The 56,755-nt window shown below is 65.3% G+C and carries 50 protein-coding genes (1 of these 50 cut by a window edge); 24 read left to right on the top strand and 26 right to left on the bottom strand.

All coding sequences use genetic code 11. The features are described from left to right. A protein-coding gene (locus tag AC58D2_RS10220) for an LOG family protein (protein ID WP_497389919.1) crosses the window boundary here: on the bottom strand, nt 1-138 show its start. The gene continues 732 nt to the left of window position 1, outside the view; 138 of the gene's 870 nt are visible here — the first part of the coding sequence; it begins with the start codon at nt 136-138; its stop codon lies beyond the left edge, outside the window. Between the two features lie 48 nt (nt 139-186). Then, nucleotides 187-891, bottom strand: coding sequence for an extensin family protein (locus AC58D2_RS10215; protein ID WP_497389917.1), 705 nt, complete (start codon nt 889-891; stop codon nt 187-189). A 171-nt stretch (nt 892-1,062) separates the two neighbouring features. Between AC58D2_RS10215 and AC58D2_RS10210 the strand changes: the two genes are divergently transcribed. The 3 genes from AC58D2_RS10210 to AC58D2_RS10200 all read left to right on the top strand — a co-directional run bounded on the left by AC58D2_RS10210 (nt 1,063) and on the right by AC58D2_RS10200 (nt 5,170). Further along, nucleotides 1,063-2,187, top strand: coding sequence for a phosphoserine transaminase (locus AC58D2_RS10210; protein WP_497389915.1), 1,125 nt, complete (start codon nt 1,063-1,065; stop codon nt 2,185-2,187). A 109-nt stretch (nt 2,188-2,296) separates the two neighbouring features. Continuing rightward, entirely contained in the window at nt 2,297-3,883 is a 1,587-nt protein-coding gene (gene serA, locus AC58D2_RS10205) for a phosphoglycerate dehydrogenase (protein ID WP_497389913.1), read from the top strand. 171 nt (nt 3,884-4,054) lie between these two features. Then, nucleotides 4,055-5,170 (top strand): ATP phosphoribosyltransferase regulatory subunit, encoded by a 1,116-nt coding sequence (locus AC58D2_RS10200; RefSeq protein WP_497389911.1) that lies wholly within the window; start codon nt 4,055-4,057, stop codon nt 5,168-5,170. On the opposite strand, the gene AC58D2_RS10195 is transcribed toward AC58D2_RS10200, so the two are convergent. Next, nucleotides 5,167-5,544, bottom strand: a complete 378-nt coding sequence (locus AC58D2_RS10195) for a DOPA 4,5-dioxygenase family protein (RefSeq protein ID WP_497389909.1) — start codon at nt 5,542-5,544, stop codon at nt 5,167-5,169. The two genes, AC58D2_RS10200 and AC58D2_RS10195, sit on opposite strands and share 4 nt — an antisense overlap. A gap of 9 nt (nt 5,545-5,553) precedes the next feature. Next, nucleotides 5,554-6,378, bottom strand: a complete 825-nt coding sequence (locus AC58D2_RS10190) for an alpha/beta fold hydrolase (protein ID WP_497389907.1) — start codon at nt 6,376-6,378, stop codon at nt 5,554-5,556. A 299-nt stretch (nt 6,379-6,677) separates the two neighbouring features. Here AC58D2_RS10190 and AC58D2_RS10185 point away from each other — a divergent pair, with 299 nt between their 5' ends. Next, nucleotides 6,678-7,967, top strand: a complete 1,290-nt coding sequence (locus AC58D2_RS10185) for an adenylosuccinate synthase (protein WP_497389905.1) — start codon at nt 6,678-6,680, stop codon at nt 7,965-7,967. On the opposite strand, the gene AC58D2_RS10180 is transcribed toward AC58D2_RS10185, so the two are convergent. Continuing rightward, on the bottom strand, nt 7,964-8,854 hold the full coding sequence (locus tag AC58D2_RS10180; RefSeq protein ID WP_497389903.1) for a haloalkane dehalogenase: 891 nt from the start codon (nt 8,852-8,854) through the stop codon (nt 7,964-7,966). The two genes, AC58D2_RS10185 and AC58D2_RS10180, sit on opposite strands and share 4 nt — an antisense overlap. 207 nt (nt 8,855-9,061) lie before the next feature. On the opposite strand from AC58D2_RS10180, the gene AC58D2_RS10175 reads away from it, so the two are divergent. Then, nucleotides 9,062-9,652 carry an NADPH-dependent FMN reductase gene (locus AC58D2_RS10175; RefSeq protein WP_497389901.1) on the top strand — a complete coding sequence of 197 codons (591 nt, stop codon included), beginning with the start codon at nt 9,062-9,064 and terminating at the stop codon, nt 9,650-9,652. A 117-nt stretch (nt 9,653-9,769) separates the two neighbouring features. Here the strand turns inward: AC58D2_RS10175 and AC58D2_RS10170 are convergent, their stop codons facing one another. Continuing rightward, nucleotides 9,770-11,083, bottom strand: coding sequence for a spinster family MFS transporter (locus tag AC58D2_RS10170; RefSeq protein ID WP_497389899.1), 1,314 nt, complete (start codon nt 11,081-11,083; stop codon nt 9,770-9,772). A gap of 111 nt (nt 11,084-11,194) precedes the next feature. Here AC58D2_RS10170 and AC58D2_RS10165 point away from each other — a divergent pair, with 111 nt between their 5' ends. Then, nucleotides 11,195-12,781 (top strand): amidase, encoded by a 1,587-nt coding sequence (locus tag AC58D2_RS10165; protein WP_497389897.1) that lies wholly within the window; start codon nt 11,195-11,197, stop codon nt 12,779-12,781. Between the two features lie 6 nt (nt 12,782-12,787). On the opposite strand, the gene AC58D2_RS10160 is transcribed toward AC58D2_RS10165, so the two are convergent. Then, nucleotides 12,788-13,198: a DUF2721 domain-containing protein gene (locus AC58D2_RS10160; RefSeq protein ID WP_497389895.1), complete on the bottom strand. Its 411-nt coding sequence runs from the start codon at nt 13,196-13,198 to the stop codon at nt 12,788-12,790. 51 nt (nt 13,199-13,249) lie between these two features. Then, nucleotides 13,250-14,470: an LL-diaminopimelate aminotransferase gene (locus AC58D2_RS10155; protein ID WP_497389893.1), complete on the bottom strand. Its 1,221-nt coding sequence runs from the start codon at nt 14,468-14,470 to the stop codon at nt 13,250-13,252. 117 nt (nt 14,471-14,587) lie between these two features. Here AC58D2_RS10155 and AC58D2_RS10150 point away from each other — a divergent pair, with 117 nt between their 5' ends. The 3 genes from AC58D2_RS10150 to clpS all read left to right on the top strand — a co-directional run bounded on the left by AC58D2_RS10150 (nt 14,588) and on the right by clpS (nt 17,787). Further along, complete coding sequence (locus AC58D2_RS10150; protein WP_497389891.1) at nt 14,588-16,372, top strand: PHA/PHB synthase family protein; 1,785 nt, start codon at nt 14,588-14,590, stop codon at nt 16,370-16,372. A gap of 121 nt (nt 16,373-16,493) precedes the next feature. Next, on the top strand, nt 16,494-17,240 hold the full coding sequence (locus tag AC58D2_RS10145) for a phasin family protein (protein ID WP_497389889.1): 747 nt from the start codon (nt 16,494-16,496) through the stop codon (nt 17,238-17,240). A 181-nt stretch (nt 17,241-17,421) separates the two neighbouring features. Further along, on the top strand, nt 17,422-17,787 hold the full coding sequence (gene clpS / locus AC58D2_RS10140; protein ID WP_497389887.1) for an ATP-dependent Clp protease adapter ClpS: 366 nt from the start codon (nt 17,422-17,424) through the stop codon (nt 17,785-17,787). 1 nt (nt 17,788) lies between these two features. On the opposite strand, the gene AC58D2_RS10135 is transcribed toward clpS, so the two are convergent. Continuing rightward, nucleotides 17,789-18,280: a winged helix-turn-helix transcriptional regulator gene (locus AC58D2_RS10135; RefSeq protein ID WP_497389885.1), complete on the bottom strand. Its 492-nt coding sequence runs from the start codon at nt 18,278-18,280 to the stop codon at nt 17,789-17,791. A 107-nt stretch (nt 18,281-18,387) separates the two neighbouring features. Here AC58D2_RS10135 and AC58D2_RS10130 point away from each other — a divergent pair, with 107 nt between their 5' ends. Continuing rightward, nucleotides 18,388-19,119, top strand: coding sequence for an SDR family oxidoreductase (locus AC58D2_RS10130; RefSeq protein WP_497389883.1), 732 nt, complete (start codon nt 18,388-18,390; stop codon nt 19,117-19,119). A gap of 186 nt (nt 19,120-19,305) precedes the next feature. Further along, a complete protein-coding gene (locus AC58D2_RS10125) occupies nt 19,306-19,905 on the top strand; it encodes a 2-hydroxychromene-2-carboxylate isomerase (RefSeq protein ID WP_497389881.1) in 600 nt (199 codons plus the stop codon). Nucleotides 19,906-19,981: 76 nt separating this feature from the next. Here AC58D2_RS10125 and AC58D2_RS10120 read toward each other — a convergent pair whose 3' ends face one another. Continuing rightward, nucleotides 19,982-20,953 (bottom strand): DUF3011 domain-containing protein, encoded by a 972-nt coding sequence (locus AC58D2_RS10120; RefSeq protein WP_497389879.1) that lies wholly within the window; start codon nt 20,951-20,953, stop codon nt 19,982-19,984. 151 nt (nt 20,954-21,104) lie between these two features. Between AC58D2_RS10120 and murA the strand changes: the two genes are divergently transcribed. Then, a complete protein-coding gene (gene murA / locus AC58D2_RS10115; protein ID WP_497389877.1) occupies nt 21,105-22,388 on the top strand; it encodes a UDP-N-acetylglucosamine 1-carboxyvinyltransferase in 1,284 nt (427 codons plus the stop codon). Between the two features lie 148 nt (nt 22,389-22,536). Here murA and AC58D2_RS10110 read toward each other — a convergent pair whose 3' ends face one another. The 4 genes from AC58D2_RS10110 to AC58D2_RS10095 all read right to left on the bottom strand — a co-directional run bounded on the left by AC58D2_RS10110 (nt 22,537) and on the right by AC58D2_RS10095 (nt 26,296). Beyond that, entirely contained in the window at nt 22,537-23,508 is a 972-nt protein-coding gene (locus tag AC58D2_RS10110; protein ID WP_497389875.1) for a DMT family transporter, read from the bottom strand. Continuing rightward, entirely contained in the window at nt 23,505-24,515 is a 1,011-nt protein-coding gene (locus AC58D2_RS10105; RefSeq protein WP_497389873.1) for a threonine aldolase family protein, read from the bottom strand. Before AC58D2_RS10105 ends, AC58D2_RS10110 begins: the two co-directional genes overlap by 4 nt. An 87-nt stretch (nt 24,516-24,602) precedes the next feature. Continuing rightward, complete coding sequence (locus AC58D2_RS10100; RefSeq protein WP_497389871.1) at nt 24,603-24,788, bottom strand: hypothetical protein; 186 nt, start codon at nt 24,786-24,788, stop codon at nt 24,603-24,605. 290 nt (nt 24,789-25,078) lie between these two features. Beyond that, nucleotides 25,079-26,296, bottom strand: coding sequence for an argininosuccinate synthase (locus AC58D2_RS10095; protein ID WP_497389869.1), 1,218 nt, complete (start codon nt 26,294-26,296; stop codon nt 25,079-25,081). Between the two features lie 173 nt (nt 26,297-26,469). Between AC58D2_RS10095 and AC58D2_RS10090 the strand changes: the two genes are divergently transcribed. Next, on the top strand, nt 26,470-27,822 hold the full coding sequence (locus AC58D2_RS10090; protein WP_497389867.1) for an acyltransferase family protein: 1,353 nt from the start codon (nt 26,470-26,472) through the stop codon (nt 27,820-27,822). Here AC58D2_RS10090 and AC58D2_RS10085 read toward each other — a convergent pair. From AC58D2_RS10085 to AC58D2_RS10065, 5 genes are all read right to left on the bottom strand, one after another. Continuing rightward, a complete protein-coding gene (locus AC58D2_RS10085; RefSeq protein WP_497389865.1) occupies nt 27,754-29,076 on the bottom strand; it encodes an APC family permease in 1,323 nt (440 codons plus the stop codon). The two genes, AC58D2_RS10090 and AC58D2_RS10085, sit on opposite strands and share 69 nt — an antisense overlap. 59 nt (nt 29,077-29,135) lie before the next feature. After that, nucleotides 29,136-30,374 carry a class I SAM-dependent methyltransferase gene (locus tag AC58D2_RS10080; protein WP_497389863.1) on the bottom strand — a complete coding sequence of 413 codons (1,239 nt, stop codon included), beginning with the start codon at nt 30,372-30,374 and terminating at the stop codon, nt 29,136-29,138. Between the two features lie 30 nt (nt 30,375-30,404). Then, nucleotides 30,405-31,184, bottom strand: a complete 780-nt coding sequence (locus AC58D2_RS10075; protein ID WP_497389861.1) for a molybdopterin-binding protein — start codon at nt 31,182-31,184, stop codon at nt 30,405-30,407. Beyond that, nucleotides 31,181-32,020, bottom strand: coding sequence for a cytochrome b/b6 domain-containing protein (locus AC58D2_RS10070; protein ID WP_497389859.1), 840 nt, complete (start codon nt 32,018-32,020; stop codon nt 31,181-31,183). Before AC58D2_RS10070 ends, AC58D2_RS10075 begins: the two co-directional genes overlap by 4 nt. A 183-nt stretch (nt 32,021-32,203) precedes the next feature. Next, on the bottom strand, nt 32,204-33,910 hold the full coding sequence (locus tag AC58D2_RS10065) for a class I adenylate-forming enzyme family protein (protein ID WP_497389857.1): 1,707 nt from the start codon (nt 33,908-33,910) through the stop codon (nt 32,204-32,206). A gap of 76 nt (nt 33,911-33,986) precedes the next feature. Between AC58D2_RS10065 and lgt the strand changes: the two genes are divergently transcribed. From lgt to AC58D2_RS10035, 6 genes are all read left to right on the top strand, one after another. After that, nucleotides 33,987-34,862, top strand: coding sequence for a prolipoprotein diacylglyceryl transferase (lgt, locus tag AC58D2_RS10060; RefSeq protein WP_497389855.1), 876 nt, complete (start codon nt 33,987-33,989; stop codon nt 34,860-34,862). Between the two features lie 25 nt (nt 34,863-34,887). Next, nucleotides 34,888-35,925: a class I SAM-dependent methyltransferase gene (locus AC58D2_RS10055; protein ID WP_497389967.1), complete on the top strand. Its 1,038-nt coding sequence runs from the start codon at nt 34,888-34,890 to the stop codon at nt 35,923-35,925. Next, complete coding sequence (locus AC58D2_RS10050; RefSeq protein WP_497389853.1) at nt 35,922-36,443, top strand: GNAT family N-acetyltransferase; 522 nt, start codon at nt 35,922-35,924, stop codon at nt 36,441-36,443. The genes AC58D2_RS10055 and AC58D2_RS10050 overlap by 4 nt, the downstream gene beginning before the upstream one ends. Then, nucleotides 36,440-37,207 (top strand): peptidoglycan editing factor PgeF, encoded by a 768-nt coding sequence (gene pgeF / locus AC58D2_RS10045; protein WP_497389851.1) that lies wholly within the window; start codon nt 36,440-36,442, stop codon nt 37,205-37,207. Before AC58D2_RS10050 ends, pgeF begins: the two co-directional genes overlap by 4 nt. A gap of 200 nt (nt 37,208-37,407) precedes the next feature. Further along, nucleotides 37,408-38,814 carry an SLC13 family permease gene (locus AC58D2_RS10040; protein ID WP_497389849.1) on the top strand — a complete coding sequence of 469 codons (1,407 nt, stop codon included), beginning with the start codon at nt 37,408-37,410 and terminating at the stop codon, nt 38,812-38,814. Nucleotides 38,815-38,887: 73 nt separating this feature from the next. Next, complete coding sequence (locus AC58D2_RS10035; RefSeq protein WP_497389847.1) at nt 38,888-40,213, top strand: cystathionine gamma-synthase family protein; 1,326 nt, start codon at nt 38,888-38,890, stop codon at nt 40,211-40,213. A 33-nt stretch (nt 40,214-40,246) separates the two neighbouring features. On the opposite strand, the gene AC58D2_RS10030 is transcribed toward AC58D2_RS10035, so the two are convergent. After that, a complete protein-coding gene (locus tag AC58D2_RS10030) occupies nt 40,247-40,957 on the bottom strand; it encodes an HAD family hydrolase (RefSeq protein WP_497389845.1) in 711 nt (236 codons plus the stop codon). A 99-nt stretch (nt 40,958-41,056) separates the two neighbouring features. Here AC58D2_RS10030 and AC58D2_RS10025 point away from each other — a divergent pair, with 99 nt between their 5' ends. From AC58D2_RS10025 to AC58D2_RS10010, 4 genes are read left to right on the top strand one after another with little or no spacing between them, the layout of a single operon-like run. Beyond that, the gene (locus AC58D2_RS10025; RefSeq protein WP_497389843.1) at nt 41,057-42,163 is read left to right on the top strand and encodes an ABC transporter permease; all 1,107 of its coding nucleotides are present in this window, start codon (nt 41,057-41,059) and stop codon (nt 42,161-42,163) included. Next, a complete protein-coding gene (locus AC58D2_RS10020) occupies nt 42,163-43,020 on the top strand; it encodes an ABC transporter ATP-binding protein (RefSeq protein ID WP_497389841.1) in 858 nt (285 codons plus the stop codon). Before AC58D2_RS10025 ends, AC58D2_RS10020 begins: the two co-directional genes overlap by 1 nt. A gap of 9 nt (nt 43,021-43,029) precedes the next feature. After that, nucleotides 43,030-43,971, top strand: coding sequence for an MlaD family protein (locus AC58D2_RS10015; RefSeq protein WP_497389839.1), 942 nt, complete (start codon nt 43,030-43,032; stop codon nt 43,969-43,971). 11 nt (nt 43,972-43,982) lie between these two features. Next, a complete protein-coding gene (locus AC58D2_RS10010) occupies nt 43,983-44,582 on the top strand; it encodes an ABC-type transport auxiliary lipoprotein family protein (RefSeq protein WP_497389837.1) in 600 nt (199 codons plus the stop codon). A gap of 917 nt (nt 44,583-45,499) precedes the next feature. On the opposite strand, the gene pepN is transcribed toward AC58D2_RS10010, so the two are convergent. Further along, nucleotides 45,500-48,094 (bottom strand): aminopeptidase N, encoded by a 2,595-nt coding sequence (gene pepN, locus AC58D2_RS10005; RefSeq protein ID WP_497389835.1) that lies wholly within the window; start codon nt 48,092-48,094, stop codon nt 45,500-45,502. A 46-nt stretch (nt 48,095-48,140) separates the two neighbouring features. Between pepN and AC58D2_RS10000 the strand changes: the two genes are divergently transcribed. Further along, the gene (locus AC58D2_RS10000; protein WP_497389833.1) at nt 48,141-48,941 is read left to right on the top strand and encodes a Rossmann-fold NAD(P)-binding domain-containing protein; all 801 of its coding nucleotides are present in this window, start codon (nt 48,141-48,143) and stop codon (nt 48,939-48,941) included. On the opposite strand, the gene AC58D2_RS09995 is transcribed toward AC58D2_RS10000, so the two are convergent. The 5 genes from AC58D2_RS09995 to AC58D2_RS09975 form a co-directional block, all read right to left on the bottom strand. Next, the gene (locus tag AC58D2_RS09995; RefSeq protein WP_497389965.1) at nt 48,942-50,201 is read right to left on the bottom strand and encodes a DUF445 domain-containing protein; all 1,260 of its coding nucleotides are present in this window, start codon (nt 50,199-50,201) and stop codon (nt 48,942-48,944) included. It abuts the gene before it with no gap. A 104-nt stretch (nt 50,202-50,305) separates the two neighbouring features. Beyond that, nucleotides 50,306-53,722, bottom strand: coding sequence for an efflux RND transporter permease subunit (locus AC58D2_RS09990; protein ID WP_497389831.1), 3,417 nt, complete (start codon nt 53,720-53,722; stop codon nt 50,306-50,308). A 32-nt stretch (nt 53,723-53,754) separates the two neighbouring features. After that, a complete protein-coding gene (locus AC58D2_RS09985) occupies nt 53,755-54,966 on the bottom strand; it encodes an efflux RND transporter periplasmic adaptor subunit (protein ID WP_497389829.1) in 1,212 nt (403 codons plus the stop codon). Nucleotides 54,967-55,249: 283 nt separating this feature from the next. Further along, the gene (locus tag AC58D2_RS09980) at nt 55,250-55,519 is read right to left on the bottom strand and encodes a GlsB/YeaQ/YmgE family stress response membrane protein (protein ID WP_497389827.1); all 270 of its coding nucleotides are present in this window, start codon (nt 55,517-55,519) and stop codon (nt 55,250-55,252) included. 124 nt (nt 55,520-55,643) lie between these two features. Next, nucleotides 55,644-55,907: a GlsB/YeaQ/YmgE family stress response membrane protein gene (locus AC58D2_RS09975; protein WP_497389825.1), complete on the bottom strand. Its 264-nt coding sequence runs from the start codon at nt 55,905-55,907 to the stop codon at nt 55,644-55,646. Between the last annotated feature and the right edge of the window lie 848 nt (nt 55,908-56,755).

Genomic DNA, 56,755 nt, shown 5'->3' with positions numbered 1-56,755 from the left:
CAGGAAGTCGGTATCCTGGAACGCGAGCTTATAGGCGGCGCTCGCGGTCTGCGGGGTCGACAGGGCCTGCTTGGCGAACTGGGCGTCGTCCTTGGCCTTGTGAAAGCGCGAACGATGGGGCTGTTTTTCTGTTGTCATCAGCGAGCGGCTAGCCGCTTCGCATGACTTTGCCAAGACGGACGCGCCTCAGCGGCAATAGCCGTTGCCGCTCATGTCGAGATGGAAATGGTTGTAATGCGCCGCATTGTAATCGGGGCTGAGCACCGTTCCAAAGCGGCGGCATGCCGATTTATGAAGCGCCCGCAGGAACTGTTGCGAACTTCTGTCTCCGTCCCAGCCACCGTCGAGCATGATCCGCCGGCCGTCCGCGAGCACAAAGCCCGAGACGTCGACCGCGTTGGAAAAGGCGTGCTGCGACAGTCGCCCCGATCGGCCGCCATAAATATTGCGGCAACTGTATGTGCCGAAGGTCTCGACCTTCACGACCTCGGTCTTGAAATAGAGGCGTGCGGCGGGGCGCACCGCATATTCGACCCACGCCGCGAAATTGCGAGCGAGCGGACAGGTCATCGGGCCGAGGTTGGTCACCGGGGTACCGATATCGAGCAGCTTTACCGAATCGATCGAACTGCACCCACCGCCATGATCCTGGTTCGGAAGCGGGGTGAACTTCACGCCCGCCTGCTGAAGATCGACGGCGCACTGCCTGGCGTCGGGGGTGGTAAAAGATGGCGCGCCCGTCGGCTGCGGGCGCTGAACCGTCGCAGCACCGCCCGACCGTTTCGCCCCGCCGCCCTTCATGGCATCCGGGGTTCCGAAACACGCCGAAAGCGTCAGCGCGGCCGTGACCGCAACAAGCACCCGGGGCCGAAGGAATGTCGGGATCGCCATGGCGTCAAATTACCGACGAAATGGTTAACAAGCTGTATACTATTCGCTCGGCTCACCGAAAATTTCGCACGGACAGCGCAAATTGTTTGACACTTGCGCGCCCATCCTTAAACGCGGCGCCGGGCCACGCGGTCCCAACGCCGCGCGTGCTCTCTGTGAGGAGAGTTGTACATGACTGACGTAACGAAGCCGCAGGTGCGCCCTGCGCGCGCCACTTTCTCTTCCGGTCCCTGCGCAAAGCCGCCGGGCTGGTCCCCCGAAAAAATTTCCACCGAAGTGCTCGGCCGTTCGCATCGCGCGAAGATCGGCAAGGCGCGCCTGCAATATTGCATCGACCTGATGCGCGAAGTGCTGCGCCTGCCCGACACGCACCGCATCGGGATCGTACCCGGGTCCGATACCGGCGCTTTCGAAATGGCGATGTGGACGATGCTGGGCGCGCGGCCCGTCACCACGCTCGCATGGGAAAGCTTCGGCGAAGGCTGGGTCACCGACGCCGCAAAGCAGCTCAAGCTCGATCCGACGGTGATCCGCGCCGATTACGGCCAGCTTCCCGATCTCGGCCAGGTCGATTGGTCGAACGACGTCCTCTTCACCTGGAACGGCACGACGAGCGGCGTGCGCGTCCCCGACGGCGACTGGATCCCGGCGGATCGCGAAGGGCTGAGCTTCGCCGATGCGACCTCGGCGGTGTTCGCCTATGACCTGCCGTGGGACAAGATCGACGTCGCGACTTTCAGCTGGCAGAAAGTGCTCGGCGGCGAAGGCGGCCACGGCGTGCTGATCCTGGGCCCGCGTGCGGTCGAACGCCTCGAAAGCCACACCCCCGCGTGGCCGTTGCCCAAGGTTTTCCGCCTGACCAAGGGCGGCAAGCTCGTCGAGGGCGTGTTCAAGGGCGAGACCATCAACACCCCGTCGATGCTCGCCGTCGAGGATGCGATCTTCGCGCTCGAATGGGCGCAGTCGCTCGGCGGTCTCGACGGTCTCAAGGCGCGCAGCGATGCCAATGCGGCCGCACTCGATGCGATCGTCGAGGCGCGCGACTGGCTGAGCCACCTCGCGGTCGATCCCGCGAGCCGGTCGAAAACCTCGGTCTGCCTGTCGGTCGCCGGCGCGGATGCGGATTTCATCAAGAAATTCGCCGGCCTGCTCGAATCCGAAGGCGCGGCCTATGACATCGCGGGCTATCGCGATGCTCCCCCGGGCCTGCGCATCTGGTGCGGTGCGACCGTCGACACCGCCGATATCGAAGCACTCGGCCCGTGGCTCGACTGGGCTTACGCTTCGCTCAAGTGATTTCGGTGTGTCCCCGCGAAGGCGGGGACCCATCTCCTGCCATTTCATTCCGCAAGCATCGGGAGCTGGGCTCCCGCCTTCGCGGAAGCACACGGAAGGTTCTATTCCCATGACCACTCCCAAAGTCCTCATCAGCGACAAGATGGATCCCAAGGCTGCGCAGATCTTCAAGGAGCGCGGCATTCAGGTCGATGAGATCACCGGCAAGACCAAGGACGAACTGATCGCGATGATCGGCGATTACGACGGCCTCGCGATCCGCTCCGCCACCAAGGTCACCGCAGACGTCCTCGCCGCTGCAACGAACCTGAAGGTCGTCGGGCGCGCGGGCATCGGGGTCGACAATGTCGACATCCCCGAAGCATCGAAAAAGGGCGTCATCGTGATGAACACGCCTTTCGGCAACAGCATCACGACCGCCGAACATGCTGTCGCGATGATGTTCGCGCTCGCGCGCCAGATCCCCGAAGCCAATGCCGGGACGCAGGCGGGCAAGTGGCCGAAGAATGATTTCATGGGCGTCGAGCTGACGCAAAAGACCCTGGGCCTGATCGGCTGCGGCAATATCGGCAGCATCGTTGCCGAACGGGCGCTGGGGTTGAAGATGAAGGTTGTCGCCTTCGATCCCTTCCTGACCCCCGAGCGCGCGATCGAACTGGGCGTCGAAAAGGCCGACCTCGACACGTTGCTCGCGAAGGCCGATTTCATCACGCTGCACACGCCGTTGACCGACCAGACACGGGGCGTGCTGTCGAAGGAAAATCTTGCAAAGACCAAGAAAGGCGTGCGGATCGTCAACTGCGCGCGCGGGGGCCTGATCGACGAGGCGGCGCTCAAGGATGCGCTGGATTCGGGTCACGTCGCCGGCGCGGCGCTCGACGTGTTCGCAACCGAGCCGCCGCCGGCCGATCATCCGCTGTTCGGCACGCCCAACTTCATCTGCACCCCGCACCTCGGCGCGTCGACCGACGAAGCGCAGGTCAATGTGGCGATCCAGGTCGCCGAGCAGATTTCGGACTATCTGCTTACCGGCGGGATCACCAATGCCCTCAACGTCCCCAGCCTGTCGGCAGAGGAAGCGCCGAAGCTGCGTCCCTATATGAGCCTGGCCGAAAAGCTCGGCAGCCTCGTCGGCCAGCTCGCCCACGACAATCTGACCACGATCTCGATCGAGGTCGAAGGCGCGGCGGCCGAACTCAATATGAAGCCGATTACCGCCGCGGTCCTGACCGGCCTGATGCGGCGCTATTCGGACAGCGTCAACATGGTCAATGCGCCGCATCTCGCGCGCGAACGGGGCATGGACGTGCGCGAAGTCCGCCATGACCGCGAAGGCGACTATCACACGCTGATCCGCGTTACCGTCGCGACGAGCCAGGGCGACCGCTCGGTCGCGGGTACGTTGTTCAGCAACAACGATCCGCGTCTGGTCGAAATGTTCGGGATCAAGGTCGAGGCGGATCTCGCCGGCGACATGCTCTATATCGTCAACGAGGACGCGCCGGGCTTCATCGGCCGTATCGGCGGCGCGCTCGGCGATGCCGGCCTCAACATCGGCACCTTCCACCTCGGCCGCCGCGCCGCGGGCGGCGAAGCGGTGCTGCTGCTCAGCCTCGATTCGCCGCTGCCCGAACCACTGCTGTGGCAGATCTGCCAGCTTCCCGGCGTGAAGACGGTAAAGGGGCTGAAGTTCTGAACCCGTCACCCCCTCCCCTTCAGGGGAGGGGTAGCGAGACTTGCGAGCTTGCTCGCTAGTCGCAGCGGGGTGGGCCAAGAGGTCTATGCAAGGCCGATGCCCCCACCCCAACCCCTCCCCTAAAGGGGAGGGGCTTTCGTTTACGGCCCTCACCGCGTAGGAGAGCCCCCAATGACCAAGGCCCCTGCCCTGCTACCCGAAGGCCTCCGCGACCGCCTACCCGCGCAGGCCGAAGCGGCGTCGCGCGTGACGCGAGCGCTCGTCGATGCGATGCGGTCGCACGGGTACGGCCGCGTCGCGCCGCCGCTCGCCGAGTTTCGCGAGACGCTGGGGGGCGACGACGAACGCGCGTCGCGCGACCTGCTGCGTTTCACCGACCCGGTGTCCCAGCGCACGATCGCGCTGCGCCCCGACATCACGCGGCAGGTGGGCCGCATCGCAACCTCGCTCCTCGCACAGGCGCCGCGCCCGCTGCGGCTCTGCTACGCGGGACAGGTCGTCAAGCTGCGCGCGAGCCAGCTTCGCCCGGCGCGCGAAATGCTTCAAGTCGGCGCCGAGTTGATCGGCAGCGACAGCGTCGCCGCGGCGCGCGAGATCGTCAGTGTGGCGATCGACGCGCTCGATGCGGCGGGGATCGGCCCCGTGACGCTCGACTTCACCCTCCCCGACCTTGTCGATCTGCTCGCGGGCGGGCCGCTTCCGGTCGCGGTCGACCGCGACGAACTGCGCGACGAACTCGATGCCAAGGATGCGGGCGCGCTCATCCGCATCGGCGCCGAGGCGTATCTGCCGCTGCTGCGCGCGACCGGTCCATTCGACCGCGCGATCGCCGACCTGCGCGCCTTCGACACCGCCGGCGTGCTGACGAGCCGCCTCGATGCGATCGAGGCGATTGCGGCGCCGATCCGCGATCGCGTCACGCTGACGCTCGACCCGACCGAGCGTCATGGCTTCGCTTATCAGAGCTGGTTCGGCTTTTCGGTCTTTGTGCCCGGACATGGCGCGCATGTCGGCTTGGGCGGAAGCTATGCGATCCCGGTCGGCGGCGGACAGGAAGAGCCCGCGGTCGGCTTTTCGCTCTACCCCGACCCGCTGATCGACGAGGGACTGGCGCGGGAGGACGAGCGCGAACGGGCGGTTTTCCTGCCGCTGGGCCACGACACCGCGATCGCCGCAAGCCTGCGCGCCGATGGGTGGCGCACCGTCGCGGCGCTCACCGACGCCGACGATGCCGCGGGGCTCGGCTGCGGCTACCGCCTTGGCCCCAATGGCCCCGAAACGCTCTAGAAATCGGCCTTTCCGAAGCGCGGCACGCCTTTGTTCTGGCCCGGCGGGTCAAGAACGGTAACGTCGAGGTCGAGCGGCTCACCGATCCACTGCGCGAGCGTGGTGTGGTCGGCGAGATCGTCGTCGGTCAGCGGATGGACGAGAGCGCGGAGCCCGGCGGCCTCGATCTGCGCGGTGACCGCATCGACCGACTGCGCGAGGAAATGCACCTCATATTGCGCGATCGGGTGCGGCCCGACGGGGCGATCGGTCATCGGGCCGGTAAGCAGGATCGCGGGATCGGCGGCGAACGCATCGCGCAGCGCAGCGGCAGCGGGTCGCTCGGCCGGATCGTAATAGATATGGGCGTGATAGGGGGCCTGGGGATCGGTCATCCTCAGTCTCTAGCGCGCGGCCTTCCGGTCGAACAGCCGTTTCAACCAGGCATCGACCGTCGCGGTGGCGGGATAAGCAGGGTCGCCGAGGCTGCGGTTGATCTCCATATGACCCCTCAACCCCTCACCGTCGAAGCTTCCGGTCTCGACACGGCTCCCGCCCGCCTCAAGCGCTGCCGCGAACGCCTTGGCCTGCCGCACGCCATCGGGGCGCTGAACATGGAGCAACAGAAAGGCCGGCGCATTGGGTGCTGCGGCCTGTTCGGTCGGCGACAGGCTCAACTGGCGCTCCGGGTCCGCGCCGAACGCCTGCGCATAGGTTTTCTGCATGATGGGCGGCCCATCCCGCATCTGAGCCGCGACGTCGTAGGCCGCACCGTCGATCGGAATCACGCCCGCCACGTCGGCGAATGTCAGTCCCGCGCTCTTCAGATAGCGTTCGTCGGTACCGACGAGCGCAACCAGATGTGCGCCCGCGCTATGCCCCATCAATACGATGCGGTGGCGGTCGATGCCGAGCGAGGCGGCGCGATCGACGAGCGCGCGCACCGCAGCGGCGACATCGGCCGCCTGCTGCTCGACCGTTGCCGCCGGAACGAGCCGATAGTTGATCGACGCAAAGGCATAGCCCTCGCCCGTATAATGCGGCGCCTTGAATCGTCCGGTCGCATTGTCCTTGTCGCCGCGCTTCCAGCCTCCGCCGTGCACGAAGACGATCAGCGGCGCCGAGCCCCCGGCCGTCTTCGCTTTCCAAATGTCGAGCGTCTGCAGCGGATCGGCGCCGTAGGCGACGGTTTCGGCCCCCTCGGCCTTGGGCTCTGCACCGGCTGCCATTCGCTCTGCGAGCCGGTCTCGCAACCGCTCGCGCGCGTTGGCCAGGGGACCCGGGGTAGCCACGCTCGCAACGGCAAAGACCGCCACGGCAACCCAACCTGTCAATGTGCGCATCATCCTGCCCTCATCAGTGATCGATCGGCCGGACTCATGGCCGTCGAATGTCGCACGGATATGGCAGACGCACGCGCGCTTGTGGCAAATTGTTGCGCCGCGCGCCCTTGTGTCGGCGCCCAAATCCGCTAAGGCCGCGCCGGGCCGGCGCTGATCGCTTGGGCCCGGATCTGCAGGACAGCATCATGGCAAATGTTACCGTCATCGGGTCGCAATGGGGCGACGAGGGCAAGGGCAAGATCGTCGACTGGCTCGCCAGCCGCGCCGACGCCGTCGTCCGCTTTCAGGGCGGTCACAACGCCGGCCATACGCTCGTCGTCGGCGAACAGGTCTACAAGCTGTCGCTCCTCCCCTCGGGGATCGTCACCGGCACGCTGTCGATCATCGGCAACGGGGTGGTGCTCGATCCCTGGGCGCTTCGCGACGAGATCGCCAAGCTGCGCGGCCAGGGGGTGACGATCAGCCCCGACAATTTCGCCATCGCCGACAATTGCGCGCTGATCCTGCCCTTTCACCGCGATCTCGACGCCTTGCGCGAAACCGCGGCGGGCGCAGGCAAGATCGGCACCACGGGGCGCGGCATCGGCCCCGCCTATGAAGACAAGGTCGGCCGGCGCGCGATCCGCGTCTGCGACCTGGCGCATCTCGACCATCTCGAACCGCAGCTCGACCGCCTGACCGCGCACCACGATGCGCTGCGCGCCGGCTTTGGCGAGCCGCCGATCGACCGCGCGGCGCTGATCGCCGACCTGCGCGAGATCGCCGACTATGTGCTCGAATATGCGCAGCCGGTGTGGAAGCGGCTGAAGAAGGTTCGCAAGGCCGGCGCGCGCATCCTGTTCGAAGGCGCGCAGGGCGTGCTGCTCGACATCGACCACGGTACCTATCCCTTCGTCACCAGTTCGAACACGGTCAGCGGCACTGCTGCCTCGGGCTCGGGTCTCGGCCCCTCGGCGGTGGGTTTCGTGCTTGGTATTGCCAAGGCCTATACGACGCGCGTCGGCAGCGGCCCCTTCCCCACGGAGCTCGAGGACGAGACCGGCCAGCGGCTCGGCGAGCGCGGGCATGAATTCGGCACCGTCACCGGACGCAAGCGCCGCTGCGGCTGGTTCGATGCGGTGCTGGTGCGCCAGAGCTGCGCCGTGTCGGGCGTCACCGGCATCGCGCTGACCAAGCTCGACGTGCTCGACGGTTTCGAAAAGGTCCGCATCTGCACCGGATACCGGCTGCGCGGCAAGATCCTCGACTATTTCCCGAGCCACGCCGCCGACCAGGCCGCGGTCGAGCCGATCTACGAGGAAATGGAAGGCTGGAGCGAATCGACCGCGGGCGCGCGCAGCTATGCCGACCTTCCCGCCCAGGCGATCAAATATATCCAGCGCGTCCAGGAACTGATCGAAACACCGATCGCGCTCGTGTCGACGAGTCCCGAACGCGAGGATACGATTTTGATCCGCGACCCGTTCAGCGACTAACGCCCGGCGGCCGCGACGTCGCAGATCGCCGCGACGAAGCCTGGGGGGTCGTTTTCCTGCACGAAATGTCCGCCCTTGAGTGTGCGGTGCGCCATGTCTCGCGCGCCGGGAATGCGCTCGACGAACAGCGCGTCGCCGCCGCGCGTAATCGGGTCGCCGTCGGTGAAGCAGCACAGGAACGGCTTGTCGAAGCGTTCGAGCGCCGCCCACGCGCGCTTCTGGTCGGGCACTGCGACATTATCGCCCAGCGGAACGAACGACGGATACAGGCGCGCCGCAACCTTCGACGCCCGCGTCGGGAACGGCGCGTCATAGGCTGCGACTTCCTGCGGCGCCAGGGTCCGCTTCGCCCCGGCATTCACGATCCGTCCGATCGGGAAGACCGGGCTGTAGCGCGAAAAGGCACGCCAGATCGCAAAGGCGCGCGGTGCGGGCTGCCCCTCGGGAAGCCCGCCGTTCGACAGCGCGACCCCGGCAAAGCGTTCGGGCATGTCCGCAACGAGCCGCAGACCGATCAAGGATCCCCAATCCTGGCAAGCCAGGATCATGTTTCGCAAATCCAGCGCTTCGATCCACTGACGCATCCACGCGACCTGCGCCGCATAGCTATGGGCCGATGGATCGAGCGGCTTGTCCGACCGACCGAAGCCGATCAGGTCGGGCACGACGACGCGAAAGCCTGAATCGACGGCGGGCGCGATCATCTTGCGATACAGATATCCCCAGGTCGGCTCGCCGTGCAGCATCAGCACCGGCTGCGCGTCGCGCGATCCTTCGTCGATATAATGGACGCGAAGCCCGTCCGCGATACCGGCGTAGTTCGGCGCATAGGGCCAGTCCGGCAGCGCGGCGAACCGCTCATCCGGCGTCCGATAGACGCGCATCATCCCCTCCCCACCTTTTTTGGTCGGCGGCCAGCTTAGGCGCGCGTCCGGCGGACGCAAGCCGCTTCCGTTCGACNAACCGCTCATCCGGCGTCCGATAGACGCGCATCATCCCCTCCCCACCTTTTTTGGTCGGCGGCCAGCTTAGGCGCGCGTCCGGCGGACGCAAGCCGCTTCCGTTCGACCCGCCATCGTGGCACGAGTGGCGACATGAGCCGCCAGATTCTCGTCTTCTATGGAAGCTATCGCCGCGACCGGCAGGGCATCAAGCTCGCCCGCTGGATCGTCGACGCCGTCGCCGCGCGCGGCGACACTGCCGAATTGATCGATGCCAAGGCTGTCGGGCTGCCGATGCTCGACCGGATGTACAAGGAATATCGGAAGGGGGAGGCACCGCCCGCGATGGAGCAGCTCGCCGGCAAGATTCGCGCCGCCGACGGATTTCTGTTCGTGACCGGCGAATATAATTGGGGACCGCAGCCCGGCCTCAAGAATCTGACCGACCATTTCCTCGAGGAATGGTTCTGGAGGCCCGCGGCGATCGCCTGTTACTCGGCCGGCCCCTGGTCGGGGGTCAGGGCGATGATGGGCTGGCGCGACACGCTCGGCGAAATGGGAATGGCGGTCACCTCCTCGATCCTCCCGGTTGGCCGGATCGGAAGCGCGTTCGACGCCGAGGGCCGGCCGGCGGGCGAGGACGGTGCCCGACTGGAAAAGGCCTTTCCGCGCTTTGCCGACGATCTCAACTGGTGGATCGACGCTGCCAAGGCGCAGCGGGCCCGTCAGGCGCCGCCCTATTAAAAGTCCGCGCACCCCCGCGAAGGCGGGGGTCCATCTCGGCATGGTACGATGGCGCCGACAGGAGGTGGGTCCCCGCCTTCGCGGGGACACATAGCAGCCGGAATGGGCTCGCTGCGGCTACCCCGACTTGAGCTCGCTGCCGAGCCGCAGGCTCGCGCGCCAGAAAAAGAAGGCGGGGATCAGCCCGAGCCAGCCCGCGCCATAAAGGACATAGCGCACGCTTTCCTCGCCATAGGTGGGGGCGAGCGCGTCCGACAACACGCCGAACAGGAACGGTCCGAAACCCAGTCCGATCAGATTCTGTCCGAACAGCATGATCGATGCGGCAACCGCGCGCGCCTGCGGCCGCACCAGCCCCTGCACGCACGCGTAGGCTGGACCATAGTAGGCCGAGTTCAAGATTGTCGGCAGGATCAGCATCGCGACGGCGACCCGCCAATCCTCCATCGCATAGCCGAGGAACAGGATCGGCGCTCCGATCGCCATGCCAAAGGCGGGGAGCGAGAGGATGTGCCGCTTGTCGCGCTTGCCGAAAACGTCCGCGCATTTTCCGCCCAGCCACGTCCCGAACACGCCTGCAAGCCCGAGCACGATCGCCATAGACAGCCCGGCCTCGGTCGTCGAGAGGCCGTGACTGCGGATGAAGAAGCTGATCGTCCACAGGGCCTTGCCATAGCCCAGGAAGGCGGTGACCGACGCCGCGATCAGGATATAGACGAAGGCGCGCGAAGCAAAGATTTCGCGAAACGCGTCGCGCGCGCGCAATTGCGGGGGGCCCGCCGCAAGAGGGCCCTCTGCGGCGCGGCCGTGACGTGGCTCGCGCATGAAGACGAGCACCGCCACCGCGAGCAGCAGCCCGGGCGCACCGACGAGCATCAGCGCGATGCGCCAGCCGTAGAGGTCGTTGACGATCCCGCCAAGGATCAGCCCGAGCAGCGACCCGATCGGTACGCCAAGACCATAAAAGGCGATCGCCGACGACCGCTTCTCTGCGGGCACGCTGTCGGTGATCAGCGAGTGTGCGGCGGGGGTACAGCCCGCCTCGCCGACACCGACGCCGATGCGCGCCAGCAAAAGCTGGACGAAATTCTGCGCGAGCCCACAGACGGCGGTCATCGCCGACCAGATGGCAAGCGCGCCCGCGATCAGGCGGACGCGGTTGGTCCCCGCCTTGTCGGCATAGCGGGCGATCGGAATGCCGAGCAACGCGTAGAAGACGGCGAACGCCGGCCCGGCCAGCAGCCCCAGTTCGGTGTCCGTGAGTCCCAGGTCGGCCTTGATCGGTTCGGCGAGAATATTGACGATCTGCCGATCGAGGAAATTGAAGATATAGACGATCAGCAGGATCCACAGCATCGTGCGCGTCTGGGCACTGACGCTAGCGACGGAGGGTGGCGCGACCCCGGCGACAAGGGCAGGTTTTTCATTCATTTTTCTCTCCCGAACGGAAGGTGCAAAGCAGGAGAGAGGCTGTCAACGCCGTTGCGGCGCCTCGAAAATAGCGGCTTGCAATTGCCGCTACGGCTGGCAAGCCTGAGGCCCATGAAAAAATTTCTTCCACTTGCCGCATTCTCGGCCACCGCCCTGATGCTTCTGTCAAACGGCGCGGCGGCTATGCCTCCGCCGCTTCCGGATGTGGAAGGCAAGGATGCGGCGACGCTGGCCACGGAAATGGCCGCTGGTGAAACGAGCAGCGAAGCGATCGTCGCCGCCTTTCTTCAGCGGATCGCGCGGATCGACGATGCCGGGCCAAAACTCGATGCGGTGATTGCGACCTTCCCGGATGCGATGTCGGTCGCGCATCGGCGCGACCTCGAACGAAAGGCCGGCAAGCTGCGCGGGCCGCTCCACGGGATCCCCGTTCTGCTCAAGGACAATATCGAGGCGGCGGGCCCGCTGCCGACGACCGCGGGGTCGCTGGCCTTGAAGGATAATGTCACGAACCGCGACGCACCACTGGTCGCGCGGCTGCGCGAGGCCGGCGCGGTGATCCTGGGCAAGACCAACCTTTCCGAATGGGCGAACATCCGGTCGAACAATTCGACAAGCGGCTGGAGCGCCGTGGGCGGGCTGACGAAAAATCCGCACGCGCTCGACCGCAACACCTGCGGCTCTTCGGCGGGCAGCGGCGCGGCGATGGCGGCGAGCCTTGCGGCGCTCACGGTGGGGACCGAAACCGACGGATCGATCACCTGTCCGTCGGGGGTGAACGGCATCGTCGGCTTCAAGCCCACGGTCGGTCTGGTCAGCCGCACCTTCGTCGTGCCGATCAGCCATAGTCAGGATACCGCCGGACCGATGACGCTTTCGGTCCGCGATGCCGCGGCGATGCTGACCGTCATGGCCGGCACCGACCCCGCCGATCCGGCTACCGCAGACGCCGATGCGCACAAGGTCGATTTCTCGGCACAGCTCTCTCCCGGCGCGTTGAAGGGAAAGCGCGTCGGCGTGCTGCGCGACCGTATCGGGGATCGTGCCGATATCGCGGCGCTGTTCGACGCGGCGCTGAAGCAGATGGCGGACATCGGCGCGACGATCGTCGAGATCGAGGACAGCAAGACGGGGTATGAAGATCCCGGCGAGGCCGAGTTCGACGTGCTTATGTTCGAACTCAAGGCCGATATGGCATCCTACCTCGCCGATCTGCCGACCAGGGACGGACCGAAGACGCTCGCGGACCTGATCGCGTTCAACACGGCGCATCCCGATGAATTGCGCTGGTTCGATCAGTCGCTTTTCCAGCTGGCGGAAACGAAGGATGGGCTCGACAGCCAGGCCTATCGCAATGCGCGCGCCCGGTCGCTCCGCCTCGCCGGGGTCGACGGGATCGACAGGCTGCTGAAGGAGCATGACGTCGACTTGCTCGTCGGCGTGACCAACGGACCGGCATGGACCAGCGACCTCGTCAACGGTGACCATTACAGCGGCCCGGGCGTCGGCAGCCTTCCCGCCGTGGCGGGCTACCCGCACCTGACCGTGCCGATGGGCACCGTCGAAGGATTGCCGGTCGGGATCAGCTTCATCGGCACGAAATGGGCAGACGCCGACATCCTCGCCGCGGGCTATGCCTATGAACAGGCGAGCCGCAAGCGCGCCGTTCCGACCTATCGCGAGAGCGTGACCCCCTGAGCGCGCCTATTCATGCTCCAGGAACTCGGTCGGCACCTGGATCGCGTGCGTCGCCAGGCGGACTTCGTAGAGGAACAGGCCGAGCGATAGCAGCAGGAAGAGCATAGCCAGGACGAACACGCCCGAAATCGCGAGCCCGATATGCAATCCCGCCGCATATTGCATGAAGAGCAGCGAGACGAGCACGCACACGACAAGCCCGCCGCACACCGCGCACAGGATCGCGTTGTTGATGACACGCATCCGCCGCACCAGCAGGCGTAGCTCGTCGACGAGCCGCGCATGTTCGACGCCGCTCGTCGCGCCATGCCGTTCGGACAGCTTGCGCGAGCGATCGATCACGCGCGCCAGCCGGCCGGTGAAGACGTTCAGCAGATTGCCCATCGCGACCAGCAGGAACACCGGCGCGACGGACAACTGGATCGTCTGGGCGATCGTCGGCGCCCCGTCGAGGATGGAAGTCAGCGCCTAGCTCCCTCCGCCTGCGGCAACCGACGGCGTATTGACGCCGTGCATCGACAGAAACTTGCGAATGTTGCGCGCCGCCTGGCGGATGCGCTGCTCATTCTCCACCATCGCGATGCGGACATAGCCTTCGCCGTCCTCGCCATAACCGACGCCCGGCGCGACCGCGACCTTGGCATGGGTCAGCAGCTGCTTGGAAAACTCCAGGCTGCCCATATCCTTGAGCGCGGGCGGCAGCGGCGCCCAGGCGAACATCGACGCGGGCGGGCTCGGAATATCCCAGCCGGCACGCGCGAAGCTTTCGACCATCACGTCGCGGCGCTTCTGGTATAGCTCGCGGTTCTTCGCAACGATGTCCTGCGGCCCGTTGAGCGCGGCGCAGGCGGCCGCCTGGATCGGCGTGAAGGCACCATAGTCGAGATAGGATTTGACGCGCGTCATCGCCGCGATCAGCCTCTTGTTGCCCACGGCAAAGCCCATGCGCCACCCCGCCATCGAATAGGTTTTCGACATCGAGGTGAATTCGATCGCCACATCCTTCGCGCCGGGCACCTGCAGGATCGAAGGCGTCGGATTGCCGTCGTAATAGAGTTCCGAATAGGCGAGGTCGGACAGGACCCAGACCTTGTTTTCCTTCGCCCACGCCACAAGCCGTTCGTAAAAGGCAAGGTCGACCGCTTCGGCGGTCGGGTTCGACGGATAGTTGACGACGAGGATCGACGGGCGCGGCACGGTAAAGGCCATCGCGCGGTCGAGCGCGCGCCAGTAATTCTCGTCGGGCGTCGTGGGTACGCTGCGGATCGTCGCGCCGGCGATGATGAAACCGAAGGTATGGATCGGATAGCTCGGGTTCGGCGCGAGCACGACATCGCCCGGACCGGTGATCGCGGTGGCAAGGCTCGCCAGCCCCTCCTTCGACCCCATGGTCACCACGACCTCGCTCTCGGGATCGAGTTCGACGTTGAACCGGCGCGCGTAATAATTCGCCTGCGCCCGGCGCAGACCCGGAATGCCCTTCGACTGCGAATAGCCGTGCGCGTCGGGCTTGCGTGCCACTTCGCACAATTTCTCGATCACATGCTCGGGCGGCGGCAGGTCGGGGTTGCCCATTCCCAGGTCGATGATGTCCTCGCCCGCGGCACGCGCGGCCGCTCGCATCGCATTCACTTCGGCGATGACATAGGGCGGCAGGCGCTTGATGCGGTAGAATTCATCGTCGGACATGGGAAACTAGAACAACTCCTTTTCGTTACGTAATAAAATGTCGCGAACGGCGCCTCGCCAGCCACGACATGGCTTGTTATACGCATTCGAAGAGAGGCTTACCAGCGGGAACAACATATGCGCGAGGATGGCAAAGGCGGAATGGACGAGCTCGGCGACGCACCGAACCCCTTTTTGCCGGCACCCGAGGATCTGCAGCACTGGACGAGCGTGATGGCGCGCGCGCAGGCGATGATGCTCGAATTCGCGCTCGGACAGGCCGACGAGGAACAGGGTGCAACGCCGCTGTTCGATCCGACCAAATGGCTGGGCAGCGACGGCGCGCAGCTGTGGGCCGAACAGTCGGCGAAGATGTGGGAACAGGGCGTCGCCTTCTGGTCGTCGCTCGCCACGCTGACACCGGGCTTCACGCCCGACGGTTCCGCGGAAACGCCGAAGGATCGCCGGTTCGCCGACCCCGACTGGACCCAGAACCCCGCCTTCGCGCTGATCCGGCAGACCTACGGCCTGTTGTCGGACCAGCTTCTCCAGACGACGCGCCAGCTTCCCGGTCTCGACCCCGACGCGCGGACCCGGATGGAATTTGCCGCAAAGACGATGGCGGAGGCGCTATCACCGACCAATCTTGCGATCACCAATCCCGAAGTGATGAAGCGCGCTATCGAAACGCGCGGCGAAAGCCTGCTCAAAGGGCTTCGGCACATGCTCGCCGACATGGCACGCGGGCAGTTGAGCCACGTCGACAAGGACGCGTTCGAACTCGGCGTAAACATCGCGACGACCCCGGGCAAGGTCATTCACGAAACCGACCTTTATCAACTCATCCACTACGCACCGACGACGAAAGAGGTTTTCACCGTTCCACTCGTCATCTTTCCGCCGTGGATCAACCGCTTCTACATCCTCGACCTCAACCCGGCGAAAAGCTTCGTCAAATGGGCGGTCGACCAGGGACTGTCGGTATTCATGGTGTCGTGGAAGTCGGCGGACGCGTCGATGGTCGATATCGTATGGGACGATTATGTCGCGGCGCAGGTCGACGCGATCGATACGATCCGCGATCTCCTGGACGTCCCGCACGTCCACACGATCGGCTATTGCGTCGCGGGCACCACGCTCGCCGCGACGCTCGCGATGCTCGCGGCAAAGGGAGAGGACGACAAGGTCAAGTCGGTGACCTTTTTTACCGCGCAGGTCGATTTCGAGCTGGCGGGCGATCTCAAGATGTTCGTCGACGACAGCTATCTTGCCTTGCTCCAGCAACTGTCCTCGCAGGGTTTCCTCGACGGCCGCTATATGGCCGCGACCTTCAACGCGCTCCGCGGGCGCGACCTGATCTGGAACTATGTCGTCAATAATTACCTGCTCGGGAACGACTATCCTCCCTTCGACCTGCTCTATTGGAACGGCGACGTCACCAATCTGCCCGCGAAGTGGCACCGGCAGTATCTCGTCGATCTGTATCGTGATAACCGGCTCGTGATCCCGCACAGCCTGTCTGTGTGCGGGACACCGATCGATCTGAAGAAGATACGCACCCCGGCTTATGTCCAGGCCGGCCGCGAAGATCATATCGCACCGTTGCCGAGCGTCTGGCGGCTGATGGACCATCTGTCGGGGCCGAAGACGTTCCTACTGGCGGGGTCGGGCCATATCGCGGGCGTGGTAAATCCGCCCGCCGCCGGAAAATATCAATATTGGACCGGCGACAATGCCGCCGAAAGCCTGGACGATTTCATCGCGTCGGCGCAGGAAACCAAGGGCAGCTGGTGGCCCCACTGGATCGGCTGGATTTCGGAACGGGACAGCGAAAAAACTGGCGCCAAGGGGGCGCGCATTCCCGGAAAAGGTGCTAAGAAGGCGATTGAGGATGCCCCCGGTCGCTACGTCAAACAACGGTAATACCGGGACATTACAAGGCCAACGAGATCGGAGGCCGCCTATTTTTGTGCACCGCACAAAAATCACTTGAAATCTCCGATCGACTCCTATATTGTGCAGTGCAACATAAAGGAGTTGTTCCATGGCTACCAAGATGGACAGTGCTGAAAAGGCTTTCGAAGCCGCGACGCTGGAAACGGCTGCCAAGCCGGCGACTCCTGCGGCGCCGGCTGCGAGCGAAATTGCCGCCCCGGCCCCTGCAAAGGCCGAAGCGCCGAAGACCAAGACCGTGAAGGCGAAAGCCAGGCCGGTCCAAAAGAAGGCCGCAAAGCCGGCCACGAAAAAGGCTGCTCCCAAGAAAGCGGCCGCAAAGACCATTGCCCCCAAGCCCACCAAGGCGGCGCCGAAACCGGCCGCTGCCGCGACCAAAGGATTCAAGAGCATGAACGACACCGTCAAGAAGTTCGCCGACGAAGCAAAGACCCGCGCCGAAGCGATGACCGCCGAATTCAACGAAAAGGCGAAGGAAGCGATGAGCAAGACCAGCAAGCTCGCCGAAGAAGCCGTCGAATTCAACAAGGCCAATGTCGAGGCGATGGTCGAATCGGGCAAGATTGCAGCCAAGGGCTTCGAAACGCTGGGCCAGGAAGGCGTCGCTTTCGCTCGCAAGAGCTTCGAAGACACGACCGCTGCGATGAAGAGCTACACCGCCGTCAAGTCGCCGGCCGAATTCTTCAAGCTCTATGCCGAAAACAGCAAGAAGGCGTTCGACGCCGCCGTCGCGCAATCGTCGAAGACCAGCGAAATGGTGGTCAAGATGGCGAACGACAGCTTCGCGCCGATCTCGAACCGCGTGTCGGTCATCACTTCGAAGATGAAGGCAGCCTAAGGGCCTTCCTCTTTTGAACGTTGGCGCGGGCCTCTCCCCTCCTCCCCGCCTGCGCCGACACCCCCAAGACCGCCCGCTTCCCCCGAAGCGGGCGGTTCTTTGCTTTTCCCGTTCCTGCGAAAAAGGGGTTAATGACGCCGCCCCCTCTTGCGATTCCACTTTGGCGTGCGATATTCTGGCGATGATGCTTCCCGCTTCGATCCCCCATGCGGTCCGCCTGATGGCGGACAAGGACGAGGATACGCCCGGCGCCCCCGGCGTGGGCATTGCAACGCGCACCCGCGCCAAGCCCAAAAAGCCCTCGATGTACAAGGTGCTTCTGCTCAACGACGACTATACGCCCATGGAATTCGTCGTGATGGTGCTCCAGCGCTTTTTCAACATGGACATCGAACGCGCGACCCAGGTGATGCTGCACGTTCATCAGCAGGGCGTCGGCGTCTGCGGCGTGTTCAGCTACGAGGTCGCCGAAACCAAGGTCAATCAGGTGATGGACGCCGCGCGGCAAAACCAGCACCCGCTGCAATGCACGCTGGAAAAAGCGTAATCTAGCCGGTCTTCGCCAGCCGTTCGGCCTCGAGCGCCGGCGACCTTTGCCCCCGTAAATCTCCGAAGCCGAGTTCGGCGCCGCAGCCCGGACAGACGGTGGCTGTACCGACCTTCGCGCCGCACGCCTTGTGGACATAAACGATGGCATAGGCCGCGCCGGTCTCGCCCGGTGCATAGGCCCAGCGCTCGGCCCAGCCGCGCAGGGCATACAGCACCCCGAACAGATCCCTGCCCTTGGCGGTCAGCCGGTATTCGTGGCGTGGAGGACGCGACTGATACTCGCGGCGCTCGACCACGCCTTCGGCCGACAATCGCTTCAGCCGGGCCGAGACGAGCTGCGGACCGAGCCCGGTGTTGCCCGCGATCGCCTCGAACCGCCCGACCCCGAAGAACAGCTCGCGCAGGATGAGCAGCACAGCGCGATCGCCGAGCAGCTCGGCGGCGCGCCCCACGGGGCAATAGGTTTTCGACAGATCGGTGCGTCTGGGCATGTCGTCCTTATGCGGCGCTTCGGGTCCGGATCAAATGGGCCAAGGTCGAAAATCGCTTGCAACTATGATTATCATATCTACTCTTGCGCTCCAAGAGGAGAGTCGCAATGCCCAATCCTGCCGCCGTCATTATCGGGGCCGGCGATGCCACCGGCGGCGCGATCGCTCGCGCCTTTGCCGCCGAAGGGCTGACCGCCTGCGTCAACCGTCGCGAACGCAGCGCCGACCAACTCGAAGCGCTTGCCGAGTCGATCCGCGAAGCGGGCGATCGGGCGCGCGCCTTCCCCGCCGATGCGCGCAGCGAGGATGCCATGACCCGCCTCTTCGACCGCGTCGAGGCCGAGGTCGGCCCGGTCGAGGCGGCAGTGTTCAACATTGGCGCCAACGTGAACTTCCCGATCGCCGAGACTACGACGCGCGTCTATACGAAGGTCTGGGAAATGGCGTGCCTCGGCGGCTTCCTGATGGGGCGCGAAGCCGCGAAGCGCATGGCGCCGCGCGGTCGCGGCACGATCATCTTCACCGGCGCGACCGCGAGCCTGCGCGGCGGTTCGGGCTATGCCGCCTTTTCGGGGGCCAAGGCCGCACTGCGCATGCTCGCCCAGTCGATGGCGCGCGAACTCGGACCGCAGGGCATCCACGTCGCCCACGTCGTGATCGACGGCGCGATCGACACCGAATTCATCAAGGGTCGCCACCCCGATTTCGACGCTGCGAAAGCGCAGGACCTGATCCTCAGCCCGCAGGCGATCGCCGCCAATTATGTGATGCTCCACAAGCAACCGAAAAGCGCGTGGACGCACGAACTCGACCTCCGCCCCTGGGGAGAAAAATGGTGATACGACACTCGCCCTCTCCCGTTGGGAGAGGGTTGCGAAGACTTGCCAGCTTGCTGGCTAGTCGCAGCTGGGTGAGGGGCTGCGCTTTGTCGATGGAACCGATCCCCTCATCCAACTCTGCCTAGCCGCCGATGGCGGCAAGGCGCCGTATCCTTCTCCCGACGGGAGAAGGAACAGGAGCAAATCATGACCAAGACCCTCGAATTCATCTTCGATTTCGGCAGCCCCAACGCCTATCTGGCGATGCAGGTCCTGCCGGACCTGCTCGAGCGTACGGGCGCCGAACTCGTCATCACGCCCTGCCTGCTCGGCGGCATCTTCAAGGCGACCGGCAACCGGGCGCCGATGCTGCAATATGCCGAGGTGCCGGCGAAGCTCGCCTATGAAAATCTCGAGATGCGGCGCTTCATCGAAAGCCACGGACTGGCGCGCTTCCGGCTCAATCCGCATTTCCCCGTCAACACGCTGCTGGTCATGCGCGGCGCGATCGTCGCGGAGGACGAAGGCGTGCTCGATGATTATGTCGACACGGTAAACCGCGCCATGTGGGAACAGGGCCTCAAGATGGACGACGCCGAGGTTGCCGCGGCCTTCCTTTCCGAAAACGGCTTCGACGGCCCCGCCTTGCTCGCGCGGACGCAGGAGCCGGCGATCAAGGCCAAACTCGCCGCGAATACCGAAGCGGCGGTCGCGCGCAGCGTGTTCGGCATCCCGACCTTCTTCGTCGGCGACCGGATGTTCTTCGGCAAGGACCGTTTGGGGCAGGTCGAAGAGGCACTCGCCTGACCCCGACTTGCCACCCCCGTCGCTGGCGGGGGTGGCGCGCTTTTGCATGCCCAGGACGAAATCCCGGAACCAATCCCTAGTTCATATCGAGCTGGATGATCTCGCTGGGTGTCGCACGGCAATAGAGTTCCAGCGCCTGGGGGCCGTCGGGGTAGGTCGCGGTCATCGCCGCGCGGATACGCCAGCCGCCGTTGCCCTGCTCAAGGTGAATCAGCCGGTCATAGGAAAGCCGCGTCCCTCCCGTCGCTCCGACCTGCCTGGCGGCGTCGGTCATGCAATTCTGCACCGAGGGCCGAGAGGCAACCGGCAGCGCGCCCAGATCGGCGCTGAGCGTCGCCGGCGGCCCGCCCGCATAGCTCGTTTCGGGACTCGTCTCTGTCGCCGCACCGTCCTTCTTTTTCTTCTTGCTGGCCAGCAGCGCGAGCAGGCCACCGGCAACGACAATGCCGCCGATGATCAGCCCCGTACTCGGTCCCTTGTCCTTGTCGTCCTCGGGCGGCCTCGTATTTGCATAGCCATAGCCGAATTCCGCGCGGCATCCTTTCGTCACCCAGATATAGGTCGACGACCAGCCCCATTGCCGCCCGGCATTACACTTGCCACTAATCTTGCGCAGCAATTCCACGCGATCCTGCGTATTCGCCCGGCACTGCTGATAATCCTTGTTGCGCGATTCGCAGCGGAGGGTGCCGGCGAAATCGCGCACCGGCTGCGGCAACGGTGTCGGATAGGTCCCTCCGCCATTCGCATAGCCATAATAGAATTCGGCGCGGCATCCGCCAGCAACCCAGATCTGGTCGGCTGTAAAGCCCCAGCCGCGCCCCTTGGCGCAGTCGCCGCCGATAACGCGCTTTATGGCGACGCGATTCTGCGTGGCGACCCGGCACGTCTGACGTCGATTGTTTCGCGATTCGCACCGGATGCTGCCGGCATAGCGCTGGCTCGAATAGGAACTCGCCGTACTTTGTGCGATTGCCGGTCCCGGTATTCCAAGCTGCGTCGCCACCAGCGACGTCACGAGCGTCGCAGAAACAAAATGCCTCGCCATCATACCCTCCCTGTTCGACTGTCCCGATCCGCTAAGCCTTCATCCTTTCGTCCAGGCCCGGATCATCCCACGTTTGCGGGATAAGCGCCATCGCCAAATTCGATGGAGGCGCGGCGCTTGCACGCCCGCGTGCATCGGCTAAAGACGCCCGATGGATCAGATCGTCATTCGCGGCGGCCAGCGACTCAAGGGCCGTATCCCCATCTCGGGCGCCAAGAACGCCGCGCTCACCCTGCTGCCCTGCGCGCTGTTGACCGACGAGCCGCTGACCCTCCGAAACCTGCCGCGCCTCGCCGACGTCGATGGCTTTGGCCACCTGCTCAACCAGCTCGGCTGTTCGACCACGATCGAAGGGTCGCGGCCGGAGGATTTCGGGCGCGTGATGACCGCGCGCGCGACTACCCTCACCTCGACCGTCGCGCCCTATGATATCGTGCGCAAAATGCGCGCTTCGATCCTCGTCCTCGGCCCGCTGCTCGCCCGCGCCGGCGAAGCGACCGTATCGCTCCCCGGCGGCTGCGCGATCGGCAATCGGCCGATCGATCTCCACCTGAAAGCGCTCGAAGCCTTTGGCGCGGAGATCGAGCTTGCCTCGGGCTATGTCAAAGCCAGCGCACCGGGCGGCCGGCTTGCGGGCGGCAAATTCACCTTTCCCGTCGTGTCGGTCGGCGCGACCGAAAATGCGGTGATGGCCGCGGTGCTCGCCAACGGTACCTGCGTTCTGGAAAACGCCGCGCGCGAGCCAGAGATCGTCGACCTGTGCAATTGCCTTGTCGCGATGGGGGCACAGATCGACGGCATCGGCACCGAAACGCTGACGATCGAAGGCGTCGATCGCCTTCATGGTGCCACCTATCGCGTGATGGCCGACCGTATCGAGGCGGGGAGCTATGCCTGTGCCGCGGTGATTACCGAAGGCGACGTCGAACTTGTCGGCGCGAAGGCGTCGGAGATGGAGGCGACCCTCGCCGCGTTGCGCGCCGCGGGCGCCACGGTCGAAGACGTAAAAGGCGGCATCCGCGTCGCGATGTCGGGCCGCGCCGAGCCCGTGACCCTGTCGACCGCCCCTTATCCCGGCTTCGCGACCGACATGCAGGCGCAGTTCATGGCGATGGCGACGCTCGGCAGCGGGGCGTCGCTGTTCACCGAAACGATCTTCGAAAACCGCTACATGCACGTTCCCGAACTCGCGCGCATGGGCTGCGACATCCAGGTCAAGGGACGCACCGCGATCGTCCGCGGCGTCGATGCACTGGTCGGCGCCCCGGTGATGGCGACCGACCTGCGCGCCTCGATGAGCCTGATAATCGCGGGCCTCGCTGCCGAGGGACAGACCGAGGTCAACCGCGTCTATCATCTCGATCGCGGCTACGAACGGCTCGAGGAAAAGCTTCAGGCGGTCGGCGCCGATATCGAACGGATCAGCGCCGGCTAGGCGATGGGATCGCATCCCTATCTGGCATGCGCCGCAAAGACGCGCGATCAAGGCGTCGACGACGGGCGTGCCGCCGATAGTGCGGGCCGCCCGATCCCGGAGACCGGGACCCGCAAGGCGTGGTCGACTGGCGGCGACGGCCTGGTTATCAAGCGCCGTCGGATGGACGGTCGCTGACCGGCAGCGACACCATATTGCCGCTTACCGAGGGTTTCTCCGGCCGCTTCGCGACCGCAATCACCAGTCCGACGAGCGCGACCGCTCCACCGGCGATCGACAGCGGCGCCCAGCGATAGCCTTCGAAGACGGTTGAAAACCCCATCGCGATGATCGGGATCAGCACGCTCGACCATGCCGCCTGCCCGGGGCCGACCGCGCGAATGACGCCGAAATAGAGTGGAAAGGTCACGGCACTCGCCACCACGCCGAGGTAGAAGATTCCGCCCAGATAGGAAAAGCGCGTCTCGATCACCGGCGGCCCGGTCGTAATCCAGGCAAAGATCGCGTCGCCCAGCGCGCCGAACGCCATGCCCCATGCGATCATCACCACCATCGACTGCGCGCGCGCAAAGCCGGTTCCCTGCATGATATTGGCGGTGGAGGCGCACAGGACGCCGGTCAGCGTCAGCGCCGTTCCCGCCAGCACCGCCTCCGGATCGAGCGCCGCGGCGCGATATTCATGGACGATCATCAGCGCGACGCCGCCGATCGCAATGCCGGCCCCGAGCAGGAAGCGCCCTGCCAGCGGCGTCTTGAGCACCAACCGCCCGAACAGCGTGTTCGGGACGATCAGCAATGCGAACAGCACCGCGACCAGGCCGGAGGTGATATGCTGTTCGGCACGGTAGACGAAATTGAAGTTGAGCGCGAATTGCGCGAGCCCGAGCGCGGCTGCGAACGCGAGTGCCGGCACTCCAGGCAGCAATTTCTCGCGGCGGATCAGGGCAAAGACGAACATTGCCGCCGCCGCGACCCCAAAGCGATAGGCGACCGACCAGCTTGGCGGAACGATGCCGAGTTGCCCCTTGATCACGATCCACGTCGATCCCCAGATCAGGGTGACGAAGGCGAAAGGAAGGAAGACGCGCGGGCTGAGCAGCGTCGGCTGCGCGTCGGTCATAGCGCCTCGATCGCGGCCGCGAACCGCGCCACGGCGGCCGCGTCCTGGTCCCAGCTCACGACCAGGCGCGCCGCGCCTTCGCCCCAATCATAAAAGTCGAAACCCGCTGCGCGCAGCCGTGCCGCCTCGTCGGCGGTCAGGCGGACGAACAGTTCGTTCGCCTCGACGGGATACATCAGCCGGCCGCTGCACGCCCGCGCCAGCGCCGCCGCGCCGGCATTGGCGGCGCGCGCATTGGCAAGCCACAGATCGTCTTTCAGCATCGCGCGGATCTGCGCCGCGACGAAGCGTCCCTTGCTCAGCAAATGGCCGCCGCGCTTCTTCAGTTCGCGAACCCCCGCCCCGCCGCTGCCGCCAAAGAATATGATCGCTTCGGCCATCATCGCGCCATTCTTCGTGAACCCGAACGACAGCGCATCGACACCCGCGCGCCAGGTCACGTCGGCCGGTGCGCAATCGCGATAGGCGACCGCATTGGCAAAGCGGGCGCCGTCCATGTGCAGCTTCAACCCTTCGGCCCTCGCCACCTCGCTGATCGCGCCGATTTCGTCGGCTTGCCAGGTCAGACCATATTCGGTTGCGTTGGTGATGCTGATCGCCGCGGGCTGCACCTGATGCACATCCTTGCGAATGCCGGCCAATCTGGTCTTGAGCGCATCGGCGTCGATCTTTGCCCCGCGCCCCGGCAGCGGCATCAGCTTGGCCCCGCCCGAGTAAAAGGTGGGCGCACCGCACTCGTCGACCTCGATATGCGCTTCTTCGTAACAGAGGATTCCCTGCCAGGGCCGCACGAAATGCGCGAGGATGATGCTGTTCGCCGCGGTTCCGGTCGGAATCCACACGACTTCGCATTCGGTTTCGAACAATTCCGAAAAGGCTCCGTCGAGCGACTGGCTGAGCGCGTCGCCGTCATACGCCGTATCGACATGGTTCGCCGCGGCGAGCGATTCCATCACGGCGGGGTGAACGGCGGCGGCATTGTCGGAAAAAAAGCGGGTAGCGGTCATGACCCCGCCCTTAGCGCAGGACGACGCGCCACGCTAATGCTTCATAGCGTCTCGCACCGACCGCCCAACGGCGGAACGCGTCGCCCGTCAGGCTGTACGGCGACGATAAATCCAGCGGCCCATGCTGCGCGAGCGCCGGGCATAATATGCGCCCGGCATGATCAGCCGCTTGTGCAGGCCGTGGCGGTCGACAAGCACCCCGACCCGGGGAAACATCAGGCGGCATACCCGCCATTCATGCTCGGAATTTGTTGCAGGCGCGAACTCTTGCATATTTACTACCCTGAATTTGGCAGCAACCCCTCCGATTATGGTTTCCCATATCTTATCAAATTGCTGCAATTATGGTAGTAAAATTACGTAGTTTTACGGATCAGGGGCAAGATAGCGTCCGATCGATCAACCCGGCGATATCAGCGCTTTGGCGCGTCAACGGGCGCAATTCACGATGAACCGAAACGGGACAGCCGTGCCGATGCCCGCGTCGGCAGGCCCGAAAGTCCATCGGCGTCCCGTCGGGATCGCCCGAGTCGCGCGCGGCGATCACCGCTTGCGGGGAAGGGTCAGCGATCGCGCTTGGCCAGCAGCTTCAGACGCAGCGCGTTCAGCTTGATGAAGCCGGCCGCATCTTTCTGGTCATAGGCGCCGGCATCGTCCTCGAAGGTCACATGCGCCTCGCTGTACAGGCTGTTCGGCGACTTGCGCCCGACGACGCTCGCATTGCCCTTGTAGAGCTTCAGCCGCACGGTGCCCGACACCTTCTCCTGGCTGTGGTCGATCGCCGCCTGCAGCATCTCGCGCTCGGGCGCAAACCAGAAGCCGTTGTAGATGAGCTCCGCATATTTCGGCATCAGCTCGTCTTTCAGGTGCGCCGCGCCGCGGTCGAGCGTGATACTCTCTATTCCGCGATGCGCCCGGGCATAGATTTCGCCGCCGGGTGTCTCGTACATGCCGCGCGACTTCATGCCGACAAAGCGGTTCTCGACCAGGTCCAGGCGGCCGATGCCATGTTTGCGGCCAAGGTCGTTGAGGGCCGCAAGCAGCGTCGCGGGCGACATCGCCTGCCCGTTGAGCGCGACCCCGTCGCCTTTGTCGAAATCGATCGTGATATATTCGGGCGCGTCGGGCGCGTCCTCGGGGTTCACCGTGCGCGAATAGACATAGTCGGGGGTTTCCTGCCACGGGTCTTCCAGCACCTTGCCTTCCGAAGACGTGTGAAGAAGGTTGGCGTCGGTCGAAAACGGGCTTTCGCCGCGCTTGTCCTTGGGGACCGGAATCTGGTTCTTCTCGGCGAAATCGATCAGCGCGGTGCGGCTCGTCAAATCCCACTCGCGCCACGGCGCGATGACCTTGATGTCGGGGTCGAGCGCGTAGCAGGACAATTCGAAGCGCACCTGGTCGTTGCCCTTGCCCGTCGCGCCGTGCGCAACCGCGTCGGCGCCCGTTTCGTGCGCGATCTCGACCAGCCGCTTGGAGATCAGCGGGCGCGCGATCGAGGTGCCGAGCAGGTAGTCGCCCTCATAACGAGCATTGGCGCGCATCATCGGAAAGACGAAGTCGCGCACGAACTCCTCGCGGACGTCGTCGATATAGATATGCTCGGGCTTGATTCCCATCAGCTCGGCCTTGGCGCGCGCCGGCTCCAGCTCTTCGCCCTGCCCCAGGTCGGCGGTAAAGGTCACGACCTCACAGCCATAGGTCACCTGCAGCCATTTCAGGATCACGCTGGTGTCGAGGCCGCCCGAATAGGCCAGGACGACGCGCTTGATGGACTCGGACATGGCTGGAACCCTTGCTGGAATGGACGCGGGCGCGGCTAGCAGGGCACCGCCCGCCACGCAACCGGATTGCGGCCTTGGTCCTTGTATAGGCCCATCCGGCTTGCTGGCCGGCCCTAACGATTTATCATCCTTTAGGCGGCAGACACGATCCGCCAGGCGACCGGAGAGATAAGATGACCGTTCCATATCGGCGAAGCCGGCCGCAAGGCCTCTGGGCGAGAGCCGGCGTTATGGCGCGGCAGGCGCCGCCCGAGCGCAATCGCTATGTCGATTTCCTGCGCGCTTTTTCGATTCTCGCCGTGGTTGTCGGCCACTGGCTGGTCGCAGCCCCCTATATGCGCGGCGGTGCGGTCGAAGGCGGGCATCTGCTCGGTATATTGCCGTGGACACAGTGGCTGACCTGGGGGTTCCAGGTCATGCCGCTGTTCTTCCTCGTCGGCGGTTTTTCCAACGGCGCGTCCTGGGCTGCCGGTCAACGGGAAGGCCGGCGCTTCGCCGACTGGTTCGCGGCGCGGATCCGGCGACTGATCAACCCCGTTCTGCCCGTTCTGATCGCCTGGTCGCTCTTCGCCTTCTTCGGCACCTCGCTCGGCATCGATCGCGGTATCGTCAAGATGGCGGTCCAACTCGCGCTGATCCCCGTGTGGTTTCTCGCCGTCTACCTGATCGTCACGGCCTTGACCCCGATTAGCTGGCGCGCGTGGGCGCGGTTCCGCTGGCGCTCGTTCGGGGTGCTGGTGGGTGGCGCCGCGGCGATCGATGCCGCCGCGCTCATCGGCGGCCTTCCTTATGTCAATTTCCTGAACTTCCTCTTCGTCTGGGTTGCCATCCACCAGCTCGGCTACGCGTGGCAGACGGGCGCCTTCGCAAAGCCCCGGGTCGCCGCCATGTGGGGAACCGCGGGCCTGGCGGCGCTGTCGCTCCTGATCGGCGTGGGCCCCTATCCGGTCGCGATGATCGGCGTGCCCGGCGCCACCTTGAGCAATTCGATGCCGCCGACCCTTGCCTTGCTTGCGCTCGGCGTGACGCAGACGGGGTTGGCCCTCTCGCTGGAACGGCCCGCCCGCGCGCTGCTCGACCGCCCTGCCGCCTGGACCGCGGTCGTGCTCGTGAACGGGATGATCATGACCGTCTATCTTTGGCATCTTACCGCCTTTGTCCTGGTCGTGGTCGCGGCGTGGGTATTGGGCGGCGCCGGGCTGGGCCTCGTGCCGGGCAGCGCCGCCTGGTGGTTTGCGCGCCCCCCGTGGTTCGCGCTCTACAGTCTCGTCCTGTTGCCGTTGATCCTGGGCTTTTCGCGGTTCGAACGGAGCACCGGATCCGGCGGGGGGGACGGCATCGCGCACTGGCGATTGATTGCGGGGATGCTGATGATCTGTTCGGGGCTGGCGCTGACGGCTGCAATCAGTATCGCAAGCCCACATGGCGCGACCGGCGTTCGATTGTGGGTCGTCGCCCTACCGCTGGCCGGAGCCGCGCTCGTCGGCTTCGGTCCGGCGCGCCGCCTCGTCCTGCGAAGCCGCTAGCCTCCGTTCGCGCCACAATCCATATCCGATCGCCAGCGCCAGCGCCGCAACGATCGCGACAAGCTCCACCGGATTCTGTTCGAACAGCCGCCGCGCCAGCAACAGCGATGCGACGATTGCGCCCGCAAATCCCCCGACGCCGATCGCCGGATGGACCGCCTCGCGGCGCCAGCCGATGAAATTGACCGTCGCGAAGGTCAGCAGGAAGACCAGACTTGCGGCCTCGACGAGCTGCCCCAGGCTGCCGATCAGCGTCAGGACCATTGCCCCGCCCGAAATCAGCAGCGTTGCGGCAAAGGGAACACCCTCGCTGTTCGTCCGGCCGAACAGGTCGGGCAAATCGCCTTCGCCTTCGACCCGCTGTGCGAGCCGCGAGGTGCCAAAGACCGTCGCGAGGATCGCCGAACCCGTCGAAAAGGCCGCGGCCATCGTGACCACGATCAGGCCGGGTTTGCCGAACGCCGCGCTGCCCGCGGCGGCAAGCGCGACCTCCTTGTCGGCCACGATACGGTCGGCGCCGACCAGCATCGCCGCTCCCAGAGCAACTGCGATATAGATGACGATCACCGCCGCGATCGCGGTCATCATCGACAGCGGCAGGTTGCGCCGGGCCTTCGCCATCACCTCATAGTCATAGGCAAGCAGCTGGAACCCCTCATAGGCCATGAAGACGAGCGCCGCACCGACGATCGCGCCGCCAACGGTGACATGCTCGCCGGCGGGCGACAGCTGGTCGGGTTGCCAATGCCACAATCCGGCGACCGCGAGCGCGCCGAGAACGAGCAACTTCCCGAACACCAGTATCTTTTCGGTCAGCGCGCTCTCGCCGACGCCGAGCAACACGACGCCGGTGATCGCAGCGATGATCGCGATCGCCAGAATATGGCTGACGAAGGACGAGGCGCCGAAACTGTGCGCGACATAGGCACCGAACGTGTGGGCATAGACCGATACGGTCAGGATATAGCCGACGATCAATACCCAGGCGACCGCCGCCGCCGCGCCATGCTGCTTGCTTTGGCGCAGGAAGTGATAGACCCCGCCGCTGCGGCCGCCGCGCACGGTCAGCCGGCTATAGCTCCACCCCGTCGCCAGCGCGATCGCACCCCCGATCAGGAAGCTCAGCCAGGCGAGCCGCCCCGCCTGTTCGATCACGACCCCGAGCACCGAGAAAATCCCGCCGCCGATCATGCCCCCGACCGCCATTGCCCAGGCCGCGCTCAGCCCCAGCGTTTCCCGCTTGTCGTCGCTCACCAACGGCTCCTTCGATTGCCCGCATTTTTCTGGAGGTTAGCCCGTCCGACCGCGCATTCCTATTCCAGATAGTCCGCTTCGGCCCCTGCCATATAGTCGCGCGTCAGCGGCAACGCATGCCGGCTGCGCGCGAACTGGATCTGATAATTGCCCATGCCGCCGTTTTCGAACGCCGCGGTCGCGCCGGCCAGGTAAAAGGTCCACATGCGAAAGAAGCGATCGCCCATCATCGCGACGATCTCGTCCCGGTGCGCCAGCGTCCGCGCATACCATTGACGCAAGGTCAGCGCATAATGGAGGCGGAGCGTTTCGACGTCGGTGACGATCAGGCGACTTTTCTCGCTTGCCGCGACGGTCTCGCTGAGCGCCGGGATGTAGCCGCCGGGGAAGATATATTTGCGCGTAAAGGCGTCGGTCGATCCCGGCTTGCCGAAGCGACCGATCGTATGGACCAGCATCACCCCTTCGGCGGTCATCAAATTGGCACAGGCGCGAAAAAACGTCTCGAAATTGCGCGCACCGACATGCTCGAACATGCCGACCGACACGATGCGGTCAAAGCGGCCCGGTTCACGGTCGGCCAGGTCGCGATAATCGATCAGTTCAAAGGTCACGCGGTCTGCGACCCCTTCCGCGACCGCACGGTCCTTGGCGAGCCCGAGTTGCTCTTCGGACAGGGTAATGCCCAGCACCTGCACGTCGACAAGCTTGGCGAGCGTGATCGCCATGCCGCCCCAGCCGCATCCGATGTCAAGGATGCACTGCCCTGGCGCAAGCGCGAGCTTGGCGGCGATATGCGCCTTTTTCGCCTCTTGGGCCGCCTCCAGCGTCATGTCCTCGCGGGGCCAATAGGCGCAGCTATACTGCATGTCGCTGTCGAGAAAGAGCCGATAGAGATCATTCCCGATATCGTAATGATGCGCGACGTTCGAGCGCGAACGGCTGCGGCGATTGATCGAGTTTATTCGCGTCTTGATCCAGTCGGCGGCCTCGCCGACCGGGCCGCGCTCCTTCAGCTTGCCGCCCCTGTCCCAGGGCGTATTCGCGCGAAGAAGCTGGATCAGCTCCATGATATCGCCCTCGTCGATCCGCATTTCGCCGCCCATGAACGCCTCAGCCGCGCCGAGCCGCGGATCGAGGATGATCCGGCGCATGCCCTTCCGACTCGCGAACCGTACCGTCACGTCGGGAAAACCGGGCGCGGGAGTGCCGAAAATTTCGCGTGCCCCGCCCGGGGATATGACCGTCAGCTGGCCCTGACGGATGACGCGTGACAGGAAGGGGTGGAGAATGGACATGGGCGACCTTTCCAATCGTCTGTGTTGGAATCAGATACCAGCATACCATTCATAGTCCACGCGATCTTCCCAGTAACCCCCTTTGCCCGCGCCGACGCGGTCGAGGCTGGCGACCGCTTCGATCGCGGTCAGATATTTGGCCTGCTTGTAACCGAGCTGGCGTTCGACCCTCAGGCGCAGCGGCGCGCCATTGGCAATCGGCAACGCTGCGCCGTTGAGCGCCCAGGCCAGAATCGTCTGCGGATGCTGCGCGTCGACCATGTCGCAGCTTTCGTAATAATCGGCGTCGCCGATCCGGTCGGCACAGCGAAAGACGATATAGCGCGCGGTGTCGCGAAGGCCGGCTGCGGCCAGAATGCGGCGCAGCGGCACGCCCGTCCACTGGCCGATCGCGCTCCATCCCTCGACACAATCATGGCGCGTGATCTGGGTACGCTGCGGCATCGCGCGAATATCGGCCATCGACAGCGCCAGCGGCCGCGCGACAAGGCCGCCGACCCGCAGGCGCCAATCGGCAAAGCCGCGCGCGACATGCGCGGCATAGTCGGCTCCGGCCGGCATCCGCGTCCCGTTCGAGCGGAACACGGGCGACAGGTCGGCGCGGGTGAATTCGCGTGCGAGCGCATCGCGGTCGGTCAGCGCGCGCTGGCTCGCGAGGTGCATCTCCTCGCCGAGCGAGAGGATCTTGCGCACCGGCTCGGCATCGTTGATCGCGTCGCAGCCCGACAAGAGCGGCAACGCGCCCGCCGCGGCGACGAGGCCGCCGGCGCGGCGGATCAGGTCGCGGCGCGGGAGGATGAGCTGGCTCATTCGGGGCGCCCCGTCTTCGCCGGCAGGCTGAACCAGCCGGTGATCATCGAGCGCACCTCGTTCACCGGTCCGGCCAGCAGCACCATCGCGATATGGACGAGGAAGAAGAGGACGAGCAGCCACGCGACGATGAAATGGATCGAGCGCGCCGACTGCCGCCCGCCGAACAGATCGAGCAGCCACGGCGCGGTCGCGTTGAACCCCGGCGACATGGTCAGCCCGGTCGCGATGATCAGCGGCAACAGGATAAAGATCACGCCGATATACGACAGCTTCTGCAGGATATTATACCGCGCCGCGGCTTCGCCGGTCGGGAAGCGCAGTCGCGCATGATCCTTGATATCCTGCCAGATATGCCGCGGCGACCACTCGCCGCGCCGGACGTGCAGATCCTTGCGCAGATGCCCGCCGAATGCCGTCCAGAGCATATAGAGCGTCAGCGCGATCGCGAGCACCCACGCGAACGTCAGGTGCCACCGCCGCCCATCGGCCAGGCTATACCGCGTCGGGATGGTCGCCCAGCCAGGGAAGGCCCATGTCTGCTCGGCTCCGTCTGCATCGGTCCAGCGACCGAGCACGCCCGTCGTTTCCACCCGCAACGAACCGACGCGCAGGAATCCCGTTGTCTCGGTCGCCCCGATCGCAAGCCAGGCATGGTCGTAATTCGCGCCATATTGTCCCCAATAGAGGCGTGGATGGGCGTTGAAGATCATCAGGCCGCTCATCAGCAGGACGAGCAACGTCACCGCATTCACCCAATGCCAGATGCGTGTCGGCAGCCGGTGGCGATAAACGCGTTCGGGTGGCGGCACGGCTGTCGGGGCAGCGTCGTTCATCGTTTCCAGCACTCCCTCTACAGCCCCTCCCCTTCAGGGGAGGGGCAACGAAGACTTGGCAGCTTGCTGCCTAGTCGTAGTGGGGTGGGGGGCATCGGCCTTGCGCAACCTCGACAGCCCCCACCCCAACCCCTCCCCTGAAGGGGAGGGGCTTGAAGGGGTTCGGCGTGCGGCCCGTTCCGGTTACGCCGCAGGCTCCGCGGCATATTCCTCGCGGTACCGGCTGCGCAGGCTGACCTTGTCGATCTTTTCGCTGCCGAGCTTCGGAAGCGAATCGGACGCCATCCAGATCTTGACCGGCACCTTGAACGGCGCGAGCCGTTCGGACAGGAATTCGGTCAGCATCGCGGCATCGGCCTTGCTGCCCGGCGCCATCCACACCACCGCGCCGACGACCTCGCCCAGCCGTTCGTCGGGCAAGCCGAACACCGCGCATTCCTTTGCGTCGGGATGCTCGTAGATCGCCGCCTCGACTTCCTGGCAGCTGATATTCTCGCCGCCGCGGATGATGATATCCTTCTTGCGATCGACGATGAACAGATAGCCGTCCTCGTCGAGATAGCCGAGGTCGCCGGTGCGGAAATAGCCGTTGTCGAAAAAGGCCGCCTTCGTCGCCGCCTCGTTGTTCCAATAGCCCTCGAAATTGCAGATCGAGCGGATGCACACCTCGCCCACCTGCCCCTGCGGCAACGGCTCGCCCCGGTCGTCCAGGATCGCGAGGTCGACGAGCGGCTTCGACGCGGGGCCGGTCGACGTCGGCTTTTCGAGATAATTTTCGTTGATGATCCCGCACCCGACCGCATTGGTCTCGGTCAGGCCATAGCCGAGCAGCGGCTTGCCCTCGCCCATCTCGGTCGACAGGCGCTTCACATGCTCGGGCGGGCGCGGCGCACCGCCGCCGGCATAGCTCTTGCACGTCGACAGGTCGTATTTGGACCGGTTCGGATGGACCAGTATCTCATAGCTCATCAGCGGCACGCCGACGAAATAATTGACCTGTTCGTCCTGGATCAGCCGCATCGCCTCCTCGGCATTCCATTTCGGCATCAGGACCAGCTTGCGGCCGAGAGCGAAGCTCTGGAGGAACACCGGAATCTCGGCGGTCACGTGAAACAGCGGAGTGCAAATCAGCGTCGCGGGCTGGATATCCGACATCTGACCGTCCTCGGTCAGCAGGTGGACGATGCTCGCGGTCTGCGTGACATAGTTGAAAATGCCCTGCACGACGGCCTGGTGCCGCGACCAGGCGCCCTTCGACTGACCGGTCGACCCCGACGTGAAGAGGATCGTGGCAAGATCGTCCGCCCCGAGTTGCGGCAAGGGCGTCGCCTCGCTGCCGCCCGCGTCGGTGATCGGGGCGATCGCCTCGTCGATCGGGCGCGTGATGTCGAGGGTGATGACCTTCGCGCGATGCTCCGCGCACGCGAGCCGTTCGGCGCGCTGCGGGTCGGCGATCACCAGGCTCGTCTCGGTATCCTCGATCCCCGCGGCGAGTTCGCCGCCCTGCCACCAGCCGTTGAGCAGCGTCGCACATCCCCCCGCCATCAGGACGCCGACATAGGCGACGCACCATGCGTTGGCGTTGCGCATCGCAATGCCGACACGGTCGCCGCGCTTCACGCCATATCCGTCGACCAGCCCCGCCGCGACCTTTCGCGCCGCGGCATAGACCTGGCTGAAACTCAGCCGCTCATTGCCTTCGACAAGGAAGGTCGCGTCGCCATGTTGCGCACAAAAAAAGGCAACATAATCGACCAGATTCGACGGCGCATTTGTGATGAAGGGCAGCTCGCGCCCGTTTTTTTCGATGGACCCCACCTGGATCGGCCCGCCCGGACCGGTGATCAGGTCGTACGCGGCTTCCAGGCGCAGATCGAGCGCGGATGGCATCCTTTATCTCTCCTCTTGGTCTCGTTTGCCTTACCCCCTATGGGGAAGGCCTCTCCTGGGGAAGGGCCGAGACAATATGTTTCTTTTTGCAACCTTAGCCGACGCGACACAATATCTCAATTTCAACGATCTGATGGGCGAAAACAGCAGCATCGCGTTCAGCGTGTTCGGCTGGCCCATTCGCTGGTACGCGCTGGCCTATCTTGCCGGCATCTTTGTCGGCTACTGGTATTTGCTGCGCCTGATCGCGCAGCCCGCCGCCCCGATGGCCCGCCGCCACGCCGACGACATGATCTTCTATGCCATGCTCGGCATCATCGTCGGCGGACGCCTCGGCTATGTGCTCTTCTACAATCTCGGCAATTACATTCGCAGTCCGATAGAGATTTTGCGGCTGTGGGATGGCGGCATGTCGCTGCACGGCGGCGTGGTCGGGGTGCTGATCGCGATCTGGTATGTGACGAAGAAGGAAAAGCTCAGCTTTCTGCGCTTCTGCGACTATATCGCGTGCGTCGTCCCGTTCGGCCTTTTCTTCGGTCGCCTTGCCAATTTCGTGAACGGCGAACTGTGGGGCCGTCCGACCACCGTGCCCTGGGCGATCATCTTTCCGCATAGCGGCACGATGGACCCGCGCCACCCGAGCCAGCTGTACGAGGCGGGGCTCGAGGGTATCGTCATGTTCGCGATCCTCGCCTTTTTCTTCTGGCGCACCGATGCCCGCTACAAGCCGGGCTTTCTGTTCGGCATGGCGGCGATCATCTATGGACTCAGCCGCTTCGCGCTCGAGTTCGTCCGCGAACCCGATGTGCAGCTCGGCACGCTGTCGTGGGGGCTGACGATGGGGCAGACGCTGACGATCCCGATGCTGGCCGCCGGCGCCTGGCTCGTTGCAACGGCCAAGGGTCGCCGCCAGCGCGTCGAACCCGTCGCGGGGACCGACAGCATTGCCTGACGGCCCGCCGACCCCCGAACAATTGATGCTCCAGATCGCCGCGCAGCGCGCGATGACCGTTGCGGACTATATGGCTGCCGCGAACGCGCATTATTATGCAACGCGCGACCCGCTTGGCGCCGGCGGCGATTTCACCACCGCGCCCGAAATCAGCCAGATGTTCGGAGAGATGGTGGGCATCTGGATCGCCGACCTGTGGCAACGCGCGGGGCGCCCGGCCTTCCGCTATGCCGAACTCGGGCCCGGACGCGGATCGCTTGCCGCCGACGCGCTGCGGGCGATGGCTCGCTTCGGCTGTACACCGCAGGGCATCCATTTCGTGGAAACGAGCCCGGCGTTGCGCTCGGCCCAAAGCGCGCGCATCCCGGCGGCGCTCCACCATGACGATATTGCCGGCCTTCCCGACGACGTGGCGCCGATCATCGTGGCGAACGAATTTTTCGATGCGCTGCCGATCCACCAATATCAGATGACCGCCGATGGCTGGCGAGAGCGCACCGTCGTGCGAACCGCGGACGGCCTGGCGGCCAGGCCCGGAGACATTCCGGCCGACGAAGCCATCCCCCCGGCACTCCGTCACCAATCCGACGGGACGATCGTTGAAACCGCGCCGGTTGCCGCGGCTATCATGCAAAGCTGCGCTTTTCGCCTTTCGCGCCACGGCGGCGCGATGCTGGCGATCGATTACGGCTACAGCGGCCCCAGGGCGGGCGATACGCTGCAAGCCGTAAAGGCCCACCGGTTTGCCGATCCGTTCGCCGACCCGGGTGAGGTCGACCTGACGACCCATGTCGATTTCGCCGCCCTTGCCTTTGCCGCCCGCCAAGCCGGCGCGCGGGTGCTCGGACCGGTCGGACAGGGCGCATGGCTGCAACGCCTCGGCATCGACGCGCGCCTCGACGCACTGGCCCGGACCGCGCCCGAACGCGGCGCCGACCTGCGCACCCAGCGCGATCGCCTTGTCGACGCCGAACAGATGGGTGATTTGTTCAAGGTCATGGCGGTCCACGCGTCGGGCTGGCCCCGCCCCGAGGGCTTCCCCGAAATCGGAGCCGTCGCATGACCATCGTCGACATCGCGACTCCGGCCGATGCCGATGCCTTGTCGGCCTTTGCCGAAGCATCGTTCGTCGCCACCTTTGGTCACATCTACGATCCCGCCGACCTTGCGATCTTCCTCGCCGGCTGGAACCCTCCGCATCGGCTGGCCGCGCAGATCGCCGATCCTGCCTGGGCCCTCGCGCTCGTCCGCGACGCGGGAGGCAGCGGAATACTGGGCTTCATCAAACTCGGCCCCCTCGACTTCGACCTGCCCGCCGGCCAGCCGGCCGAGGATGCGATCGAACTCCATCAGCTCTATGTCGGCGAAACGGCAAAAGGCACCGGCGTCGCCGCCGCGCTGATCGAATGGGGCATCGCCTGGGCACGCGAGCGCGCCTCGATTCTCTATCTGTCGGTATTCGGCGAGAACCGCCGCGCCCAGGCCTTTTATCGTCGCTACGGCTTCGCCGACGTCGGGCGCAACGCGTTCCGCGTCGGCAACCATATCGACGAAGACCGGATCTGGCGGCTCGACCTGTGACCTCAGCTCATAAAACCACCGCACTCCCGCTCGCGGGCATCCCGCACGGATTTTTCGGGCGCCGGGGCGGCGTTTCGACGGGTGAACTCGCGTCGCTCAATTGCGGCTTGGGATCGGGCGACGATCCTGCGCTGATCGCGGAAAATCGGGCGCGGGCGGCAGGCGCGATGCTTCCGGGTGCGGCAATCGCCGGCGTCTATCAGGTGCATGGCGACCGCTGCGTGATCGTCGATGACGCCAGCGACCTCTCCATGCGGCCCCAGGCCGATGCCCTGGCGACGCGGACGCCCGGCATCCTGCTGTCGATCCTCACCGCCGATTGCGTGCCCGTGCTGCTGGCCGATCGCGAAGCCGGCGTCGTCGGGGCCGCCCATGCCGGCTGGAAGGGCGCGATTGCGGGGGTCACCGACTCGACCGTCGCGGCGATGGAGCGCCTTGGCGCCCGCCGCGACAATATTGCGGCGGCGATCGGCCCGTGTATCGGGCGCGCTTCCTATGAAGTCGACGAGGGTTTCGTTCGGCGCTTCCTGTCCGACGATCCGGCGAACGAGCATTTCTTTGCCGCGGCGCGCCCCGGCCATGCGATGTTCGACATCGCCGCCTATGTCGCGTCACGGCTCGCCGCGGCTGGCGTGAGCACGGTCGCGATCGGCGGGCAGGATACGTGCGCCGAAGAAGAGGATTACTACAGCTATCGCCGCGCCTGCCTGCGCGGCGAGGCGTGCTATGGCCGGCAAGTGTCGATGATCGGTTTGAAATTATAGCCTTTCCTGGGGCGTCACTGCGAGCGGAGCGAGGCAATCTCCAGCTAGGGTCGGGACCCGTCGGGGCTGGAATTTGCTTCGTCGCTACGCTCCTCGCCAAGACGAACTGGCAATGATCGCCGGGACCGAAATAAATAGCGGGCTTGATCCGGCGCCCCGCTTCCTTGAGGAAGCGTGACAGGACGGGTTTGGGGGAAGCGATGACGCGCACACGGTTTTTCGGACTGATCGGCGGCCTGATCGTCTTTCTGGCCATGATCGCTCTCCCGGCGCCAGAGGGCATGAGCTTGCCCGCGTGGCGTATCGCCGCGCTGACCCTGCTGATGGCGATATGGTGGATGACCGAGGCCCTGCCGCTGACGGTTACCGCGCTGCTCCCTTTCCTCGTCACGCCCTTTGCCGGCGTGATGTCGGCGAAGGCCATCGCCAACGAATATTATGACCCGATCCTGTTCCTGATCCTCGGCGGCGCCTTTCTCGCGCTCGCGATCGAGCGCGTCGGCCTGCACCGCCGGCTGGCGCTCGCGCTGCTCAAGCTCGCACCGCCGACCTCGACCGGGCTGCTCTTCGCCTTCATGGCGTCGACCGCGATCCTGTCGATGCTGATCTCGAACACCTCGACGACGCTGATCATGGTGCCGATCGCCCTCGCCGTGCTCCGCGCAGGCGGGGTCGAAGCGGCGGAGACGCGCGGCTTCGCGGGTGCGGTGATGATGGGCATCGCCTTCTCGGCGTCGATCGGCGGCCTCGGCACGCTGGTCGGCAGCCCGACCAATGCCATCGCAGCGGGCCTGATCGAACGCGCGCTGGGCCTCCACATCGGCTTTGCGACCTGGGCGCTCTACGGCATTCCGGTCGTCGCGCTCGCGGTGCCGGCGGCGATGATCATCCTGGCCCGGGTTCAGCGGCTTGCCCACCATCCCTTCGACGGCGCCGCGGCGTCGAAGGCGCTCGGGCACCAGGCGATCTGGTCGGCCGCCGAGCGCCGCGTCGTGCCGATCGTCGCGCTCGTCGTCGGGCTGTGGATGGTCCAGCCCCTGCTCGCACCGCTGGTGCCGAAGGGGGCGCTGACCGACGGTACCATCGCGGTCGCGGGCAGCCTGCTGCTGTTCGTCGTCCCCGACGGCACGGGCCGCCCGCTCCTCGTCTGGAAAGAGGCCGACCGCGCACCGTGGGGCGTGATTATGCTCTTCGGCGGCGGCCTTGCGCTCGCCGCCTCGATCACCGCCAGCGGCCTCGCCGCCTGGCTCGGCAGCGTGCTCGCCCCGCTGGGGTCGATTCCGACCATCGCGCTGGCCGCGATTATCGTCGCGCTCACGATCCTGATCACCGAATTTGCCAGCAATGTCGCGACCGCGAGCGGCATCACCCCCGTCCTCGCCGCGCTGATCGCCGCGACCGGCGCCGACCCGGTCCTGCTCGCGCTACCCGTCGCGATGGCGGCAAGCTGGGGCTTCATGCTCCCCTCGGGAACGGGCCCCAACGCGATCGCCTGGGCGACCGAGCATATCGCACTGCCGCGGATGCTCACCGCGGGGCTCGCGCTCGACAGCTTCGGGGTGCCGCTGCTGATCGGGGTGATCTGGGCCATCGCGACGATCGGATGACAATGGCGGGGTGACGCGGCCGTCGAAGCGCGCTAGTTGCAAGAGAAACTAAATCCACCCCAAGGAAATCTATATGCCCGCAATCGACAACAACGAACTCACCGGCGCCCCGGTTCGCCGCAAGCCCAAGCAGGACGTCACCGAAATCGGCGGTCATGCGCTGTCGCCGTCGACGTTGATGATGGGCTATGGTTATGATCCGATGCTCTCCGAAGGGTCGCTGAAGCCGCCGATCTTCCTCACCTCGACCTTTGCCTTCGAAAGTGCTGCCGCGGGCAAGCGCCATTTCGAAGGGATCACGGGCAAGCGTCCCGGGGGCGCCGAAGGCCTCGTCTACTCGCGGTTCAACGGGCCCAACCAGGAAATCCTCGAGGCCCGGCTCGGCGTTTGGGAAAAGGCCGAGGATGCCCTCGTCTTTTCCAGCGGCATGTCGGCGATCGCGACGCTGCTTCTCGCGCATGTCAGCATGAACGACGTCATCGTCCATTCGGGACCGCTCTATGCCGCGACCGAAACGCTGATCGCGCGTATCCTGTCGCGCTTCGGCGCGTCCTACGTCGATTTCCCCGCCGAAGCCTCGCGCGACGAAATCGACGCGATTCTGGCGCGCGCGAAGGAAATGGCGGCAAAGCAGGGCGGCAAGGTCGCGATGGTCTATCTCGAAAGCCCGGCGAACCCGACCAACGCGCTGGTCGACGTGCAGGCGATGCGCGCCGCGGTCGAGGCCGCGTTCGATGCCGATGCGCGGCCGCCGATCGCGATCGACAACACGTTTCTCGGCCCGCTCTGGTCCGCCCCGCTCCAGCACGGCGCCGACATCGTCCTCTACAGCCTGACCAAATACGCCGGCGGCCACAGCGACCTCGTCGCGGGCGGCGTGCTCGGCTCGAAGCACTGGCTCGGCCCGATCCGCATGATGCGCAACACGATCGGCACGATCTGCGATCCCAACACCGCATGGATGCTGCTCCGCAGCTTGGAAACCGTCGAACTGCGCATGACCCGCGCCGGCGAAAATGCCGAAAAGGTCTGCGCCTTTCTGCGCGACCATCCCAAGGTCGAGGGACTCGGCTATCTCGGCTTCCTGAAAGACGGGCCGCAAAAGGATGTGTTCGACCGCCATTGCACCGGCGCCGGGTCGACCTTCTCGCTGTTCGTCAAGGGCGGCGAGGAAGAGAGCTTCCGGTTCCTCGACGCGCTCAAGATCGCCAAGCTCGCGGTCAGCCTCGGCGGCACCGAAACCCTCGCCAGCCATCCTGCCGCCATGACCCACCTGTCGGTACCCGACGAGCGCAAGAAGGCGCTTGGTATCACCGACAATCTGGTCCGCATTTCGATCGGTATCGAACAGGCCGACGACCTGATCGCCGATTTCGATCAGGCGCTTGCCGCGGTCTGAGCAAGGCCCCCTCTCCGCTCGCGGGAGGGGGCTCTACCTGGCGGCGCGCCAGTCGACCACCTGCCACCCCATTTGCGGCGCCAGTCGCTTCAGCTTGCGCGATGGGGTCGTCGCGACGGCCTCGTCGGCGAAGCGCAGCATGGGGTGATCGGAAACATGGTCCGAATAGGCGCGTATATGCGCCGCATCGCGCACGATGGCATTGTCGGCCAGCCAGCCGCTGATGCGCGCGAACTTCGCATCGCCATAGCAATTGTCGCCCGACAGCCGGGCATGAATATGGTCGCTGCCATCGGGTTCGTCGAGCCGCGTCGCGAGCACATCGTCGATGCCGAGCCGCCGCGCGATCGCATCGACATAGAGATGGAAGGAAGCGGTCGCGAGGAGCAGCCGATATCCCGCCGCGCGATCCGCCGCGATTTGCTCGAGCGCCGCGCCGTGCAGGCCCCGCGCCACGACCTTGTCGGCATAGCTTTCGGCGAACGGCGCGATCTCGGCCCGGCTGAAACGTCCTCCGACCAGCAACCGCAGGTTGATCGCCTTCAGCTGCGAACGGTCGATCAGCCGCAAGGCATAGGCGACCCCGGCAAGCCCGACGAGCGGCAGCAACAACAGGCGCCATTGCTGGCGCCGCCGTGCGACGTGCATCAAAAAACCGCTATAGGTTCCCGCGCGCGTGATCGTCCGATCCATGTCGTACATCGCGACGCGGTGGGCATAATCGGGCGCGGCTGGGTCGCTCATCGGCCGCTCCTTACCGCCGCCCGCCCCGGCAGCCAAGGCTTTGCAACCATGCCACGGATTCGCTTGAGCTTATTGGACAAATAGGACAAGGTTCGCGCGATGGCGGCCAAGGCGGATTTCGAAACGAGCGAGGGGGCCGGTGGCGCCGACGTGCGCTTTACCGGACGGCTGACGCTTGCCCGCCTCGGCGACCTGCCGGCGCGGCTCGACGACATCGGACCGATCGCCACCCTCGACCTGTCGGGCATCGAACGAATCGATACCGTCGGCGCGTGGATCGTCACGCGTACCGCCAACGCCCACGATGCAAAGGTTACCGGCGCCAGCGAAGAGGCGCAGCGGCTGCTGAAAGCCCTCGCAGAGGACAAGAGCGATTATCGGGTCCGCCGCGACCGCCGCCCAATGTGGGCCCGAATGCTCGAACAGGTCGGGACGGCGAGCCAGGGGGTCTGGCACGAACTGCTGGGGATCGTCGGATTTTTCGGTGCGATGCTGATCGCGCTCGTCAACCAGGTTCGCGCGCGGCGGCGCATTCGCTGGCACGCGATCGTCACCCGCTTTCAGGCTGTGGGCGTCGATGCCCTTCCGATCATCGGGCTGATGAGCTTCCTGATCGGTATCGTCATCGCCCAGCAGGGCGCGGTGCAGCTCGAACAATTCGGGCTGGAGGTGTTCACGATCAACCTCGTGGGACGCGCATCGATCCGCGAGCTCGGCCTCCTGATGACCGCGATCATGGTGGCGGGCCGGTCCGGGTCGGCATTCGCGGCCCAGATCGGTACGATGAAGCTGACCGAAGAGGTCGATGCCATGCGGACGATCGGCGTATCGCCGATGGAAGCGATCGTTCTGCCCCGCGTCGCGGCGTCGACGATCGTCATGCCGCTGCTCGGCTTCTATGCCAGCATCTGTGCGATCGTCGGCGGCGGGGTCTTCTCGTGGGTCGGGCTCGATATCCCGCCGCTGACCTATATCCAGCGCCTCCGCGAAATCATCCCGATGACCGATTTCTGGGCGATGCTGATCAAGGCGCCGGTGTTCGGCATATTGATCGGCGTCACCGGCTGCTATTCGGGAATGCAGGTGCGCCAGAATGCAGAGGAGGTTGGCCGTCGCACGACCTCCGCGGTCGTTGCCGCGATCTTCCTGGTCATCGTGCTCGATGCCTTTTTCGCCGTCTTTTTCTCGTCGATCGGGTGGAACTGATGAGCGAAGAGGAAGAACGGGCCGAGATCGAGCAGGAGCTCGCCGCCGCCGACGCGGTACGGCCGGAACGCTTCGACGTGGCGATCTGCGTTCGCGGACTGGTCAACCAGTTCGGCGATGCGGTGATCCACGATCATCTCGACCTCGATGTGCGCTCGGGCGAGATATTGGGCGTCGTCGGCGGGTCCGGCACCGGCAAATCGGTGCTGATGCGGTCGATCGTCGGATTGCAGACCCCGACCGCGGGCGAGATCGAAGTCTATGGCAAGTCGCTCGACACGATCACCGACGAAGAGGAATCGCGCGACCTGCGTCGCCGCTGGGGCGTGATGTTTCAGGGAGGCGCCCTCTTCTCGACGCTCAGCGTTGCCGAGAATATCCAGGTTCCGCTCCGCGAATATTACCCGCGCATGGACGAACAATTGCTCGACGAAATTGCCGCCTACAAGGTCGCGATGGTCGGCCTTCCGTCCGATGCCGGACCCAAATATCCCGCCGAACTGTCGGGCGGAATGGTCAAGCGTGCGGGGCTGGCCCGCGCGCTCGCGCTCGACCCCGCGCTGCTCTTTCTCGACGAGCCGACGGCGGGGCTCGATCCGATCGGCGCCGCGAAGTTCGACGAGCTGATCCGCGAACTTGCCGACACGATGGGCCTCACGGTCTTCCTGATCACCCACGACCTCGACTCGCTCTACGCGACGTGCGACCGCGTCGCGGTGTTGGCGGAAAAGAAAGTGATCGCGGTCGGCACGATCCCGGAACTGCTTGCCACCGAGCATCCCTGGATACAGGAATATTTCAACGGACCGCGCGGCCGGGCAGCCGCAGGCGGGAACCAAACTGCCGGGCGGCGATAGGATAGGCTGATGGAAACACGCTCGAACAATGTGCTGGTGGGCGCCTTCGTCCTCTTCTTCACCGCCGCGCTGGCGATTTTCGTCGTCTGGATGGCGAACGACAGCGGCGGGGCAAAGCGCGAATATGACATCTTCTTCAAACAGTCGGTCGATGGGCTGAACAAGGGCGCGCAGGTCCAGTTCTCGGGCGTCCCGGTCGGCCAGGTCCGGCAGATCGAATTGTGGCGCGACGATCCGCAGTTCGTGCGCGTCCGGATCGAGGTCGAAGAAAATGTCCCGATCCTGCAAGGCACGACCGCGGCGCTCGAAGGCGTCGGCTTCACGGGCGTCTCGCAGATAGCTCTCGACGGCGCGGTCAAGGGCGCGCCGCCGATCACCGACCGGGGGCCGGCGGGCAAACCGGTGATCCCGAACCGGGTTGGCGGCCTTGGCGAAATCCTGAACACCGCGCCGCAATTGCTTCAGCGGCTCTCGACCCTCACCGAACGGCTCGCCGAACTCGCCGACGATGAAAATCAGGCGAGTTTCTCGGCGATCCTGAAGAATGTCGAACAATCGACCGCGATCCTGGCCCGCAACGGCCCGGCAATCGAAAAGGCGCTCGCCGACACGCGCGTCGCGATCCAGCAGACGGGCAATGCCGCCGAACAAATCGGCAATCTTGCCGCCTCGGCGCAGGGCACGATCGATCGTAACGTCGATCCGGCGATGAAGAATCTCGCCGACACGCTCGCCTCGGCCAACCAGTCGATGCAGACGCTGGAAAGCGCGATCGCCGATGCACGGCCGGGGCTGCAGACCTTCAGTCAGAGCACGATACCCGAAGCCAATGCCCTGATCCGCGACTTGCGCCGCACCTCGTCCTCGCTTTCCAGCCTGACCGACAAGCTCGACCAGCAAGGGGCGGGCGCGGTGATCGGCGGCAGCAAGCTGCCCGACTATAAACCATGAGGTATCCGACCATGCTCCGCCGTCTCAGCATACCGATGCTCGCCGCCTTTGGCGCGGTCGCCCTGTCCGCCTGCGTGAGCTTTGGCGCCAAGCCGCCGCCGTTCCTGCTGACGCTCGACAGCGATGCCGTCCCTGCGGCGGGCCAGGCGCGCACCGCCGGCGAAGATCAGGCGCTCACCATCCTGATTCCGACCGCGCCGCAAAAGCTGCGGACCCAGCGTATCCCGGTGCAACAGGACGATGCCAGCGTCGCTTATGTAAAGGATGCGCAATGGGTAGAGGCGCCGCAGCGCCTGTTCCAGCGCCTGCTGTCCGAAACCGTCGCCGCGCGGACCAACCGCGTCATCCTCGACGAGGGTCAATATCTGACCGCGCCGGGCGAACAGTTGGCGGGCCAGCTTCTGGACTTCGGTGTCGACGAAGCGACGAACGAGGTCGTCGTCGTCTATCAGGCGATGCTGGTCGACACCGGCGGCAAGCAAGTGACCCAGCGACGCTTCGAAGCGCGCGAACCGATCGGCGGCAAGGTCGAAGCCAAGCCGGTCGGCGAAGCGCTGACCACAGCGGCGAACAAGGTCGCGGGCGACGTCGCGGAGTGGCTCGCGGGCTAGCCCCCGTCTCCACCCGTTCGGCTTCATGGCGCCGATCGTCGTCGGCGTGTCGGGGACGAAGCTGTTCGCGGCAAGCTGACCTCCCCGGGAAGCTGCGCGGCCGTTAACGACCGCAGGGGACGTTCTGGTCTATCCTGACACGTTCGCATCGAGCGAAGTCGATATCCCCCTCGGCGTCGCGCTATTTCGATGGGTATATCGACTTAGCTCGATACGAACGGCGGTGGAGGCGCCCGGAATCGACCGAAGGGGGACGTGCGAGATGCAAGCCCCTCCCCTTCAGGGGAGGGGCAACGAAGACTTGGCAGCTTGCTGCCTAGTCGTAGTGGGGTGGGGCCTGACGACCTCGCGCACGGCCGCTGGCCCCCACCCCTCCCCTGAAGGGGAGGGGCTTAACACGCGAATGGCAGCTCCCCACCCCGTTCCGGCCATTCGCTGCCACTTCGGCTGCAATGACAGCAAGCGGCCGGAAGCGGTCCTTCCTCTTCTCGTCACCCCGGACTTGATCCGGGGTCCATTAGGCGCAGCGTCGCGTGAATGGATCCCGGATCAAGTCCGGGATGACGAATGCCTGTGAACGAGCGGTTGTGGTCGCTTACCAACGTCATCCCGGCGAAGGCCGGGATCTCACCCTGACGGTTTTACGCACCGGCGAGATCCCGGCCTTCGCCGGGATGACGAATAGGCAACGTCCGCTTCCCACCCCGAAGCCTCCATCGCAAAAAATCGCTGTCCTACATGATCCGACTGTGCCAGCCTTCGTCCCGGCTCTTTGGACAGGTGGATAAAAGCGGTCACGGCCCGGTTTGCGAATGCGCGCGGGACCGGCGCGACAGGTTCGGCGAATGCGACCCATCGGCGGCTGCACAAGGCTGAACTTTACTGAACTTTGAAACGACGACGCTAAGCGATCGCTCCTACCCCATCAGGCTCTTCGACGCCTGCTCGGTCGTGTCGCGCGACAGGCCCGGCTGCGCGAGGATGCGTTGCAGTTCGCCCTTCATCAGCGCCTGCCGCGTGTCATCGAAGCGTTTCCAGCGGCCGAGCGGCGGGATCATCCGCGCCGCGGTCTGCGGGTTCTTGGGATCGAGCGCGATCACGAGGTCGGCCAGCAGACGATAACCCGCGCCATCGGCCTGGTGGAACGCCGCCTGGTTCGCGGCGAAGGCGCCATAGAGCGCCCGCACCCGATTGGGATTCGCCAGCGTGAAATCGGGATGCCGCGCCAGCTCGGCGACCGCCGCGACGGTATTGGGGCGCAGCGACCAGGCCTGCACCTGGAACCATTTGTCGAGAACGAGCGGATTGTCGCGATACCGCTGGTAGAAGATGTCGAGCGCGTGCGCGCGTTCGTCGCTGTCGCCATGCGCCAGCGTCGCGAGCGCCGCCTGCCGCTCGGTCATCCCGTCGGCGGCGGAGAAGATGTCGAACGCCAGCGCAGGCACATCCTCCTCCCCGGTCGCTCCCAGATAAGCAAGCGCGACCCCGCGCAGGCGGCGACGGCCCTTGGCGGTGGGCGACAGGTCGGTCGCCGCCGGGGCCGTCCTGGCGAGAATCGCCCGCCATTCGTTTTCGAGCGCCTTGCCGATCGCCGCCTGTAGCGCCAGCCGCGCGCGACGGATCGCGTCGGGATCGACCGTCACCATCTGGTCGCCGATGAAGGCTTCGCTCGGCAGCAAAACCGCCTCGGCCACGAAGGCCGGATCGTCGGCCGCGCCGTCAAGCGTCTGCCGTACCGCGTCGATGACCGCGTCACGGTCTCCCGCCTTGCCCGCGACCGCCGCAACCAGCGTATCGAGCATCAGCTGCTGGAGCGCCTCATAGCGCGCGAACGGGTCGTCGTCGTGCGCCGCAAGCCACGCAAGCTCGCCCGGCGCGCGCTCGAAATCGACGATCACCGGAGCCGAGAAGCCCCGATTGACCGACAGCGCCGGCCGGGCGGCAAAGCGGCCGATCGGCACGCGCTGCACGGCCTCGGTCAGCGTCACCAGCGTATCGGGCAGAGCCGTGTCGCCGCCGTCCATCGCAAAGGCCGCAAGGCGCAGCGGCATCATCATCGCCGCCTTGTCGGGTTGCCCCGGGGTCGGCGGCACGGTTTGCGCAACGTCGAGAAACCACTCGTCGCCGTCGCGCGCCAGCGCGAGGTGTAATTTCGGCGTTCCCGCCTGTTCGTACCAGCGGCGGAATTGCGACAGGTCGATGCCCCCGCCCTCCTCCATCGCGCGGACGAAATCCTCGCAGGTCGCGGCTTCGCCGTCATGGCGCTCGAAATAAAGGTCGGTGCCCGCCCGAAAGCGCTTGGGCCCGAGCAGGGTCGCCATCATGCGGATCACCTCGGCGCCCTTGTTATAGACGGTCGCGGTATAGAAGTTGGAAATTTCCTGATAGCTGTCGGGCCGGATGGGGTGCGCCAGCGGCCCCGCATCTTCGGGGAATTGCGCGGCGCGCAGGATGCGGACATCCTCGATCCGCTTGACCGCCGGCGATCCCATATCGGCCGAAAAGCTCTGGTCGCGATAGACGGTGAACCCTTCCTTCAGGCTGAGCTGGAACCAGTCGCGGCAGGTCACGCGATTGCCCGACCAGTTATGGAAATATTCGTGCGCGACGACGCCTTCGACCCCGTCATAGTCCATGTCGGTCGCGGTGTCGGGATCGGCAAGAATGTAGCGGGTGTTGAAGATGTTCAGCCCCTTGTTCTCCATCGCCCCCATGTTGAAATCGCTGACCGCGACGATGTTGAAACGGTCGAGGTCATACTCGCGGCCATAGACCTCCTCGTCCCATTTCATGCTGTGCTTCAGCGCCGCCATCGCGTGATGGGTGCGATCGACGTCGCCTGCGCGCACCCAGATGCCAAGCTCGACCCGGCGGCCCGACATGGTGGTAAAGCTGTCGCGGTTGACGACGAGATCGCCGGCGACGAGCGCGAACAGATAAGAAGGCTTCGGCCACGGGTCTTCCCATAGCGCCCAGTGCGTCCCGTCTTCGCCCTCGCCCGACGCGATGCAATTGCCGTTCGAGAGCAGGATCGGAAAGCGCGCCTTGTCGCCCGTCATCCGTACCTTGTAGCGGCTGAGCACATCGGGGCGGTCGGGGTGAAAGGTGATGCGGCGGAACCCTTCCGCCTCGCACTGGGTGCAGAGCATTCCGCCCGAGGCATAAAGGCCCATCAGCTGGGTATTGGTCGCGGGATTGATCAGCGTATCGACCTCGACCGTCGCGGCGGCCCGGTCGCCCAGGTCGACGATCAGGTCGCTGCCGTCCATCCGCCAGTCGTTCCACACCGCGCCATCGACGCGCACCTCCGCCGGCGTCAGCCCGTCGCCCCGCAGGGTCAGCGGCGCCGGCGCGCCCGCCGCGCGTTCGACCGATAGCGCTGCGGTGACGCGCGTCTCGTCGACGCCGAGCGCGAAATCGAGCGCAATGTCGGGAATCTGCCATTCGGGCGGGCGATAATCGCCGCGGTGGATCGTGACGGGAACGGCGGGGAAGGAGGAAGCGTCGGTCATCCGAACGGTCTAGGCTTGGCGGCGCGCCTGCGCAATAAGGCGCCCGATGAGCAGGATGTTGATTTTCGGGCTGGGCTATAGCGCCGGCCATATCGCCAACCGCCTTCTGGCCCGCGGGTGGGAGGTGACGGGAACGACGCGAAGCGGTCGCGGCGGCACGATCGCCTTCGACGACGAATCCTCGGTCCTCACGGCGCTGCGCTCGGCAACGCACATCCTGTCGTCGGTCCCGCCTTCGGACGGGAAGGATCCGGTGCTGGCGCGCTATGGTCAGGCGCTTGCCCTCGCCCCGGCAAGCTGGGTCGGCTATCTGTCCTCGACCGGCGTTTACGGCGACTGCGACGGCGCATGGGTCGACGAAAGCGCGCCGGTCAGGGGTCGGCGGCCCGATCGCAATGCCGCCGACGCCGCCTGGCAGGCGATGCGCGGGGATATGCGCGTCTTTCGCCTGCCCGGCATCTACGGTCGCCGCCGCTCGATTCTCGACCGCATAGGCGATGGGCGCGCCCATCGCATCGACCTGCCGCGACAGGTGTTCAGCCGCATCCATGTCGACGACATTGCCGGCGGTATCCTGGCATCCTTCGCCGGTCCGCCGGGTCTCTATAATCTCGCCGACGACGAACCGGCGCACCAGAACCGGCTCGTCGAATGGGGCTGCGCCATGCTGGGCGCCCCGCTGCCGCCGTCTCGGACGCTCGCCGAAGCGGGCCTTTCGCCCGCCGCGCGCGCTTTCTATGCCGAAAACCGCCGCGTCGCGAACGGCAAGGCGAAGCGGTTGCTGGGCTGGACGCCGCGCTATCCGACCTATCGCGAGGGGTTGGCCGACTGCGTCCGGCCCGAATGATCAGAGCAGCACGTCGACCGTGTGGATCAGCACCCCGACCAGCCCGCCCACCAGCGTGCCGTTGATGCGGATATATTGCAGGTCGTCGCCGACCGCATTCTCCAACCGGTCGGTGATCGTCTTGGCGTCCCAGCCGCGGATCGTGTCCGACACCAGCCGCAGCGCCGTTTCGCCATAGCTGTCGACCACACCGACGACCGCACGGCGCGCGTAGCGGTTGAGCGTCCGCTTGATCGTCGCGTCGTCGCCCAGCATCGTTCCGAACTGGGTGACAAGTTCGCCAAGCCGGCCGGCGAGCATCGTCTCGGGATCGCGAGCGGCTTTGAGCAGCGCGCCGCGGCCCTGTTCCCATAGTCCGTCGAGCCAGCGTTTTACCGCCGGGTTGTCGAGCAGCTCGTCCCGCACACGCTCGACCTTCGCCTGAACCTCGGGGTCGTGCTGCAGGTCGAGCGCGAGCTTCGCCATGCCCTCCTCGACGCGCAGCCGGATCGGATGATCGGGTTCCGCCGCCATGTCGGTGAGCAGCTTGCCGAGCCCGGAAACGATCCGGTTCGCGATGCTTTCGTCGAGCCCGGTGAACCGGACGATGGCGTTCGAATTGTCGTGGACCATCTGATGAATCAGATGCGCGTTGAGATCGAGCGTCTTGGATCCCCATTTGACCATCGCATCGAGCAGGGGCTGGTGGCGCCCCTCGGCGAGCGCGGCCTGCAACGCCTGCCCCAGCAGCGGCGCGACATCGAGCTCGCGCAGCCGGTCGGCGATCGCCGACTTGACCATGCCGCCAAGCCGTTGCTGGTCGAGCGCGCCCAGTGCGTCGGCAATGATCCGCGACGCGCCCAGCTTCAACCGTCCGCCGCCTTCGGCGGGTTGCGACAGGAATTTTCCGACCGCCCCGGCAATGTCGACCTCCTGCATCTTGCGCGCGATCAGGCGCGGCAGCAGGAAGTTGGTCAGCAGGAAGCGCGCGAGCGTGTCACCGATACGATCCTTGTTGCGCGGCACGATCGCCGTATGCGGGATCGGCAGGCCCATCGGATGCCGGAACAGCGCGGTGACCGCGAACCAGTCGGCGAGCCCGCCGACCATCGCCGCCTCGGCAAACGCGCGCACGAAGCCGACCGCGGGATGCGCATCCTGAAAATATTTCGCCGCGACGAAGATCGTCGCCATCACGACGAGCAGCCCCGTCGCCACGACGCGGATGTTGAATCCCCCCGTCGGAACGGCAACGCCCACCCGCGGCGGGTGGGCGCTCATCTGCCCGATCGGCGGGGTCGTGCGATCCTTCATGGTGCTTCAAATGGCGCGCCGCGCCAAAGGTTGCAACCGGCGCGGTCGAACACCCCGCGCCGGCTCATCCCCTATTCCGCCGGATGCGGCACCGGATCGGCGTGCGGCCGGCTGTCGTCGCCCGGCCTGTAGGTCAGCAGGTTGCTCGAGAAGAAGCGTCCCAGCCGCTTCTCGATGCTGTCCGCCAGGCTGAAGCCTGCCGGCACGATCAGCAGCGTGAGAAGTGTCGACAGGATCAGGCCGCCGATCACGACGACGCCCATCGGCGCGCGCCATGCGCCGTCTCCGGTCAGCGACAGGGCGGTCGGCACCATGCCCGCGACCATCGCGACCGTGGTCATGATGATCGGCTGCGCGCGCTTGCGGCCCGCATCGATCAGCGCCTCGACCTTGCCGACCCCCTGGTCCATTTCCTCGATCGCGAAATCGACGAGCAGGATCGAGTTTTTGGCGACGATGCCAAGGAGCATCAGCAAGCCGATATAGACGGGCATCGAGATTTCCATGCCCGTTATGAGCAGGCCGAGCAGACCGCCGAGCGGCGCCAGCAGCAGCGAGGACATGTTGACCAGCGGCGACAGGAAGCGGCGATAGAGCAGTACCAGCGTCGCAAAGACGAGCATCAGGCCAGAGATGACCGCGATCACGAAGTTCTGGATCATCTCGGCCTGCCATTTGGCGTCGCCCTGGATCACCTTGCGGATACCCTGCGGCATATTCTTGACCGCGGGCAACGCATCGATCTTCGCCTGCGCATCGCCCGTGACGAGGCCGGGCGCGAGGTCGGCGCCGATCACGATACGCCGCGTCTGGTTATAGCGCCTCAGCTCGGTCGGGCCCGATCCGAAACCGATCTCGGCGACCGACTTCAGCGGCACCGTGCCGCCGTTCGCGGTCGGTACGGGCAAATTCTCCAGCGTCGCAAGGCTGCGGCGCGAATCTTCGGACAACAGGACCCGGATCGGGATCTGCCGGTCGGAGAGCGAGAATTTCGCCGCATTCTGATCGATGTCGCCGAGCGTTGCGATGCGGATCGTCTGGCTGAGCGCGGCCGTGGTCACGCCCAGGTCGGCGGCCAGGTCGAGACGCGGCTTCAGGATGATTTCGGGGCGCGGAATGTCGCCTTCGATGCGCGGCGCGCGGATTTCCTTCAGCCCCTTCATCTCGTCGACGATCTTCAGCGCATGCTTTTCCAGTGCCACCGGATCATCGCCGCCGATGACGAAGGTGATGTCGCGGCCCGAAAAACCGCCGGACTGGCTCTGGAACGACACGCGCGCGTCGGGGATCGCCGCAAGCTGGGGCTGGAGGCTGCGTTCCCATTCGACACTGGAAATCTCGCGATCCTTCTTCAGCGTCAGGAAGGCGTTGCCGCCGCCGACATTGACGTCATAGAAAGCCGTGTCGACGACCGGGCTGTCGTCGAGGATCGCCGAAATCTGCCGCGCGATGACTTCGCTCTGTTCAAGCGTCGAACCCGGCGGCAGTTCGTATTTGACCTGGCTATAGTCGCTGTTCGTCGTCGGCTGGAACTGCTGCGGCAGCGTGGCGAACAGGACAAGGCTCAGCGCGAAAGCGCCGACGCCGATCCCGACGATCCAAACGCGATGGTCGAACAGACGCGCATAGGCCCGGCGAACCATGAACGCCGCCCATGCAGTGTAAGCCCACCCTCGCACATTGAACGCCCAGGCAATCGCGCCGACGATGATTCCCATCAAATTGCCCAGCAGGAAAGCCGCCACGGCCGATATCGGCGTCATAAGCAGGAAATGCACTGCGGGATTGGGCGCGTCCTGGCCGGCCGGCACGGGCTGGAAATATTGCACGATCGACGCGAGGACGGCGATCCCCGCCACCACGAAGCCCGGCGTCAAAAACGCCGTTCGGGTCGGCACCGCGTCATAGCGCGCGCGGACATCCTTGTGCTTGTTGTTATTGAGGGTCCAGGCAAGGACCCGCTCATAGCGGTCGATCCACGGTCCCTCGGCATGGCTCTGCTCGCCCTGCGCCGACAGGAAATAGGCGGCGATCATCGGGGTGATCATGCGTGCGACGGCCAGACTCATCAGCACCGCAAAGACGACGGTCATGCCGAACTGGATGAAGAACTGCCCCGATACGCCGGGCATCAGCGCCACCGGCAGGAAGACCGCCACGATCGACATCGTCGTCGCGACGACCGCCAGGCCGATCTCGTCGGCGGCGTCGATCGACGCCTGATAGGCGGTCTTGCCCATGCGCATGTGCCGGACGATATTCTCGATCTCGACGATCGCGTCGTCGACGAGCACGCCCGCGACCAGGCTGAGCGCGAGCAGCGACAGGCTGTTCAGCGAAAAGCCCATCAGCTCCATGAACCAGAAGGTCGGGATCGCCGACAGCGGGATCGCCATCGCGCTGATCAGCGTGGCGCGCCAGTCGCGCAGGAACAGGAAGACGACCACGACGGCGAGCACCGCGCCCTCGATCATCGCTTCCATCGAACTGTGATACTGCGCCTTGGTATATTCGGTCCGCGTGAAGAGGATCTTGAACTTCACCTTCGGATTGTTCTTCTCGATCTCGGCGAGCTTCTTCATCGCGTCGTCGTGAACGGTGACGTCGGATGCGCCCTTGGCCTTTTCGATCGAGAAGGACAGCACCTGCCGGCCGCCGATCTTGGCGATATTGCGCTGCTCGGCAAAGCCGTCGCTGACCCGCGCCACGTCCGACAGGCGGATCGTGCGCCCGCTGCCGATCGATATCCGCGTCTGTCCCAGCTCATAGGCGCTCGCGGCATTGCCCAGCACGCGCACCGCCTGCTCCGATCCGGCGATTTCGGTGCGTCCGCCCGCCGCGTTGACGTTGACCTGCCGCAGCTGCTGGTTCACCTGGCTTGCGGTCAGCCCATAGCTCTGCATCCGCGCGGGATCGAGGATCACCCGGATCTCGCGATCGACACCTCCGGAGCGGCTGACCTGCGCCATGCCGGGGATCGACAGCAATTCCTTTGCCACCGTGTTGTCGACGAACCACGACAACTGCTCCAACGTCATGTCGGCGGCTTCGACCGAGAAATAGGTGATCGGACCGCCGGCGATGTCCACCCGGACGATCTGCGGTTCGAGGATGCCGTCGGGCAATTCGCTGCGGATTTGCGACACCGCCTGGTTGACGTCGTTATAGGCCCGGTCGATCGGCGTGCCGATCGCGAACTGGACGAAGGTCCGGCTGCTTCCTTCGCTGACATAGGACGACATTTCGTCGACGCCGCTCACCCCGCGGACCGCGGCCTCGACGCGCTGGGTCACCTGTGTTTCCAGCTCGGTCGGCGCAGCCCCGGGCTGGACCACGACCACCTGCACCGCCGGGAATTCGACGTCGGGATTGTCGTTGACGTCCATCCGGTTGAAGCTGACCAGTCCCGCCAGCAGCAGCAGAATGAACAACACGATCGGCGGCACCGGATTACGGATGCACCACGCGGAGATGTTACGGAAATTCATGGTTCAAACGCCTCTGTGCGGTGCCGGTGCGATTATTGCGACGCTTTCTGGACGACGGGCTTCACCGTGTCGCCGGGGTTCAGGAAGGCGCCCGCGAGCACGACGACCTTTTCCTGGCCCGTCAGCCCCGATGCGATCGACACGCCTCCGTCGGTAACGGTGCCGACCTTCACCGGCTTGCGTTCGATCTTGTTGTCCTTGTTCACGACGAGAACATAATTGCCCTCGGGTCCGCTCTGCACGGCGCTTTCGGGAAGCAACGGCGCCTGATCGGAGCCCGCGATCAGCCGCGCGTCGGCGAAACCGCCGGGACGTAGCGCCTTGCTGTAAGGCACCGAGATACGCACGGTGCCCTGTCGCGTGTCGGGATTGATGACAGGGGACACCTGCCAGACCTGACCCGCGATCTGCAGATTGGTACCGACGGGCGTCACGACCGCGCGCGTGCCTACGGCGATGCGCTGGAGATCGGCTTCGGCCATCTGGGCGAGCATTTCCATCTCGCCGCCCTTCGCCATGCGGAACAGGACGCCGCTGCCGGCACCGACAACCTGCCCGGGCTCCACCTGGCGCGTCAGCACCAGACCGGCGGCGGGCGCGACGATGTTGAGCCGTCCGTTGCGTGCGACCGCTTCCTTATACTGCGCCTGCGCGACGCGAACGCGCGCGTTGGCGGCGTCGCGGGTGGCACGCTTGCGGTCGATGTCCGCCTTCGACACAAAGCCGCGCGAAACGAGCGCTTCGGCGCGATCGAGTTCGGACTGGGCAAGATCGGCGTCGGCCTGGGCCACGCGAATCGAGGCCGCCAGGCTGGCCGCCTGCTGCGTCTGGACGGCACGGTCGATCACGGCAAGCGGTTGCCCCGCCCCGACCCACTGACCGGGCTCGACGAGAACGCTGATCACCTGGCCGCCCTCTCCCGCGACGCCCACGGGCATTTCGCGCCGCGCGGCGATCGACCCGTTGGCTGCGATTGCGGCCTGCACCGATTGCTGGCCGGGGATCATCACGGTGATCGTCGGAACGCTTGCACCGTCGTGGCCGCCCGCGGCGCCGGCGGCCGTCGCGGCCCCGTCGTCCTTGCCCGCGGAAAAGGCATACCATGCCCCCGCAACGACAAGCGCGATCAGGACCAGCGCACCGATCAGCAACGTCCGTTTGCGGCGATTGTCCGCTTCTTCGTAAAAGCTCTGCGTCGAGCCCGACAGGCTGTCCATCGAATCCACTTTCCGCTCGTAGTTCACGTCGAATCCCTTTCTGCCGCGCGCGGCAGCGGGACCTACGACCGCACAGCGATCCCGCCCCCAAGTCCGCGCGACAGGACTTCGAAAATCCGTCGAAGGTGTGTTACCGTATTAAATCACTACTAGCAAGGAAAAAGGCGATGGGCCGCCTCTCCCTCGGCCGGGCGCGCTCATACGCCAGCCGCCCGCCGGCTTCCAGTTCCCGCGAACGGAAAGAGGCGGCCGGCTCGCGCCGACCGCCTCTTTGCGAAGCGACCCTTCCGGATCGCCTATCGTGGTGCGATTACCGCACGCGCCCGCGCCGAACCAGGTTGACCACGCCGAGCAGGATCACCGCACCGATGAAGGCGGTGACCAAGGTGCGCCAGTCGAACGCGTCGCCGCGAAGATGGCCGCCGCCCAGGAAACTGCCGAACAGGAAGCGGCCCAGGATCGACCCGACGCAGCCGACGACGATGTTCAGGAAAATGCCTTGCTGAGCATCGGTGCGCATGACGATGCTCGCCAGCCAGCCGATAATACCGCCCATGATGATCGCAATAATCCAAGTCATGTGATGACCCCCTACGGTGCATGTTGCCGCCCGACGTTGCGGGCCGGGCGATGATAACGCGAATATCGGGTTTCAGCCAGCCGGAATGGCGGCGCCCCTGCCAGGAGCGCCGCCCTTCGCTTGTTCAGCGCACGCTGCCGCGGCGGACGAGGTTGATGATGCCGAGCAGCACCACCGCGCCGATGAAGGCCCAGAGCAGACCGATCGGGCTGAAGGTGCTGAGCGACGCCCCCATGCCGAACATGCCGCCCAGAATGTTGCCGATGAAGGCCCCGACGATGCCGACGACGACGTTCAGGATGATTCCCTGCTGTGCGTCGGTCCGCATGACGATGCTCGCCAGCCAGCCGATGATGCCGCCGACGATAAGCGTGATGATGATACCCATGTAATTGCTCCCTTTATTGGACCGGGGCGATGAGCGAACCGCAGGCGTTTTCGCTCACGCCTCGTCGCGGACGACCATCGTTTTACCGATGTCAGCAGAATGCCAGGAAGGGGCAAAAGGTTCCCGGCCGGTGCGCGGACGCCTCCGGCCGGGATAGTGGGATCAGTTCCGGTCGGGGAACTGGTCCGGGTCGCGCTCGCAGCTATAGAGTGAGGGGGCGGGGTCCGATGTGATTGCGGTCACAGGGGCTCGATGTTCGGCGGACGCCGGGTCGGTCCGCGGCCGGCCAGGCCGACGCCGCGCATACGAAATGGGGGCCGGCATCGCTGCCAACCCCCACTATCCGGAATTTGCATCCGGCCTTCCGGCTTCGGATCGTCCCGGCCCGCTTCGCTTGCGTTCGGCGGTCCGCAAAATGATCCGTCGCGGTAGCACGCATGCAGTCCGGCGACGGTTTGGTCGGCCCCCTTGCGGGGGCCGGCCGCACCTGAAAAGCCCTTCATCATTTTGTCCGAAAATCTGCCGAAGCCGATAGTCATCAAAAGCGATGGACTGCCTTTCACCCGATCGGGTCGACTTCAACTCGTGGGAATCGCAGTCTTCCGTGATCGGCCATCGGTCCACATCGCTCGTCGATCCGGTCCGTTCTCGTCCGGCTGGTCTTGCAACCACCCTTGTTTTCCCGGCGGTCCGACGCCTCTGTCGTCCGATGATTGGAAGCTGACACGGCGCGCCTTCACCGCCAACAAAAAAGCGCGCGGAGGCCCGCGCGCTTGTGGATAAGTCCGGCATTAGCAACTTGGATTTGTTGCGCAGCATTTTTGTAACGCGCACGCAACATTTTCGGA

The sequence above is a fragment of the Sphingopyxis sp. CR5 genome, from assembly GCF_059693785.1.
The sequence above is the reverse complement of the archived record's forward strand: the minus strand, read 5'-3'. Positions and strand labels throughout refer to the sequence as shown.

Excerpts from the sequence above, each read along its gene's own strand:
- AC58D2_RS10215 (WP_497389917.1), bottom strand. The coding sequence starts at position 891 with ATGGCGATCCCGACATTCCTTCGGCCCCGGGTGCTTGTTGCGGTCACG.
- AC58D2_RS10210 (WP_497389915.1), top strand. The coding sequence starts at position 1,063 with ATGACTGACGTAACGAAGCCGCAGGTGCGCCCTGCGCGCGCCACTTTC.
- serA (WP_497389913.1), top strand. The coding sequence starts at position 2,297 with ATGACCACTCCCAAAGTCCTCATCAGCGACAAGATGGATCCCAAGGCT.
- AC58D2_RS10200 (WP_497389911.1), top strand. The coding sequence starts at position 4,055 with ATGACCAAGGCCCCTGCCCTGCTACCCGAAGGCCTCCGCGACCGCCTA.
- AC58D2_RS10195 (WP_497389909.1), bottom strand. The coding sequence starts at position 5,544 with ATGACCGATCCCCAGGCCCCCTATCACGCCCATATCTATTACGATCCG.
- AC58D2_RS10190 (WP_497389907.1), bottom strand. The coding sequence starts at position 6,378 with ATGGCAGCCGGTGCAGAGCCCAAGGCCGAGGGGGCCGAAACCGTCGCC.
- AC58D2_RS10185 (WP_497389905.1), top strand. The coding sequence starts at position 6,678 with ATGGCAAATGTTACCGTCATCGGGTCGCAATGGGGCGACGAGGGCAAG.
- AC58D2_RS10180 (WP_497389903.1), bottom strand. The coding sequence starts at position 8,854 with ATGATGCGCGTCTATCGGACGCCGGATGAGCGGTTCGCCGCGCTGCCG.
- AC58D2_RS10175 (WP_497389901.1), top strand. The coding sequence starts at position 9,062 with ATGAGCCGCCAGATTCTCGTCTTCTATGGAAGCTATCGCCGCGACCGG.
- AC58D2_RS10170 (WP_497389899.1), bottom strand. The coding sequence starts at position 11,083 with ATGAATGAAAAACCTGCCCTTGTCGCCGGGGTCGCGCCACCCTCCGTC.
- AC58D2_RS10165 (WP_497389897.1), top strand. The coding sequence starts at position 11,195 with ATGAAAAAATTTCTTCCACTTGCCGCATTCTCGGCCACCGCCCTGATG.
- AC58D2_RS10155 (WP_497389893.1), bottom strand. The coding sequence starts at position 14,470 with ATGTCCGACGATGAATTCTACCGCATCAAGCGCCTGCCGCCCTATGTC.
- AC58D2_RS10150 (WP_497389891.1), top strand. The coding sequence starts at position 14,588 with ATGCGCGAGGATGGCAAAGGCGGAATGGACGAGCTCGGCGACGCACCG.
- AC58D2_RS10145 (WP_497389889.1), top strand. The coding sequence starts at position 16,494 with ATGGCTACCAAGATGGACAGTGCTGAAAAGGCTTTCGAAGCCGCGACG.
- clpS (WP_497389887.1), top strand. The coding sequence starts at position 17,422 with ATGATGCTTCCCGCTTCGATCCCCCATGCGGTCCGCCTGATGGCGGAC.
- AC58D2_RS10135 (WP_497389885.1), bottom strand. The coding sequence starts at position 18,280 with ATGCCCAGACGCACCGATCTGTCGAAAACCTATTGCCCCGTGGGGCGC.
- AC58D2_RS10130 (WP_497389883.1), top strand. The coding sequence starts at position 18,388 with ATGCCCAATCCTGCCGCCGTCATTATCGGGGCCGGCGATGCCACCGGC.
- AC58D2_RS10125 (WP_497389881.1), top strand. The coding sequence starts at position 19,306 with ATGACCAAGACCCTCGAATTCATCTTCGATTTCGGCAGCCCCAACGCC.
- AC58D2_RS10120 (WP_497389879.1), bottom strand. The coding sequence starts at position 20,953 with ATGGCGAGGCATTTTGTTTCTGCGACGCTCGTGACGTCGCTGGTGGCG.
- murA (WP_497389877.1), top strand. The coding sequence starts at position 21,105 with ATGGATCAGATCGTCATTCGCGGCGGCCAGCGACTCAAGGGCCGTATC.
- AC58D2_RS10110 (WP_497389875.1), bottom strand. The coding sequence starts at position 23,508 with ATGACCGACGCGCAGCCGACGCTGCTCAGCCCGCGCGTCTTCCTTCCT.
- AC58D2_RS10105 (WP_497389873.1), bottom strand. The coding sequence starts at position 24,515 with ATGACCGCTACCCGCTTTTTTTCCGACAATGCCGCCGCCGTTCACCCC.
- AC58D2_RS10100 (WP_497389871.1), bottom strand. The coding sequence starts at position 24,788 with ATGCAAGAGTTCGCGCCTGCAACAAATTCCGAGCATGAATGGCGGGTA.
- AC58D2_RS10095 (WP_497389869.1), bottom strand. The coding sequence starts at position 26,296 with ATGTCCGAGTCCATCAAGCGCGTCGTCCTGGCCTATTCGGGCGGCCTC.
- AC58D2_RS10090 (WP_497389867.1), top strand. The coding sequence starts at position 26,470 with ATGACCGTTCCATATCGGCGAAGCCGGCCGCAAGGCCTCTGGGCGAGA.
- AC58D2_RS10080 (WP_497389863.1), bottom strand. The coding sequence starts at position 30,374 with ATGTCCATTCTCCACCCCTTCCTGTCACGCGTCATCCGTCAGGGCCAG.
- AC58D2_RS10075 (WP_497389861.1), bottom strand. The coding sequence starts at position 31,184 with ATGAGCCAGCTCATCCTCCCGCGCCGCGACCTGATCCGCCGCGCCGGC.
- AC58D2_RS10070 (WP_497389859.1), bottom strand. The coding sequence starts at position 32,020 with ATGAACGACGCTGCCCCGACAGCCGTGCCGCCACCCGAACGCGTTTAT.
- AC58D2_RS10065 (WP_497389857.1), bottom strand. The coding sequence starts at position 33,910 with ATGCCATCCGCGCTCGATCTGCGCCTGGAAGCCGCGTACGACCTGATC.
- lgt (WP_497389855.1), top strand. The coding sequence starts at position 33,987 with ATGTTTCTTTTTGCAACCTTAGCCGACGCGACACAATATCTCAATTTC.
- AC58D2_RS10055 (WP_497389967.1), top strand. The coding sequence starts at position 34,888 with ATGCTCCAGATCGCCGCGCAGCGCGCGATGACCGTTGCGGACTATATG.
- AC58D2_RS10050 (WP_497389853.1), top strand. The coding sequence starts at position 35,922 with ATGACCATCGTCGACATCGCGACTCCGGCCGATGCCGATGCCTTGTCG.
- AC58D2_RS10040 (WP_497389849.1), top strand. The coding sequence starts at position 37,408 with ATGACGCGCACACGGTTTTTCGGACTGATCGGCGGCCTGATCGTCTTT.
- AC58D2_RS10035 (WP_497389847.1), top strand. The coding sequence starts at position 38,888 with ATGCCCGCAATCGACAACAACGAACTCACCGGCGCCCCGGTTCGCCGC.
- AC58D2_RS10030 (WP_497389845.1), bottom strand. The coding sequence starts at position 40,957 with ATGAGCGACCCAGCCGCGCCCGATTATGCCCACCGCGTCGCGATGTAC.
- AC58D2_RS10025 (WP_497389843.1), top strand. The coding sequence starts at position 41,057 with ATGGCGGCCAAGGCGGATTTCGAAACGAGCGAGGGGGCCGGTGGCGCC.
- AC58D2_RS10020 (WP_497389841.1), top strand. The coding sequence starts at position 42,163 with ATGAGCGAAGAGGAAGAACGGGCCGAGATCGAGCAGGAGCTCGCCGCC.
- AC58D2_RS10015 (WP_497389839.1), top strand. The coding sequence starts at position 43,030 with ATGGAAACACGCTCGAACAATGTGCTGGTGGGCGCCTTCGTCCTCTTC.
- AC58D2_RS10010 (WP_497389837.1), top strand. The coding sequence starts at position 43,983 with ATGCTCCGCCGTCTCAGCATACCGATGCTCGCCGCCTTTGGCGCGGTC.
- pepN (WP_497389835.1), bottom strand. The coding sequence starts at position 48,094 with ATGACCGACGCTTCCTCCTTCCCCGCCGTTCCCGTCACGATCCACCGC.
- AC58D2_RS10000 (WP_497389833.1), top strand. The coding sequence starts at position 48,141 with ATGAGCAGGATGTTGATTTTCGGGCTGGGCTATAGCGCCGGCCATATC.
- AC58D2_RS09995 (WP_497389965.1), bottom strand. The coding sequence starts at position 50,201 with ATGAGCGCCCACCCGCCGCGGGTGGGCGTTGCCGTTCCGACGGGGGGA.
- AC58D2_RS09990 (WP_497389831.1), bottom strand. The coding sequence starts at position 53,722 with ATGAATTTCCGTAACATCTCCGCGTGGTGCATCCGTAATCCGGTGCCG.
- AC58D2_RS09980 (WP_497389827.1), bottom strand. The coding sequence starts at position 55,519 with ATGACTTGGATTATTGCGATCATCATGGGCGGTATTATCGGCTGGCTG.
- AC58D2_RS09975 (WP_497389825.1), bottom strand. The coding sequence starts at position 55,907 with ATGGGTATCATCATCACGCTTATCGTCGGCGGCATCATCGGCTGGCTG.